The sequence below is a fragment of the Pseudomonas sp. Bc-h genome, assembly GCF_002080045.1.
Lineage (GTDB): Bacteria > Pseudomonadota > Gammaproteobacteria > Pseudomonadales > Pseudomonadaceae > Aquipseudomonas.
The window spans coordinates 1-57,671 of the sequence record NZ_MUIN01000002.1 but is presented as its reverse complement, the minus strand read 5'-3'; the positions used below and the strand labels follow the sequence as shown (position 1 = coordinate 57,671).

The window sequence follows — 57,671 nt, the reverse complement described above, 5'->3', positions numbered from 1 at the left end:
AGGACGCTTCGTCCGATGCCAGAAACAGAATCGCGCCCGCTTGCTCGTCGATCGTCCCGTAGCGCTTCATCAAGGTGCTGTCGAGGGTCTGATCAACGATCTGCTGGTACCACACCTGCTCCTGCTCGCTCTGGGCCTGGGTATTGCGAGGGATCCGGCGCGGGGGCGCTTCGGTGCCGCCAGGCGCAGTCGCGTTGACGCGAATTCCGCTGCCCGCGGTCTCAAGCGCCAGGCACGCAGTCAGCGCATTGACGCCGCCCTTCGCAGCGCCGTACGGCACTCGATTGATGCTGCGTGTGGCAATGGAGGAGACATTGACGATGGCACCGCTTCCCTGCTCGAGCATGTAGGGCAATACGCAGTGGCAGCACCACAGTGTCGGAAACAAGGAACGCCGGATTTCGGCCTCGATCTCGTGTTCCGCGTAATGCTCGAAGGGCTTGGCCCAGATCGTCCCGCCGACGTTGTTGATCAGGATGTCGATGCGCCCGAAGCGCTGGTTTGCCGCGGCCATGATGCGCGCACATTCGGCGTGCAGCTCCAGGTCTGCGGTCAGCGTCAGGCTGCGCTCGTGCTGCAACTCATGAACGAGCTCCGAACGGTCGATGGCGACCAGCAAGCCCCCCTCTTCCAGCAACCGCTCGGCCACTCGCCGACCGATCCCCTGCGCGGCGCCGGTGACCAGCGCAACCTTTTCGTTGAAACGTGGATTCATTGCTCTGTCCTCAGGCGGCGTCGCCGGTGACGATGGCGTTGGGCGTGAACTTCTCGTAATGGAAACTCACAGGCGTCACGCCCTGGTCTTTGAAGTGCTGACGTACGGCATCGACCATCGGCGGCGGCCCGCACAGATACACGTCGACGTCCCCTTGGTTCAGCACCTCGGGAGCCATGTGCTGAGTGACGTAGCCTTTCTGAGGATGAACGCTTGCGGGGTCGGCTACGCAGGTCACGAAGCTGAAGTTGGGCAGCCGTGCGGCGAAGGCATGCAGCGAGTCGACCATCACCAGATCCTGGTCGCGCGTGACGCCGTAGATCAGCGAGACCTGCTGCGACTCACCGCGCTCGGCCAGTACCTCCAGCATCGCCAGGAAAGGCGCAAGCCCGGTGCCGCCTGCCAGGAACAACAGCGGTCGTTTGACTTCGCGCAGGTAAAAGCTGCCCAGTGGCCCGGTCATGGCGACCTTGTCGGCTTGTTGCGCGCGCTCCAGCCAGCTGCTCATCAGCCCGCCGGGAACATGCTTGATCAAAAAGCTCGCGTGCTTTTCTCCCGGCAAACTGCTGAATGAGTAGGAACGTGTCTGCCCACTGCCCGGGACCTCGATGTTGACGTATTGACCGGGGAGAAAGACCGGCGCCTGGTCCAATTCGAAACTGACCTCCAGCGCAGCGTCGGCGTGCCGGGTGATCGCATGGACGTTGGCGGCGAACTGGCTTGTGCCTGTCTTGCATGCGCTGGAGGGCACCGGCACGGCAATCACGCAGTCCGATTGCGGCACCATCTGGCACGTCAGCACTTTTCTTTCCTGCGCCTCGTCGTCACTCAGCGCGTCCTCGATGTATTCGTCTCCAAGGTCATAGGCGCCGGTCTCGCAGTGGCATTTGCAGGTGCCGCAGACACCGTCCGAGCAGTCCATTGGCAGGTTGATACGCTGGCGAAAGGCGGCATCCAGTACCTTCTCGCCCTGTTTGCAATCGATGAAACGCGTCACGCCGTCTTCAAAATTGAGCGCTATGGAGTACGTCATGGGTCTGCCCTCAGATGTGATAGATGTCGATGACCTGATGGATGTAATCGTTCTTGAGCACCACCTTCTTGCGGGTGATCAGCGGTTGTTCCCCGCTCAGGTCAAGCCGGTAGAAAGAGGTGCCGAAGTAGGTGTCCGTGGTCTTGTATCGATGGCTGAGGGTTTGCCAGTTGAAACGCAGCTCCAGATGTCCCGCGTCCTCGCTCAATACTTCCAGGTTGGCGATGAAATGCGCAGTGCGCGGCTCAGGCGTACTGGCACTGGAGCGTTCGGTCTTGATGCGGAATACGCGGTCTTCGAGGCCGTCGCGGTTGGGGTAATAGATCAGCGAAATTTCACTCTGCGGATCTTCCGTCAGCGTGTCGTAGTCGTCCCAGGCCGGCATCCAGAACTCGACTTGTTGTGAGTAGCACTCCAGCCACTCATCCCACTGGCGATCATCCAGCAACCGTGCTTCGCGGTAGAGAAAGGCAAGCAAGTCGTCACGGGAGAAGCTCATGAACGTGCCTCCTTGTCGGTTGCAATCAGGCTCTGTTGCTCGACCTCGATTGCCTTCTTCAAGCTCGCCGCCCAATGAGCATGCTGGCGTACGAACAACCCTTCGTCCTCGGTCTTCACGCCGCTGAGCTGAGGGTTCATGCCCATGGCGCGTGCGTTCTCGTCAGCGCCTTCAATCCACTGCTTTGCGCCACGACTGAGGTCATTCCACAGGTTCGTCGCACCTTGATAACCGGTCTGGCAGGCGCGGAATTCTTCGAGGTCATCCGGGGTGCCCATGCCACTGACGTTGAAGAAATCCTCGTATTGGCGAATTCGGGTCGTGCGTTCCTGGGCGCTTTCGCCCTTCGGCGCCATGCAGTAGATGGTCACTTCGGTCTGGTTGACCGAGATGGGCCGCACGACCCGGATCTGAGTCGAGAACTGGTCCATCAGGTAGACGTTGGGGTACAGGCAGAGATTGCGGGTCTGATCGACGATAAAGTCTGCGCGCTCTTGGCCCAGGCGCTCAGCGAGTGCAGCACGATGCGCGTGCACCGGGCGTACCTCAGGGTTGAGCAGACGCGTCCAGAGCAGGATGTGGCCATGCTCGAATGCGTAAACACCGCCCAGGCTTTTCGACCAGCCGTTGGCATCGACGGTACGTGTGCCTTCGGTCTCGTAATTGCGCCGGCCCATGGTTGCCGAGTAATTCCAGTGCACGGAGCTGACGTGATAACCATCGGCGCCATTCTCGATCTGCAGCTTCCAGTTACCGTCGTAGATGTAGGAAGAACTGCCACGCAGCACTTCGAGACCTTCAGGTGCCTGGTCGACCATCTGGTCGATGATGACGCGGGTTTCGCCCAGGTAATCACTGAGTTCTGGAACCGTGTCGCTCAGGCTGCCGAAGAGAAAGCCACGATAGTTCTCGAAACGACTCAGACGCTTGAGATCGTGTGAACCGTCGCAATCGAAACTGTCGGGGTAAGCACCGGTCTTCGCGTCTTTGACTTTCAAGAGCTTGCCGGCGTTGCTGAATGTCCAGCCGTGAAACGGGCAGGTGAAGGAGCCTTTGTTGCCCTGCTTGCGGCGGCACAGCATGGCGCCACGGTGCGCACAGGCGTTGACCAGGCCGTGCAGATCACCCTGTTTGTCACGGGTAATCACGACGGGCTGACGGCCGATGTATGTGGTGAAGTAGTCGTTGATTTCAGGCACCTGGCTTTCATGCGCCAGGTAGACCCATCCACCTTCGAAAATATGCTTCATCTCCAGAGCGAAGAGTTCGGCGTCGGTAAAAATGTCGCGTCGGCAACGGAACACGCCGGTGGCGGGATCATCCTGAACGGATTCGCTGAGTTGACGGGCAAGGCGGTCTAATGTGCTGATCATGGGGGTAGGCCCTCGGTTGTTCTTGTATCAGGCCCCCTCACCCTATTCGCTTGCCCCGCCGACCAATATCCAGTTGCTGCAAATCGCTATCCGCCTGGCGCACATCCGTTGCGCTGACGGCGCCAGGTCTGGGACGGCAGCTCCCCGAACCGCTTGCGATAAGCCTCCGAGAACCGCCCCAGATGGACAAAGCCATGGTCCAGCGCAACTTCGGTAACGCTGCGAGCAGTCGTTAACTGCAGCTGTGCGTGTACGCGCTCCAGCTTTCGCTGACGCATGTAGTCACGGGGAGACAGCCCGACATGGCGCTCAAACAGCAAGTAGAGCGAACGCTCACTGACGCGGGCGACCGTCATCAACTGCTCGACACTGATGTCTGCCCTCAGGTGCTCTTCGATGAATTGCCGCACCGCCTCGAAACCACCCGCTTCTTCTCGCTTGGGGATCACTCTCAACACATTGCTGGCCAGCATCGCCAAGAGTTTTTTGGCAACGATTCGCTCGTACAACGCGCCGACTTCCGAATCCGCCATGTTTTCAGCCTCATGGCAGATCAGACTCAACAGCTGCACGAACCCGCTCATCGAACTGAGCTCGTGTCTCTGCGCCACAAACCGAATCCCTTGCTGCGGAAGCGTCCAGTGCTGCTCCAGGCACGCGTTCTCCAGCAACCTGACGGGGAGCTTGACGATGAATTTTTCGCAGTCGGCCGAATAGGTGAGGTCGACGGGGTCATCAGGATTGATGAGCAGAACCTCGCCAGCCCGGAAAATTTGCTCATCGTCCCGGGCGGCGGATCGGCAGTGCCCCTGAAGCAGAATCTGCAGGTGGTAGATCGTCTCCAGCGCAGCAGACGTGACCTGCACCGGCGCACCGTAACTGATACGACACAGATCAAGGCTGGAAAATGTCCGGTGACTGATGCTGGCCTGCGGACGGCCCTTGGGCGGCAGGCGAATACAATGACTGCCGACATGCTGGTTGACGTAGTCCGATACCGCATAGGCATCGGCTCGGTCGAACACCTGACTGCGCTCACTCAATAACACGGTCATGTTCTGCCTCTCTTGTTTTCCTATCTGGAGCTGGAAGAAGCCAGAAAGCCCCCGTCAGCGATTGCTGCGGGGGGCCGCGACATCACAACCCTCAGCTCACACCTCGAGCGCTCTCACTCGCTCGGGACGGACTTCATCTTTATCCGCAGCGGTTGGCTGGAGCACGAAATCGAATTCGATATCGGCCCGGCGTCCGTTGGCATCCTCAGTGAAGCGGATTTCGGCGATCAGCTCGTCGCGCGTTGCGTACGCAAAATCGTCGTGCAGGTATTGGTCACCGGCCAGATTGATCTGGGTGGTCAGATGGCGATGGCCAGAGGCCGAAATGAAGAAGTGGATGTGAGCCGGACGCTGGCCGTGACGCCCCAGTTCATCGAGCAACTGCTGAGTCGGGCCATCCGGAGGGCATCCGTAGCCCGAAGGTACGATGCTCTGGAACCGGTAACGCCCTTCGGCGTCAGTGAGGATCCGGCGACGCAAGTTGAACTCCGATTGCGACGGATCGAAGTAGGAATAGGTACCGCCGGTGTTGGCGTGCCAGACGTCAACGACTGCGTTGGCAAGCGGTTCGCCAGCGGTGTCACGCACTTGCCCTGTCATGAACAGCACAGTGCCTGGATCCTGACCGTCGTCGAGGCGCGCATAGTGTTCTGAAACCGGAGCGCCAGCGACGTAAAGGGGACCCTCGATGGTGCGAGGCGTTCCGCCGACATGACCGGCCTGCGCATCTTCGGCATCCATCAGCATGTCCAGATGATGCTCAAGCCCAAGACCCGCCACCACCAGCCCGGCTTCCTGGCGGCTGCCCAGCTCATTGAAGTAGTTGACGGCTTTCCAGAACTCTTCAGGGGTGATCTGCAAGTCCTCGATGATTTTGATCGAGTCAGTCAGAACGCGATGCACAACGGCTTTCATGCGCGGGTTGCCGGCCGCTTGATCGAAACCGGAAGCCTTTTCAAAGAATTGCTGCACATCGGCAGTCTGCGAGATACGAACGGTCATGGCTTTACCCTCATCAATATTATTTTTTCTTGTCGATGCCAGTGCTGTAAAAACGGAAAACTTCAGCGGTCGTCTGCATGAATCGAGGACGGATGACGGCACATCGGCGTGACCTCGATCTCCATATAGGGATAGAGAGGCAATTGCATCAGCGTGTCATGCAACGCCTGATTGTCTGCCACATCAAAGACGCTGACATTGGCGTACAGCCCCGCGAGACGCCACAGATGGCGCCATGTCCCTTCCCGCTGCAAACGCTGGGCGAGTTCTTTTTCGTCGGCCTTGAGCTGGTTGGCTTTTTCGGTCGGCATATCGGCTGGGAGTTTGACGGTCATGCGTACGTGGAAAAGCATGTCGTAGGTCCTCTGTAGTGGGCGGTTCAGCGACGTGCGAAACGCGTCAGACGTTCTTCATCCAGCTCGATCCCGAGGCCAGGCGTGCGTGGAATTATCAGCTGGAAATCTCGATAAACAGGCGGCTCGACCAGAATGTCCTCGGTCAGCAGCAGCGGGCCGAAAAGCTCTGTGTGCCATTCAAGCTTAGCGAGCGTGGCGAATGCATGCGCGGCCGCCAATGTGCCGACGCTGCCTTCGAGCATGGTGCCGCCGTAGAGACCGATCCCGGCCGCCTCAGCGATGGCAGCAGTGCGTAACACGGCTTTCGGGCCACCGTTTTTGGCAATTTTCAGGGCGAAGATGGAGGCAGCCCCCATCTGCGCCAGCGCAAAGCTGTCCTGAACCGACTCGATGCTTTCATCAGCCATCAGAGGGATAGGGCTGTGTGCACTCAAGCGCACCATGCCCGCCCGGTCGTAACGCGACAAAGGCTGCTCGACAAGCTCAACCCCTGCATCGGCCAACAGGCGGCAGGCCTTTACGGCAACGGCTTCGCTCCAGGCCTGATTGATATCCACGCGGACACTGGCTCGATCACCCAAGGCACGCTTGATCGCTGCAACGTGTGCGATATCTCGCGCCGGTTCACCGGCTCCGATTTTCAACTTGAAGTGCCGGTGGCGGCGGATATCGAGCATGCGTTCTGCTTCCTCGATGTCCCTGGCAGTGTCACCACTGGCCAAGGTCCAGGCGACCTCGACACCGTCACGGACGCGCCCACCCAGCAGTTCAGCCACAGGCAGCTGGAGACGTTTGCCTTGGGCGTCGAGCAGCGCGGTTTCTACTGCCGAGCGCGCGAACGTGTTGCCGCGAATAGCGCGATCGACCCTGTGCATGGCCGCATTCAGGTTGGTGGCGTCTTGCCCGATCAGCAGCGGCGCGAACCATTTTTCCAGGTTCACCTTGATGCTCTCCGGACTTTCACCGGCATAAGCCAGGCCACCGATGGTGGTGGCTTCGCCGATACCGATGATTCCATCGCTGGCCTGTATTCGCAGGATGACGAGTGTCTGGCCATGCATCGTATGCATGGCGAGCTTGTGAGGGCGAATGGTGGGCAAGTCGACGATCTGGATGTCGAAGCGTTCGAGAGTGACAGCAGTCATGAGGATTCCGTCTGCGTTTGTGTTTGTTCTTTGCGCAGATTGACGGCAGCGAAGATGACCGTCCAATATTGAATAGGTCTCGCTTAATACCCTGGAGGTATCGTGGAGCTCCGTCATTTGCGTTACTTTCGAGTGCTTGCTCAAACACTCAACTTCACCCGCGCCGCTGAACAGCTGAATATTGCCCAACCCCCACTGAGTCGGCAGATCCAGCAACTCGAAGATGAGCTGGGTGTGGCACTGCTGGAGCGTTCACGCCCTTTGCGCCTGACCGAGGCGGGTCGCTTCTTTCAGGAACACTCCAATCAGCTGCTTGAACAACTGGCACGCATTGGCGATGACACACGGCGCGTCGCAGCTGGCCAGAAGCGCTGGCTCGGAATTGGCTTTGCACCTTCCACGCTCTACGGAGCCCTGCCAGAGTTGATCCGACAGCTGCGCAGTCTCGGTGATATTGAGCTGGGCTTATCGGAGCTGATCACTCTGCAGCAACTGGAGGCGCTGAAAAGTGGCCGCATTGATATCGGTTTTGGTCGAATTCATTTCGACGATCCAGCCATCTCCCAGGAAATACTGCGGCAGGACCCTTTGGTCGCGGCGCTTCCCGCCGGGCATCCACTGCTCAGTGGCCCTGCCACACTTGATCAGCTCGCAGCCGAGCCCTTCGTCCTCTACCCGGGGACACCACGACCCAGTTATGCCGACCATGTATTGGGCATATTCTCAGCCCAGGGCTTGAGGATCAGAGTTGTACAAACGGTCAACGAAATGCAGACCGCCATAGGTCTGGTCGCCGCCGGCATTGGAATCACGTTGGTGCCTGCGTCCGTACAACGACTGCACCGTGACGACATCGGCTACACGCCGCTGCTGGACAGCAGTGCAACCTCCCCGATCGTGCTGAGTTACCGCGCAGGCGACGTGTCTCCGGTGCTTCAGCAGTGCCTCGCTCTCTTGAATAGAGGTGACGCCGTGCCACAGATCGACGAGGCTTCAATACCAAAGAGCTGACCGTGCGCTTGATGCAGAATTGCATTGCTCGAAAATCGCACAACCGTTCGATAATCGCACGGTTCCCGCGAAATCCTCTCTACTTGTGACCCCATCTTGAGGCACGCTTTAGCGCAAGGCAGCACACACCTCCAAGCGCAACTGGCCCCATCGTTTCACCGCGCGACGGCCAGATCGATAATCCACACTCCAGGAACAACCAGGAGCTCGCTTTGATCAATAAAACGTTCGAGTCCATCGCCAGTGCGGTGGAAGGGATCACCGACGGTTCAACCATTATGGTCGGAGGCTTCGGCACTGCCGGCATGCCGTCCGAGCTCATCGATGCGCTGATCGATACCGGTACCCGCGACCTGACCATCATCAGCAACAACGCAGGCAACGGCGAGATCGGCCTGGCGGCTCTGCTCAAGGCTGGCAGCGTGCGCAAGGTGGTCTGTTCTTTCCCGCGCCAGTCCGACTCCTACGTCTTCGACGAACTGTACCGGGCGGGCAAGATCGAGCTGGAAGTCGTACCTCAAGGCAATCTGGCTGAGCGTATCCGTGCAGCGGGCTCCGGCATCGGTGCGTTCTTCTCACCGACCGGTTACGGCACCCTGCTGGCCGAAGGCAAGGAAACCCGCGAGATCAACGGCCGCCAGTACGTCCTGGAAATGCCGCTGTATGCCGACTTCGCGCTGATCAAGGCGTACAAGGGTGACCGCTGGGGCAACCTGATCTACCGCAAGGCCGCGCGTAACTTCGGCCCGATCATGGCCATGGCCGCCAAAACCGCCATCGCCCAGGTCGACCAGATCGTCGAACTCGGCGAGCTGGATCCGGAACACATCATCACGCCGGGCATCTTCGTCCAGCGCGTGGTTGCCGTCAGCGGCACCGCCGTTTCTTTGATCGCCAACGCTGTCTGAGGCCTGCCATGACCATTACCAAAAAGCTCTCCCGCACCGAGATGGCCCAGCGCGTGGCCGCAGACATTCAGGAAGGTGCGTACGTGAACCTTGGCATCGGCGCACCGACCCTGGTCGCCAACTACCTGGGCGACAAGGAGGTGTTCCTGCACAGCGAGAACGGCCTGCTGGGCATGGGCCCAAGCCCGGCGCCGGGCGAGGAAGACGACGACCTGATCAACGCCGGCAAGCAGCACGTCACCCTGCTCACCGGGGGTGCCTTTTTCCACCACGCCGATTCGTTCTCGATGATGCGCGGCGGCCACCTGGACATCGCCGTACTGGGCGCCTTTCAGGTGTCCGTCAAAGGCGACCTGGCCAACTGGCACACTGGCGCTGAAGGTTCGATCCCGGCCGTCGGCGGCGCGATGGATCTGGCCACCGGCGCGCGCCAGGTGTTCGTGATGATGGACCACCTGACCAAGTCCGGCGAAAGCAAGCTAGTGCCAGAGTGCACTTATCCGTTGACCGGCATCGGCTGCGTCAGCCGCATTTACACCGACCTGGCCGTGCTGGAAGTCACATCGGATGGGCTAAAAGTCGTTGAGATTTGCTCTGACATCGACTTCGACGAGCTGCAGAAGCTCAGTGGCGTGCCGCTGATCAAGTAATGCGCGAAACCCGCCGGCAAGCGCCCGCTTGCCGGCCGGCAAAGGCGCCGTTGACATGTCGCGTGGCTCGCCTGCGATTCAACCGCCAGACCAGGCTGTTTCCAGTTGTCGGCTACACGGTACCGTGCTCGAACAGACGACGCATCTCAACCCATCATGTGATCACTGCGCAACCACGCCGATCTGTTGCAAGAACGTCAAGTTGTCTTCCAGGTGCCAGTTCTCGGCGATCTGCCCATTAGCGATGCGATAGATGTCAGTGGCGATGAAATTCACCACCTGCCCCTTCCCCTGCGCGCCGTTGAAGGTGCCGGTGAAATGCCCGGTGAAGCGCAGGTGCGAAACCACTCGATCACCGCTGACGATCAGCTGCTGCACCTCGCACTGCAAGTCGGGCACTGCGTCGTGGAAGGCTTTGGACGCCGCCAGCGGACCGGCGATCCCTTGCGGGCGTCCCGGTGGCAATGCCCTGTCCATGAAATCGCCGGCCAGCGCTTCATGGGCCAGCGCAGGGTCGCCGGATGCCCAGAAGGTTGCGTAGCGCCGGGCGGCCAGGGTTTGCGCCTGTACTTGCGCAGGGTTGGAACCCGGATCGGCAATGATCACCTTGGGCGTGATCAGTGCCGGTTCGGCGGCCATGGAGTTCGAACTCAAGAGCGTGGTTGTCAGCGTGGCTGCGGCCAACAAGCCCGAAATCAAAGTGCGCATGCTGCCTCTCCGGTAGTGAGCGAAGGGTAATCGCTGTAGCCCTTGGCGGTGCCGCCGAACAGCGTTGCGTGATCCAGGGCTGCCAAGGGCAAATCCTGCTCAAGGCGCAATGGCAGGTCGGGGTTGGCGACAAAGGGCCGGCCGAAGGCCACGAGGTCGGCGTAGCCCTGGCCGATGACCCACTCGGCACGCTCGCGGTCGTAGTTACCCGCGACGATGATCGGGCGACTGAAGCGGGCACGGATCTGCTGGCGGAATTCTTCGGTGAACACCGGGGCGTCATCCCAGTCGGCCTCGACCAGATGCAGATAACCGATGCCCTTGTCCTGCAGGTATTGAGCAGCCTCAAGAATGGTCGGCAGGATGTCCGGGCAAGCCATGCCGCGAGCGGTCAGGAACGGTGCCAGGCGAATCGCGGTGCGTTCGGCACCGATCTCTTCACTCACGACGTCGACCACCTCCTGGAGAAACCGCAAGCGGTTGGCCCGTGAACCACCGTACTCATCGGTCCGAGTGTTGGAGGTGGTACGCAGGAACTGATCGATCAGATAACCGTTGGCACCGTGGATTTCCACACCATCGAAACCGGCACGCATCGCACGACGGGCAGCCTGGCGAAAGTCCTCGACGATCTGCCTGATTTCGGAGCGGGTCAACGCGCGCGGTGTCGGAGAATCGTACATGCCGCCCTGCCCTGTGACCGGGTCCACTTTCCAGATCTGCCCCTCGAAAGGTTCGGCAGACGGTGCCACCGGCAACTCGCCGTTGTGGAAATCAGGGTGGGACAGGCGCCCGACATGCCATAACTGCAGGAAAATACGGCCTCCCTCAGCGTGCACCGCGTCGGTCACCTGCAGCCAGCCTTGCACCTGCGCTTCGCTGTGGATGCCCGGGGTGAACGAGTACCCCTTGCCTTGAGGGGAAATCTGCGCGGCCTCGGTGACGATCAACGCTGCAGAGGCGCGCTGGGCGTAATACTGGGCATTGAGAGCGTTGGGAACATCGCCGGGCTGGCTGCTGCGGACACGGGTCATGGGGGCCATGACCACACGGTGAGATGCACTCAGGCCGGCGAATTCGACAGGGCTGAACAGTGTTGATGCTGTATTCATGGTGAGGGTTTCCTGATCCGTTGAAAGGTGATGGCGCCAGTGTGCGACCGCGGATCAGGGTTGATAATTGGGCTACTCTTTGATGCATTATCAAAAATATCGGAACAATCATGGATAACCTGGGTGACATCCGTTTATTTGTCGAAGCGGCCCAACTGGGCGGGCTGTCTCTGGCGGGCCGTAAACTGGGATTGTCACCGGCCGCGGCCAGTGCGCGACTGCTCAAGCTCGAAGCGTCGCTGGCCACCCGCCTGTTCGAGCGCACCACCCGGCAACTGCGGCTGACCGATGAAGGCCGTCTGTATCTCGAACACTGCAGTCTGGCCTTGCAAGCGCTGGACGATGCACGCGCGGCGCTGTCAGCGGAGAAAAAGGAAATTCGCGGCAAGATCCGTATTTCCGCAACCTCGGACTTTGGCCGCCACGTACTCAACCCCTGGCTCGACGCGTTCACCCGTCTCTATCCGCACGTGATCCCGGCGCTGCAGTTGTCGGACTCGCTCTCGCACCTGGTGGCTGACGACGTCGATTTGGTGATCCGTTTCGGCGTGCCCCCGGACAGTTCGCTCATCGCCCGGCCACTGGCGGCCAACCGTCGCGTGCTGTGCGCTGCACCCGACTATCTGGCGCGCAAAGGCACGCCCGAACATCCGCAGCAGTTGGGTGATTTCGACCATATCGTTGTCGGCCAGTCCGGCTGGTCGAGCGAATGGCGCTTGCACCGTGGCGAGGAAGACGTGCTGTTCAAGGTCCCCCTGGAGTCGGCGCGCGAGACCAACGACGGCGGCCTCGCACGGCAATGGGCAGTGGATGGCCACGGAATCGTGCTGAAGTCGATCTGGGACGTCAGCGCCGACCTGGCCGCCGGGCGCCTGACCCTGCTGATGCCTGAGTGGCGAACCGCCGAAGCCCCGGTCCACGCCCTCTACCCGCGCAGTCGTTACCAACCGCCGCGGGTGCGGGCATTGCTGGAATTCCTGCGTGACAAGTTCGAGCGGGCGTCGGCACAAATGGATATCTGACGCGTCTTGGCCCAGTTGCCCAACGCCGCTAACTATCGATTGGCCACTACTGCTACCTTGTCGGAACTATCGCCTCGCCTACGACTCGCATAGCCATTAACCCCCGTCTCTCATGGACTTGAGTCTCTATGATCCAGCCCTCCTTTACGGACAGCCTGTCATTTCTACCGCCCAGCAAACTGGGTGAGCTGATTCGTCATCACGACTGGACCTCCAGTGGCCTGGGCGCACCTGCCCACTGGCCGCAGAGCCTCAAAACCATTACTTCCATGCTCCTGGCCTCGCCCGTACCCATCGTGCTGTTGTGGGGCGAGAAAGGCATCATGATCTACAACGATGCCTACTCGGTCTTTGCCGGGGAGCGCCACCCCCGTCTGCTGGGTTCGGAAGTCCGCAAAGGCTGGGCCGAGGTGGCTGACTTCAACGATCAGGTGATGCGCGTTGGCCTGGCGGGCAAGACCCTGGCATACAAAGATCAGGAGCTGACGCTGTATCGCCATGGGCATGCGGAACAGGTCTGGATGGACCTCGATTACTCCCCCGTCTATGACGAAGCCGGCTCGCCTGCCGGTGTCATTGCGATCGTCGTGGAAACCACCTCGCGGGTGCAGGCCCGCCGTAATCTTCAACAGAGCGAACAGCGGTTCCGCGCGCTGGTCAATTCAACCTCCGATGTGGTGTACCGGCTCTCCCCCGACTGGCGCAATCTTCGTCAACTCGATGGCAAAGGCTTCGTCGACGACGCTGCGTCATCGGATCTCGGTTGGCTGGATACTTACGTTCCGCCTCAAAACCAGCCGCAAGTAAGGCTGGCCATCGAAGAGGCGATCCGCGGCAAGACCACGTTCAGCCTGGAACATCAGGTGATACGTTCCGACGGCCAAGTGGGCTGGGTCTCGTCACGCGCCGTGCCGCTGTTCGATGAGAGCGGCGAGATCATCGAATGGTTTGGTACGGCGACGGACGTCACCTCTCGCAAGGAAGCGGAAGACGCATTGCGCGCGAACGAACGCCGGCTTCAGTTCCTTGACGCACTTGGGAGGGAAACCACGCGCAGCACCAACGCCGACATCATCATGGCGACGACCACGCGAATGTTGGGCGAGCACCTGGGGGTCGCCGTCTGCGCCTATGCCGACATGGAGGCGGATCAGGACAGCTTCACCATCCGCGGGGACTGGCATGCGCCAGGTTCGGCAAGCATCGTGGGCCATTACCGGCTCGCCAGTTTCGGCGAGCTTGCGATGCACAATCTGCATTCGGGTTTGCCGCTGATCCTGAACGACATCGCCGTGCAGCTGGAGGCCGAGGAAGCCAGGGCGTTTCTGAGCATTGGCCTGGCGGCCACCATCTGTCTGCCGTTGGTGAAGGACGGCCAGTTAACGGCGCTGATGGCGATTCATGACCGGGTGCCCCATAGCTGGACTCACCGCGAGCTGTCACTGCTGACAGAAGTGGCTGAGCGATCATGGGCCCATATCGAGCGCGTGCGCGCCGAGTCCAGACGCCGCGACAGTGAGGAGCGCTTTCGTCTCGACCTCGAAGCCCAGGTGCTGGAACGCACCGAGGCATTGCGCCAGAGCGAAGCGAATATCCGTCGCACTGAACAGGCATTGCACCAGGCGCAGAAGATGGAGGCGCTGGGCAACCTCACAGGCGGCATCGCCCATGACTTCAACAATCTGCTGATGGCTGTGATTGGCAGCCTTGAGCTGCTGCGCAAGCGAATGCCGCCCACTGCGCAACTCCTCCAGTTGGTCGACAACGCGCGAACCGGCGCTGAGCGTGGTGCCACGTTGATTGCCCGAATGCTCACGTTCGCCCGTCGGCAAGAGCTTCGAGCCGAAGCCGTCGAACTCGGCCAGTTGATCACCGGCATGAGTGAACTGCTGCAACGCTCGCTGGGCCCGACAATCGAATTGCAGATTGCCCCGGCCACAGACTCCGCCTGGGTGCAGACCGACCCCAATCAGCTGGAAGCTGCGCTGCTGAATCTTGCGGTCAACGCGCGGGACGCCATGAGCGGCCAGGGGCATATCAGAATAGAAGTGAATCTGCGCAATGTGCCCCTGACCGACACAGCGTTTCAGCCCGGAGAATATTGGTGCCTGAGCGTCACAGACTCCGGCGCAGGCATGGACGAGGACACGCTCAAGCGTGCTACCGAACCCTTCTTCACCACCAAGGGTGTCGGGCAAGGCACAGGCCTTGGGCTGTCGATGGTGCACGGGCTGGTTCAGCAGTCAGGTGGCTCATTGCGTTTGCTCAGTCGCCTGGGCACCGGGACGACCGCCGAGTTGTGGTTTCCCGTGACCGAGGCGCCAGTGCCATCGCACGATAGCGGCGCCGTGAGCCAGGCGCTGGGTCTCGCTCATCATGCCGCGTGGGACATTCTCGCGGTGGATGATGACGAGCTGGTTCTGAGCAGTACCGTGGAAACGCTCAAGGACATGGGGCATCGGGTGCAGTCCGCAAGGTCCGCGCTGGAAGCGTTGAGCCGGCTTGCTGAGCAGCGCTTCGACATGATGATCTCCGACCATGCCATGCCCCATATGACCGGCGCTCAGCTTGCCGCGTCGGTACGTGAGCGATGGCCGGATATGCCGGTGATTCTGGTTTCAGGCGATGCGCAGGTGATCACCGGACTTCCTGTGGCGATACCGCGTCTGGCCAAGCCATTTTCTCGCGCACAACTGATGGATGTGATGAGCGCTGTTGTGCAGAAAACCTAGCATCGGTCCTGAAGATCATCGGCAACTTCACAGGTTTATTTCTGCAACGGCCCGGCATCATCATGCCCCGACAGACGCTCTACTCAGGGCGTCTTATCGATTGTACTGATGATTACTATCGAACCGGTCGCCTGTTGGCTGCCGAAAACCCGCTCCTATAATCGCCTGCAATTTCCCCCCGCTCCTTTGCGCCTGTCTTCAGGCGTCATCCCCTATGGAACTCACAACCATGCACAGCGCCAGCCAGGCCCCTCACGGTCGTCCCGAACATAATCAACAAAGTGTCAAACAGCAGTGGCTGGCGATTCTCTCCGTCGCCGTCGGTGCCTTCGCCCTGGTCACCAGCGAGTTTCTCCCGGTGGGCGTGCTCAACGACGTCGCCAGCGATCTGGGCATTAGTGCAGGCCACGCCGGTTTGATGGTGACGCTGCCCGGCATCATGGCCGCCCTCGCCGCCCCATTGCTCTCGGTGGGCATTGGCGCTCTGGACCGTCGCTACCTGCTGATCGGCCTGACGCTGATCATGATCATCGCCAACTCGGTCGTTGCCTATGCCAGCGACTTCAGCCTGCTGTTGTTTGGCCGCGTCCTGCTGGGCATCAGCATCGGCGGTTTCTGGGCGACGGCCATTGCCCTCAGCGGCCGACTCGCCCCCAAGGGCGTGGGCGTGGCCCAAGCCACCTCGATCATCATGGTCGGTGTAACCCTGGCCACCGTGCTGGGCGTGCCCGTGGGCACCTGGTTGAGTGGTTTGATGGGCTGGCGCATGACCTTTCTCGTCACCGCGCTGGTGGGCATCCCGGTGCTATTGGCGCAGATCTTCCTGCTACCGCGGCTCAACCCGGACAAGGCGATTCGTGTCAGTGACCTGCCGGCCCTGTTCATCAATCCACAAGCCCGCGTGGGTTTGATCGCGGTATTGCTGATTGGCCTGGCGCACTTTGCCGCCTATACCTACGTCGCACCGTTCTTCAAACAAAGCTCCGGCTTCGACGGACCGACCATTGGCTCGCTGTTGCTGCTCTACGGCGTGGCCGGGGTGATCGGTAATATTTTCGCCGGGTTCGCTGCCAACCGCAGTGTGCGGCACACCCTGTTGCTGGTGGCGCTGATGATCGGCGTCAGCACCGCCCTGTTTCCCTACTTCGCCACCGGCCTGACCGGCGCAGCAATGCTGATCGCGCTCTGGGGCTTCGCATTCGGTGCCTTCCCCGCCTGCGCCAGCATCTGGATGTTCGTCGTTGCGCCCAAGGATGTCGAACGCGGCATGCCGCTGTTCGTTGCCTTGTTCCAGGTGATCATTGCGCTGGGCTCGTTCTTCGGCGGGCAGATCGTCGACCAGCTTGGCAGCGCGGTGTTGTTGAGTCTGGCCACCGCGCTGGTGGGCTGCGGTTTTGCCACGGTGCTGGTGCTGGGCCGCAAGGTCAGCAATAACCTGGTGGCGCAGCCCTGCTGAGGGAATGACATCCACCCGTGCCACCTACTTGCGGCCCCTCACCGCCGCAGGGGTTTCTCCTGAGTGAGCGGCTACTGGTCACTCCAGGAGCCGCCCAACGCTGCTTGTAACTGGACGCTCGTCACCAGTTGCGTAGCCACCAGAGCCAGCAAGGTCTGTCGCTCGCTCAGGCTGGTGGCCTGAGTGGTGGCGACGTCGAGGTAGTCGATGACCCCTGCTTCATACTGATCGCGACTGACGGAAGCGGACTCTTCGGCCGACTGCGCCGAATTGCGTCGTGCTTGCAGCTCAGGCTCCAGGGTGCGCAGTTCGACGAGGTAATCCTCCACCTCCCCCAACCCGGTCAACACCGTCTGGCGGTACGTCGCAACAGTTGCGTCGTAGGCGTGGCGGGCCTGGTCGACGCTGGCTTTGGTGGCGCCGAAGTCGAAGAGGGTACCGGTCAGGCTCGGGCCGATGGACCAAAAGCGGTTAGGCAACGAGAACAGGTTGCTGACGGTCGAGCTTTGGTAACCACCGCTGGCGCTGAGGGTCAGGTCCGGATAATAAGCGGCAGTGGCCACCCCGACGGCAGCGTTGGCGGCGGCCATTTCGCGTTCGGCGGCGGCGATATCAGGGCGACGTTCGAGCAACCGGCTGGGCACGCCCAGTGGTACATCTGGTACGTGGTATTGCCAGCCTGGGTCAGCGGCCAAGGCGAAATCGGCCGGTGGTTTGCCGATCAGCAAGGCAATGGCGTGTTCGTATTGCGCTCGCTGCCATTGCAGGTCGAGCATCGATGCCTGGGCGCTCTGCAGCTGGGTCTTGCCGGTGGCGAGATCGGCCCGGGACACGATCTGTTCATCGTACTTGTTCTGGATGATTTGCAGATAACGCTGGTAACCGTCGATGGTCTCGCGGTACAGGGCGATGCGCCGGTCGAGCAAGCGCAGCTGGAAGTAATCCTGGGCCAGGGACGACTGTGCGCTCAAGGTCGCGTTGCTCAGGTCCGCAGCACTGGCCTGCGCGCTGGCGCGGTCCTGCTCGGTGGTGCGTCGCAGCTTGCCCCAGATGTCAGCTTCCCAGCTGAGGTCCAGACTCGCGGAATGCTCCTTTCTGACCCCGCCACTGCTGGACGACCCGCTGGTTGTCGTGGCAGACGACCCGGTGGACGTTTCGCTGCGGGTGCTCGACCCGGTGCCGGTCAGCAGCGGGAACTGATTGGCACGGGACTCACGCACCAACGCCAGCGCCTGCTGATATTGAGCGGCATACAGCGCCACGTTCTGGTTATTCAATTGCACCTGGGCAACCAGGGTGTTCAGTAGCGAGTCCTGATACAACTCCCACCACGGCCCTTTGGGCAATTCGTCCTGAGGGCTGGCGGCTTTCCAGCCTTCGGCCTCCTTGAAGGAGGTCGAGATCGGCGCGGTCGGTTTGCGGTAGTCGGGGCCGACCGTGCAGCCGCCCAGAGCGCTGCTGGCCAGCAGCACGGCGATACACAAGCGGTTCAGCAGTGGAGCGTTCATTCATTCAACCCTGTCAGTCAACCGGGCACGTGAGTGCGGCGGATACGCGTGTGCCAGAAATGCCGGGAGGCTCGGCTCAGGCGGTCTAGATAGAGGTACACCACCGGGGTGGTGAACAGCGTGAGCAACTGGCTCAACACCAGGCCACCGGCAATGGCCATCCCCAGCGGCTTGCGCAGGTCGGCATCGCCGCCACTGCCAAGGGCCAGGGGCAAGGCGCCAAAAAAAGCAGCCAGTGTGGTCATCATGATCGGCCGGAAGCGCATGCGGCAGGCTTCGAGAATGGCGCGTTCTGGAGGCAGGTTCCGCTCACGTTCGGCCATGAGGGCGAAGTCGATCATCATGATGGCGTTCTTCTTGACGATGCCGATCAACAGCAGAATGCCGATCAGCGCGATCACCGTAAGCTGCATGTTCACCGCCTTGAGCAGCAACAGCGCGCCGACTCCCGCCGAAGGCAAGGTCGAGAGAATGGTCAGCGGATGAATGTAGCTCTCGTACAGCACGCCCAGCACGATGTACACCGCCAGCAGTGCCGCCGCGATCAGCCACGGCATGCTCGCCGCCAGCGCGGCATAGGCCTGGGCAGTGCCGGCGAAACCGTATTGAACGTCACGGGGCAGGCCGACCTTGTCGACGGCTCGGTTGATCGCCGCCGTGGCCTGTTCCAGCGAGGCACCGTCCTGCAGGTTGAAGGCGATGGTGCTGGTGGCCGATTGTCCCTGATGGGCTACGGCCAGTGGCGCGTTGTCCGGGCTGTAGGTGGCGAAGGCTTTCAGTGGCACTTGCTGGTTGTCGCCGTTGATCACGTACATGCGGTCGAGCATGGTCGCGTCGCTGGTGTAGACCGGGTCCAGCCCCATGACCACGTGGTACTGATTGAGGGTTTTGTACAGGGTCGCGACCTGACGCTGGCTGTAGGCGTTGTTCAGCAGGTTGTCGATGTCGCTGACGCTCACACCGAGACGACTCGCCGCACTGCGATCGATGTGCAGCTTGAGTTCCTGGCCGCCGGTCTGCGAGTCGGAGTCGATTCCGGTCAGCTCCGGCAACGCCCGCAGCGCTGCTTCGACTTTCGGTTCCCACACCCGCAGCAGGTCGAGATCATCGGCCTGCAAACTGAACTGATAGGCGGCATTGGCACTGCGCCCGCCCACGCGAATATCTTCGGCGGGCGTCAGAAACACCTGAATGCCCGCGACCTTGTTGTTGGCCTTGGTCAAGCGGTTGGCAATGGCCGCCGCGTTGCTGGTGCGCTGGGTGTAGTCCTTGAGGCGAATGAAGAAATCGCCGGTGTTGCGCGAGCCCGCCCGACCGCTGCCGGTGGACGACATCACCGCCTCGACGTCGGGGTCGGCGGCCAGGTCGTGGGCGATCTGCATCAGGTGCGGTTTGAGCGCCTGAAACGAGATGTTCTGGTCGGCGCGCACGGCGCCCATCAACACGCCAGTGTCCTGGGCCGGAAAGAAACCCTTGGGCACCGTGGCGTAGAGGTAGACGTTGAGCACAACGGTGAGCAAGAGGCTCAACAGCGTCAGCAAACGGTGGCGCATGATCCAGGTCAGCGCAGCCAGATAAGCACCCTGCATGCGCGCAAGCCCGGCTTCGATCCAGACGTACAGACGCGGTTCGCGGGCGTCATGGGCCGGCTGACGCAAGAGCATCACGCAAAGCACCGGGGTCAGGCTCAGGGACACAATCATCGACAGGCCGAGGGCGACGCTGAGGGTCACCGCGAACTCACGAAACAGGCGGCCGACGATGCTGCCCATCAGAAGAATCGGGATGAACACCGCCACCAGGGACAGGGTCATGGACAGCACCGTGAAGCCTACTTCGCGGGTGCCCATCAGCGCCGCGCGCAAGGGGCGCATGCCCATTTCCTGATAGCGGGCGATGTTCTCCAGCACGACAATGGCGTCGTCCACCACGAAACCGGTGCAGATGATCAGCGCCATCAGCGACAGGTTGTCGAGGCTGTAGCCGAGCAGGTACATGATCGAGCAGGTACCGATCAGAGACACCGGCAAGACCACCGCCGGAATCAGCGTCGCGCGCACGTTGCGCAGAAAGACGAAGACCACGGCAATCACCAGCAAGGTCGCGATGAGCAGGGTTTCTTCGGTGTCGTGCAGTGACGAGCGCACGGTGGGGCCGCGGTCGATCACGCTGATCAGCTGCACGTCCCCCGGGATCTCGCGCTGCAGCTCCGGAATCAGCGCCTTGATGCTGTCGATGGTCTGCAGCATGTTGGCACCCGCCTGGCGGGTGACGCCCAGAGTGACCGAGGGCTGGCCGTTGTAATAGCCGCCGACGAAGGTGTCTTCCACCGAATCGTAGACATTGGCCACGTCCCGCAGGCGTACGGCGCTGCCGTTCTGATAGGTGATGACCAGCGCCTGATAGTCGGCAGCCTTGTCGATCTGGTCGTTGGCATCGATCACCCAGCTCTGCCCATCGCCCTGCAGAATGCCCTTGGGCTTGGCATGGGTGGCATCGTTGATCGCGGTGCGCACGGTCTCCAGAGAGATCCCGGCGTGGTTGAGCAGATTGGGCTGGATGTCGATGCGCACCGCCGGCAACGCGCCGCCGCGCACCGACACTTCACCCACACCGTTGACCTGAGCGACCTTCTGCTGCAGCTTGCTGTAAGCCAGGTCATACAGCTCGCCCGGGCTGCGGGTCGATGAGGTCAGGGCCAGCATCAGCACCGGCGCCTCGGACGGGTTGGCCTTTCGATAGGTGGGCAGCGAGGGCATGGAGCTGGGCAACAGGCTGCGCGCGGCGTTGATTGCCGCCTGCACGTCGCGGGCGGCGCCGTTGATGTCGCGATCCAGTTCGAACTGCAGGATCAGCGTCGTCGAACCCTGGCTGCTGGTGGACGTCATTTCGGTGATACCGGCGATCTGGCCCAGGCTGCGTTCCAGCGGCGTAGCCACCGTTGCGGCCATGGTTTCAGGACTGGCTCCCGGCAGCGACGCGCTGACCATGATGGTCGGAAAGTCGACCTGAGGCAGCGGCGCCACCGGCAGCAGTGTGTAACCCAGAATGCCGGCCAGGGTAATGCTCAGGCTTAACAGAAGGGTCGCCACCGGGCGGCGGATGAAAAAGCGCGAAAGGTTCATGCCTTCGCCCTGCCCCGGCTGAAACGCGCCTTGGCCCGTTCCGACAGGCTATCGAACAACAGGTAAATCACCGGGGTGGTGAACAGCGTGAGGATCTGGCTCAGCAGCAGGCCCCCGACGATTACCAGCCCTAAAGGCCGACGCAGCTCCGCGCCCGCTCCGGTCGCGAGCATCAGCGGCAAGGCGCCAAAGAGTGCCGCCAAGGTGGTCATCAGAATCGGTCGCAAACGCAGCAGCGCCGCGCGATGAATCGCGTCTCGGGCGTTGAGGCGCTGATGCTGGCGGCCTTCCAGGGCGAAGTCGATCATCATGATCGCGTTCTTCTTGACGATCCCGATCAGCAAAATCACTCCGATCAGGGCGATCAGACTGAATTCCGTGTCGGTGAGCAGCAGCGCCAGTAACGCACCGATGGCGGCCGACGGCAGGGTCGAGAGAATCGTCACCGGGTGGATGAAGCTCTCGTAGAGCATGCCCAGCACGATGTACATGGTCACCAGCGCCGCGAGGATCAGCCACAGCGTATTGCCGGTGGCGGTCTGAAAGGCCTCGGCGGCGCCTTGGTATCGCAACGTGATGCTGCTCGGCGCGTCGAGTTCGGTCATGACCTGCGCGATGGCCTGCTGCGCCTGTTCCAGGGAATAGCCGTCCGCCAGGTTGAACGAGACGGTCACCGCCGGGAACTGGTCCAACCGGCTCAGCGACAGCGAACCGGTGCGTTGGCCGACCTTGGCGATGTCGGTCAGGCGCACCATTTGCGCCGGCGCAGTGGCCGTCGTTGAGCCAGTCGAACTGCTGGTGCTCGATGTGGTGGTGCTGGAGCTGCTGGTGGTCGACGCGGTTGTGGTACCCGTCGCCGCCGCCAGATAGATGTTGTCGAACGATGCCAGGTTCTGCTGGAATTTGCCCGGCACTTGCAGCACCACACGGTACTGGTTGGACTGAGTGAAGATGGTGGAAATCAGCCGCTGGCCGAAGGCGTTGTACAGCGCCGTGTCGACGTCCGCGGCACTGATGCCATAGCGCATGGCAGCGGCGCGATCCAGCTCCACGTAAGCGACCAGCCCCTGATCCTGCAGGTTGTCGATGACGTCACGCATTTCCACGCGGTGCTGCAGCTTCTCCATCAGCCGGGGCACCAGCGCCGAGAGGTTGGCGCTTTCCGAATCGTCGAGGGTGAACTGGTACTGGCTGGGGGTCAGTTGATCGTCGACCGTGAGGTCTTGAGATGACACCAGATTGAGTTGGATTCCGGCCACGGCACTGGCGGATTTCTCCAGGCGGGTAATGACCTGGGTCGCCGTGTCGTCGCGGTCTTCGAAGGGTTTGAGCTCGATCTGCAAACAGCCGTTGTTCAGGGAATTGTTGTTGCCGTCGACACCGATGGTGGACGACACCGACTGCACTGCCGGATCCTGGCGAACCACCTCCACCATGGCCTGCTGACGACGGGCCATTTCGCTGAACGAGACGTCTTGAGACGCGCGGGTAAAGCCCTGGATCAGGCCGGTGTCCTGAGTCGGAAAGAACCCTTTGGGCACCACGAGATAGAGAAAACCGGTCAGCGCCACGGTAGCCACCGCCACCAGCAGGGTCAGACGCTGGTGATCCAGCACCCACACCAGGCCGCGATCATAGGCGTTGAGCACTTTGTGATAGTGACGGTCGCCCCACGCGGCAAAGCGACCCTTACCCTCTTCCGGGACATGGCGCAGCAGGTGGGCGCAGAGCATGGGGGTGAGCGTCAGGGAGACAATCATCGACACCAGAATCGCCACCGCCAGGGTAATGGCGAACTCGCGGAACAGCCGCCCCACCACATCGCCCATGAACAGCAGCGGAATCAGCACGGCGATCAGCGAAAACGTCAGCGAGATGATCGTGAAGCCGATTTCCTGCGAGCCCTTGAAGGCCGCGGCCATGGGCTCTTCGCCCTCCTCCAGATGCCGGGAAATGTTCTCGACCACCACGATGGCGTCGTCGATGACGAAGCCGGTGGCGATGGTCAGCGCCATCAGCGTCAAGTTGTTCACGCTGAAGCCTGCCAGGTACATCACCCCGAAAGTACCGATCAGCGACAGCGGCACCGCAAGGCTCGGAATCAGCGTGGCGGTGAAGTTGCCGAGGAAGGCAAAGGTCACCAGCACCACCAGACCGATGGACAGCAGCAGTTCGATCTGCACGTCCTTGATCGAGGCGCGGATGGTTTGCGTGCGGTCGCTGATCACCGTGAGTTTCACCGAGTCCGGCAACGCCGACTGTAACGTCAGCAGCTTGGCCTTGATGCTGTCGACCACCTCGATCACGTTGGCGCCGGGCTGGCGCTGCACGGCAATGACAATCGCCGGTTGCCCGTTGGCGGTCGCCGACAGGTACTGGTCCTGAGGCGCTTCGGCGGTAGTGGCCACATCCTTCAGGCGCAGGGCCGCGCCGTTCTCGTACGCAAGCACCAACTCGCCGTACTCCACGGCATCGCGCAGCTGGTCGTTGGCGTCGATGGTGATCGAATGCGCAGGGCCATCGAACCCGCCCTTGGAGCCATTGACGTTGGCGGCGTTGACCTTGTCGTAAACGTCTTCAAGGGTCAGGCCGTGGGCCGCCAGACTGGTGGGATTGACCTCGATCTTGACCGCCGGCTGCTGACCGCCCGCGAGGCTGACCATGCCCACGCCGGAAATTTGCGAGAGCTTGAGCGCTACGCGCGTGTTGACCAGATCCTGCACGCGGGTGAGCGGCAGACTGTCGGAGGTGACCGCCAATGTCAGCACCGCCGTGTCCGCCGGGTTGACCTTTTTATAGGTGGGCGGGTTCGGCAGGTCAGTGGGCAGGAGGCTGTCGGCGGCGTTGATGGCGGCCTGCACCTCTTGCTCGGCGACGTCCAGTGACAGGTCCAGGGAGAACTTCAGGGTGATCACCGAAGCCCCGGCCGAACTGGTCGAGTACATCTGCGACAACCCGGACATCTGTCCCAACTGCCGCTCCAGCGGCGCAGTGACGGCAGATGCCAGTACGCTGGAACTGGCGCCCGGATACAGGGTACTGACCTGAATGGTCGGGTAGTCGACTTCCGGCAGCGCCGAGGTTGAGAGCAAACGGTACGCGAAAATGCCGGCCAGCATTACCGCCAGCATCAGCAACATCGTGGCCACAGGACGCTGGATAAACAGTCGCGACGGATTCATGGGGTAACATTGCCGGTGGCGGGCAAGGTACGTTTGGCCGTGGCCTGGTCGAGGGGCTTGGCCCCATCGCTGGCGGGTTTCTCGACCTCGACCTTGCTGCCTTCGCGCAGGTGATCGATGCCTCGGGTGACCACTTGTTCGCCCTGCTCCACGCCGTTGGTGATCACCGTCTGATCGCCCATGACCGGGCCGATGGTGATGCTGCGGCGATTGGTTTTGCCGTCCTTGACCACGTACAGAAACTCGCCATCGCTGCTCAGTTGCACAGCGGCCGACGGCACCACCACGGCGTTGTGCAGGATGTCGGTCGTCAGCTTCACGTTAACGAACTGGTTGGGGTAGAGCTTCTCGTCGGGGTTGTCGAACAGCGCTTTCAACTTGATGCTGCCGGTGGTGGTGTCGATCTCGTTGCTGATGAATTTCAGCGTGCCGCTGGCCAGCGGCGTGGTGCCCAACTGGTCGAGGGCCTGCACACTCAACGACTCGCCCTTGCGCACCTTGGGCAGCAGCGAGGCCAACTGCGCTTGCGGCAGGCTGAAGGTCACGGCAATCGGGTTGGTCTGGGTCACGGTGACGATGCCGGTGGTGCTGCTGGACGACACCACGTTGCCCGGGTCCACCAGACGCAGGCCGACGAAGCCATCGATCGGCGAGACGATTCTGGCGTAGGTCAGGTTGAGTTTCGCGGCGTCGATCTGCCCCTGATCGGCTTTGACCGCACCGGCGTACTGGCCGACGGTCGCCATCTGGGTATCCAGATCCTGCTTGGCCAGCGAGTCCTTGGCGAACAGCCGCTTGTAGCGTTCGGCGGTCAGTTGCGCGCTCTTGAGCAGCGCCTGGTTCTGCGCCATGTCGCCCTGATATTGATCCAGCGTGGCTTGGTAGGCTCGGGGGTCGATCTGCGCCAGCAGCTGGCCTTTCTTCACGTACTGGCCTTCGGTGAAATACACGGCCATCAGTTCGCCGTCGACGCGGCTGGTGACCGTGACCGAATAGTTGGGAATGACGGTCCCCAACGCTTGCTGGATCACGGGCACATCAGCGGTACTCGCCGTGCCCACGGCAACGCTCACAGTGGCGTTGGTGTCGACCATGCCAGGCCCGGCATGACGCCCACCGGGACCTGCGGGAACGGCGCTGCCCTCGGCCTGTGTCGGGGCCGAGGGCGAGCGGTGGTTGATGTACACAACGACAGCGCCAATGGCTGCGGCTATCAGGAGCGCAAATACAAGGCGCTTGCGTGAGCGGGCTGCCAAAATCTGGGTCATCGGATACTTCTGCAGGTGGACGAAATTTATCAAGCGTCAGCGCGACCGTTGCCGAGCCGACACACTCCAGCATCGCGCTTTTGGCACGAGGCGCCGCGACGGCTGCGGCACGGTTCAAGGCGGATCAAGCGATAGGTTGTTTCAAACTGTTGCGACATTTAGCCCTGCAACGCAGAGCCGGACAAGGAAAGGGGCCGACCTTTGCAGATTATTTACATTGGCGGTTGCTGAGGGGCTCCAGGTCGGCCATTGGGGCGTCGGGAGTCAGACATGCGGATTTCGATCTTTGAACTGGGTCGAACATGAGCTGGCGCGACACAGGCACAGATTCCCGAACGCCCTGTACAGCGTGTATCGCGCGCCTCGATAAAGCCTTCATCGAATGACGCCAGGCGCTACTATTGCGGGGGTCTGGCGACACTTGCGGGATCGCGCCTTGCCCTTCCCCGCTGACACCCGGAGCACCCATGAGTATTCCAAAAACAGTCGGAGCGGCCGCGTTGCTGCTGGTTGTACACGGTTGTGCAGTCGATCCCACACGCCCGCAACCCGGGCAAACCGTTGTTGACCTTGACTCGACATCCGGAACTGAAATGGTTGCCCGGCGGGCTAATGAAACGCCTGCCAGCGACCTCAGGACATTTCAATTCACCGGGAGCAAGCAAAGTCTCGAGGTTGGACTGACCAGGCGTGACTATCGAGGCATTCGTCGCCTGTGCATCGCGACGCTCACTTATGATGAGTTTCTGCCCGATCAGCACTATTCACTTATCCAGAGCACCACGGGCGGCCGAGTCGGCGTTCAACTGGTCGACCGCAGCGGATCCGTCATTGCTCATGTGGACGAGGTTCCTTGCCTGTAAACGGTCAGTTCTCTGGCGCACTGCGATCCGGCCTGATGCCATTTGCCTTGAACAGCCACTCGAACGCCTCCTGCACGTTCGGCGCTGCCGCTTGGGGCGGGTTTGAACGGATCTGATCGGCGGTGCGCTGAAACAAGTCCCTGACACCGGGCAGCACCGACACCGGCATGTCGGCGGCGCGCAACTGACGCTCGGCCTCCTCGACCTCTTTCAGGCGGCGTGGCGCATGAACCACATGGGTGCGGATCAGCGCTGCGAGAAAGTCGCGCAGGCTGGCTTGATCGATGTCGCTCAAGGCGTCGTGCAGCTTGTCGGTCACGCCCTGCTTTTCGGCGGCCATGAAGCACTCGATGGTCAGCGCTTCAAGCCCCTTGGTGAACACGCTGCGCAGGATTTTCAACGCCGCCGCGTCACCGGCGGCGCCGTCTTCCACGGGCTTGAGCGGTGCCCCGGCGGATGTGAACAGGTCGATGGCTCGATCCAGTCCCACGCCCGCGCCGAGCAGGTTGGTTTTCTCGTGGGTCAGGGCAATGGCGCCGAGAATCGCGACGTCCACGTAGGCAACACCCAACTCTGCAGCGTGGGCAGCAGCGGTCCTGATCTGCGCCGGGTCGGCGGTGGTCATGTCGACGAACAACGCGTTCTTTTGCATGCTGCCGAGCGCCTGTTCGGCAACCGTCAGGGAGACCGTGCCGAACACGCAGGACACCACCACATCGCACACGGGCACGACGTCGGCAATGGAAGTGGACACGTTCAGCCCCAGCTCCGCGGCGAACGCCTGGGCACGGGGGGACGGTTTCAAGTCGCACAAGACGATGTCATGCCCCGCCGCCGACCACGGCCGCGCGTACGTAAGGCCGACTTCGCCTGCTCCGATAATTCCGATTTTCATTGTTCTGGTTTCCGCTTCAGTGGGCCGCATAGGCGCCTTTGTAAGTGCCGGCAGCGATTTGCGCCAGCATCTCTGCTTCTTTTTGCTCGGTGGCCAGGCAGCGTTGCAGCAGGCTCTCTGCCTGCGATGCCGGGAAGGCAACGATGCCGTCATGATCGCCTACGACGATGTCTCCCGGCGAGACGAGCATGCCGCCAATGCTGACCGGGACGTTGATTTCCCCCGGACCGTTTTTGTAGGGGCCGCGATGGAAGCCAGCGCGAGCGAACACCGGAAATGTCCCCTTGCCGATGGTTGCCAGGTCACGAATGGCGCCGTCCACCACGACGCCGGCAGCACCGCGCTTTTCGGCGATTGCCGCCATGATGTCGCCCATCAAAGCACGGCTGATGTCGCCCCCGCCATCGACCACCAGCACCTGACCCGGGCTGAGAATTTCCAGCGCCTGATGAATCGCGCGGTTATCTCCGCAGGGGACTTTCACTGTCAGCGCGATGCCTGCCATCGTGCCTTCGATGCGATGAAACGGCTTGAGGGGCGCTCCGGGAAGACGGTCCAGGCAGTCGCTGATGATGGAGGTCGAGGTGCGGGTGTACGCCGCCAACAGGGCGCTGACTTCTGACGTTGAAGCGATTGCGTTCATGGGTGTTCCTCGGGTGGCTGATGTCACTGAGGATAAAGACGCTGTTAAATAGAAAAAGCGATATTATTCTATGCAACTACATGCTCTTAAGGAATGAATGTGATCACCCTTCGACAGCTCACTGCGCTGCACTGGATCGAACGTCTGGGCACATTCGAGCGCGCCGCCGAACACCTGCACACCACCCAGTCCGCGATTTCCAAACGCGTTCAGGAATTGGAATCGACCACCGGCCTGCAACTGTTCGACCGCTCGCAGCGCGGCGCGCGACTCACTGCAACCGGTGAAGAACTGCTGGTCATCGCCCGAGAAATGCTCACCCTTGCCGAGCGGATCACCTCGTTGAAAGACGGCACTCATGTCGTTACTCGACGGCTGAGACTGGGCGTCACAGAACTCACGGCGCTGACTTGGCTGCCGCGCCTGATCGCGCGGCTGGTGCAGGATTTTCCGGGGCTGACCGTGGAACCGGAAGTCGACATGAGCCGTAATCTCCACGAAAAGCTCATGGATGACCTGGTAGACCTCATCATCATTCCCGACACCTTCACGGCGCCAGAGGTCACTGCCGTGCCGCTGGCCATCGTGGAGAACGCCTGGATGGCAGCACCCGGGTTGATCCCGCATTCAGGGGTGGTGGGGCTGGCGGAGCTGGCCAGGTACCCGGTGCTGGTGCAGGGCAAGCGCTCGGGGTCTGGCCTGTTCGTGAACAAATGGCTCGGCGCGCTGGGCATCGAACTGCCCAAGACGCTCTCCTCTGACAGCCTCACTGCCATGCTCGGGCTGACCGCCGCCGGATTGGGCGTGACCTATCTGCCGCTGGAATGCTTTCGCCCGCTGGTCGATCAAGGAAAGCTGACAATCATCAACACTGACCCGGCGTTGCCCCCGGTGCCGTACATGGCGATGTACCGGAACGACCGGCCCTCGGCATTCGTAACCGAAGTCGCCTGCCGGGCCGTGGAGCTGTGTGATTTCTCGCGGCAGCTGCAAAGCTGAAAAGGCGCACGAGACAATACTCGTGCGCCTTGCTTGATCCGCCGGCGTCAGCTGTCGCTGCAGCCAATGGAAGGTTGTTTAGCCGGCAGTCTTCTGTTCACTAAGATCAGCAGGCTCGTGTATCGACAGCACGAAAACCAGCGCTGCCAACGAGCAGACGCCCAGGAAGAGAAACACCGCCGTCCAGCTATAGCTGTCCAGAAGCATGCCGGTGATCAGAGGCGCCATGGCCCCGCCTGCCTGACCGGCGCTGTTCACCAGGGACGCTGCGACCGGATAAGTCGCACGTGTGGTCAGGCCCATCGAATACACCGAAAACGATGAGTAGCCGATGTTCAGCAAAAAGCCGGTGCCAAACAGCAGCAGGCTGACAGAGAGCAGATCGTTGGGCGCATAGACGAGGGCGATCATCATCAGGCAGGTCGCCACAGCGCTGATCATCATCGTCGGTTTTCTGCGGCGGTCGAGAACGGTGTCGGACAGCCAGCCACCCACGATATTGCCAAGCACGCCGCCCGCGAAAGGCAGCGATGCGACGAAGCCGATCTGCATCAACTCGAAATGCTTCACCTCCCCCAAATACTTCGGCAGCCAGGCAAGCAGGACGTTGACCACACCTGTCATCAGCAGATAACCCAGACCACAACCCCAGATGTTCCATGATGCGAACACCGAACGTGAGGTGGCCAGAGGCGTCGTGTGTCTGTAGCGCAGCAGCTTGTCCAGCGCACCGAAGTTTTTGTGCGCGCGTACAGTGCCGCCGTCGGTCTTGGTCTGATCCTCGATGTACGCGGCCTCGGCCTCGTTGACCCGCGCTCCCGAACGAGGATCATTGGGCACCAGCCACCACCAGATCAGCGCCATCAACAGACCGGGGATGGCGAAGGCGAAGAACATCGTGCGCCAGCCATCAAGCAGGATCAGCGCAGCGCCGATGGGCGGAGCGATGACCGCGCCCATCTTTGCCGCAGACAGGAAAGCCCCTGTGGCCAGGCCCTTCTCCCGCGCTGGAAACCAGCGGTTGATCGTGCTGAGCATCGACAACGGCAGTGCTGCTTCAGCCACACCGAGCGCTGATCGATAGATCTTCAAAAGCCCGAAGTTATGCGCGGTGCCTATGAGCAACGTGACCACGGAGGTCAGGGCGATGGACACCGGCGCGACCAGGCGCACCCCTACCCGGCTCAGCAAGAAGCCCGCTGGAATCTGCCCCAGGGAGTAAAACAGGAAGAACGCGCTTACCAGCAGCCCTGCCTGCGCATTGCTCGCGCCGAACTCTTTCTGAATATAGGGCAGAGCGATACCGATGTTGGCCCGGTCGGCAGCGGCGAGCATGTAGACGACAACGATGACCGACAGGACTACCCAGCGATACTTTGACCTGGCCGTCTGGACGGCGGTGTCAGTGGTGGCAATTGCAGTCATGGCCCCTCCCTTTCTTATGCTTGTTGGAGTGGTCATGGTCGACATTCTGCAAGGATAGAAAAAGCGATAAATAAGAAACCTCAATCATTCCCTGGTGGAATGCGCAGAGAGATAGTCCCGTCACGGATCCGTCCACGACCGGCGGGCCACTTAAAGCCGGAATGTGAACGCGTTTGGGAAGTTCAGTAGCGGATAAGGAACACGGCTATCTCAAGCCTCAGCATTTTTTGCACACAAAATTGCACACTCAGCGCTTTTGCCTACTCTTACGTTTTCCCCTTCACAGACACCGATTGTTTGGACGCCTTCTCGTGTTACAGGAGTTATGTCATGCAAATGAAACGTTGGGCAGTACCGGTATGTGCATTGGCACTTGCCCTTTCGGGCTGCTCGAGCAACGAAGTAAGCCCCGACGAGTACTCCGGCTTTCTTAAAGACTATAAAGTCCTGAAGAAAGCCGAATCGCCATCCGGGGCGCCTGTTCTGCGCTGGATTCAACCGGGTGTGGACGCGAACCGATTCACCAGCGTCTACATAGAGCCCAGCCAGTTCTACCCTCAACCGCAACCGACCGAGAAACTTCCCGCCAATACCTTGCGCGGCATTACGCAGTCCTATGATCAAGCACTAAAGACCGCTTTTGCCACTGTCCTTCCACTGGCCGATGGCCCAGGCCCGAATGTGCTGGTAGTTCGCGCTGCGATAACAGCAGTCAGCGCCTCGAATAAAGGGCTACGCCCCTATGAAGTGATTCCAGTCGCCTTGGTAGCCGCCGGCGTGAGCGTGGCCACGGGCATCCGCGATCAGGATACAAGCGTGGCCACAGAGGCCGCTTTCCTCGACGCAGGTAACGGCGATGTGGTCGCGGAAGTGGTCCGTAAAGGGGCTGGTTATGAACTCGATAACTCCGCACAAGCCCTCAAGCCTGGAGATTTTCGAGGCGTTCTGGATGCGTGGGCGTCGGACATGGTCAAGTCGTATCAACAGCTGAAACGATAGCCGATCAGGCCATCAAGCGAGCGATTGCATGAAAGCCATACTGCTGAAGATAAAACACGAAGCCATGAAGGCCCTACCGCCTACGGTTTTCTTTTTCATCATCCTGCACATCGTGGCCGTCATTCGTGCACTCATGATGAAGGGCACCGGCGTATCGCTTCCCGTGTCAGCCTCCGTTCTGATCGCGTCACTGGTCCTCGGAAAGTCGGTGCTGGTCGCGGACATGCTGCCCTTCATCAATCGCTTCCCCGAGAAGCCACTGATCTGGAACGTGCTATGGAAAACCCTGATGTACGCTTTGGTCGCACTCGTCGTTCACTATCTGGAGCGGCTGTACGAATTCTGGAAAGAAGCGCCCAGCTTCTCTGAAGCGAATGACATGCTATGGAACGCAATGAATTGGCCTCAATTCTGGGCAGTCCAGATTCTGCTCGTGACACTGATATTCATGTACTGCGTATTTTCGGAGCTCGCCCGCGCAATTGGAAAGGAGCGCCTGAAGAAGATGTTCCTCGGTCCACTTCCAGTGGATGGCTGAGCAGCCAGACTGACCAACGGCGAGCATTAACAGTTGGTCTAGCGAATGCTTCGCTTAGACCTGTTACGAAACTTGATAGAGGTGACAATTATTGGCGTGTAACTTTTGATAATTGCTACGTTAGTTTTTGTTTGCTCGAATTGCGTAATCCCTGAAGATCAAATCTGACAAACGGTTGTCATTCAGTACGCAATCATGCAACTGAATGTTTCATCCAACACCTAAATGCATCAGGGCCTATAAGTAGCACGGTCGTTTCCCGTCAGGCTGCGAGAGGCGACGGAAAAGATTTCCTAGAAGTTTTCCATAGCCCGACTATTTTTACTTGCACCCGCCATCACTCCCTGCATGGCGCATTACCACTATGCCTAACGACTAGATGGAGCTAGAAATGATCTGCCAGACAGAATCCAACAAGTGTTTCCCTGCTCAGTCCAAACATCGACCCTCTAAAATTGCCGGGACTATTCTCTGCTTAGTTGCAGCAATCACGATGGCGAACCCTGCCGTTGCGGCCGACGCAGAGAAACCAAAACCTGCATCGGAGGCTACCAAGGCTGCTAACAATGCGCTTTTGAAAGAGCTGCCTTTCAGCGACAAGACATCCTTCGAGCTTGCTCACAAGGGCTTCATCGCGCCGCTACCGTCAGCAGTCATCAAGGGGACGTCCGGGAATGTGGTCTGGGACCCGGCCAAGTACTCCTTTATCAAAGAAGGCGAAAACGCTCCGGACACCACTAACCCTAGCCTCTGGCGGCAGTCCCAGTTGATCAATATCTCGGGCCTGTTCGAGGTGACCGACGGCATCTATCAGGTTCGCAACTACGATCTGTCCAACATGACCATTGTCGAGGGCAAGGACGGCATTACCGTCTTCGACCCGCTGATCTCCACCGAAACCGCCAAGGCGGCCCTTGAGCTTTATTACCAGCACCGGCCGAAGAAACCAGTCGTGGCCGTTATCTATACCCACAGCCACGTTGACCACTACGGTGGTGTGCGCGGAGTTGTGGATGAAAAAGATGTGAAAGCTGGCAAGGTGAAGATTTATGCGCCGTTAGGCTTCGTCGAGCATGCCGTGGCGGAAAACGTCATGGCGGGCACCGCCATGAGCCGTCGCGCCAGCTACATGTACGGGAACCTGCTCCCCCCTACCCCCACCGGCCAGCTGGGAGCAGGTTTGGGCACGACGACATCGGCCGGCACAGTGACGCTGATTCCGCCTACCGACATCATCAAAGAGACCGGCGAGACCCACGTCATCGACGGGCTGACCTACCAGTTCCTCTACGCGCCAGGCAGTGAAGCACCCGCCGAAATGCTCTATTACATTAAAGAAAAGAAAGCCCTCAACACTGCAGAAGACTCGACGCATACCTTGCACAACACCTACTCGCTGCGCGGGGCCAAGATTCGCGAGCCGCTGCCATGGTCAAAATACCTCAACGAGGCACTCAAGCTCTGGGGCGACGATGTTCAGGTGATGTACGCCATGCACCACTGGCCGGTCTGGGGCAACAAAGAGGTGCGTGAGCAGCTGTCTTCCCAGCGTGACATGTACCGTTATATCAACGATGAAACCCTGCGGTTGATCAACAAGGGCTATACCATGGTGGAGATCGCCGAGCAGTTCAAACTTCCCAAGGCGATCGCCAGTAAATTCTCCAACCGTGGCTACTACGGCTCAGTGAACCACAACGTCAAAGCCACCTATGTCCTGTACCTGGGCTGGTTTACCGGCAACCCGGCACAGCTCAACGAACTGCCGCCGGAAGAAGGTGGCAAGCACTACGTCGAGATGATGGGGGGTGAAGATGCCGTCCTCAAGAAAGCCAGGGAATACTTCGACAAAGGCGAGTTCCGCTGGGTCGCCGAAGTCGTCAACCACGTGGTATTCGCCAACCCAAGCAATCAGGCAGCGAAGAATCTGCAAGCGGACGCGTTGGAGCAGCTGGGTTACCAGGCGGAAAGTGGGCCATGGCGCAACTTCTACCTCACAGGTGCCAAGGAATTGCGCGAGGGTGTGATGAAGTTGCCAACGCCTGACACCGCCAGCCCCGACACGGTTCGAGCCATGGATCTGGACCTGTTCTTCGACTTCCTGGCCATGCGTTTGAACGGGCCAAAAGCCGAAGACAAGCGTCTCTCGCTGAACTTTGACTTCACCGATCTCAAGCAGAAGTATTCGGTGGAAATGGAGAACGGCGTGCTGAATCACACCGAAGGCGTTGTCGCCAAAGACGCTGATGCGACGGTCACCCTTACCCGGGACACGCTGAATAAAATCGTGCTGAAAGAGACTTCTTTGAAAGATGCACTGGCCTCGGGGGACATCAAGGTAGACGGGACTCAAGGCAAGCTCGAAGAGCTGGTTTCTTACATGGACGATTTCGATTTCTGGTTCAACATCGTAACGCCCTGATCGACCAGCCTTTGGACAGCGGGAACGGGACTGGAAGCTAACCTTGAGAACAGACGGCGGCGCTTGAGGCGCCGCCGTCACCCGACGGGTCAGACATAGAGGCCGGCATCAGATTGCGGCCGATTGCTATTGATGTGAGAGACCGCCTTGGGTCGATTCTGTTGAAAAATCGACCTTTCAGGAAACGTGACGCTGAGCTTGGCATCATCAAAGAACCTATCGCCACTATTTAAGTGGTATTTCGGTACTTCGTTGACGTCTGCTGCTTTCTCAAGAGGTTAATTTGAGGTTTTTTGCTTGAAACAGGCGTCTCTATCCTCTGGCGGGCGGGCCTTGAGATGTAAGTTCGGCCAGTCGCCCCCGATGCTGTACAGCAGGCGCTAACGTGAATTCGTCGGTAGCGCCACCTCATCCCTCGTTGTCGCAAGCGATGCAGTTTCAAAATGCACTTGAGGTGGGGCGAACAACATTTCTACCTTCTTACATTCGGAACGAGAGCTGCCGAGGCGATCTGGCGTGCGGGCCCTGCGGCTTATCGAGGCAGCATCCGTCTAAGCGTGTTATCTCGCACGTAGTAGTGATGGATTAAACCCGCCACCGCATGCAGTCCAATCAGCCAATAGCCCAAGCTGCCCAGCCATTCATGCCAGCCTTTGATCTGCTTGGCCAGAGCTGGATCAAGAGCAACCGGCGCGGGTATAAAAAACTCGAAGTACGGTACGGGTTTTCCTCCAGCGGCCAGCATCAGCCACGCCAAGATTGGTGTGGCGATCATCAGGATGTAGAGCAGCCCGTGCATCGTGTGAGAGAGCCCAATTTGCCATGCGGGCGGCCTCGGGCTTATCGCCGGTGCCTTGTAGATCAGGCGCCCCAGCAAGCGAACCCAGACCAGCACAAAGATTGAAAGCCCGAACAGACCGTGCATGCCCAACGCTGCTGAGCGCAATGCGCTGCCGCGGGGAGCCAGCCCCTTGAGTTCGATACAGGCATACACGCCGACAAACAGCGCAAGCATCAACCAATGCAGATACATCGAGAGTTTTGCGTAACGAGGTGAAAGTGACGTCATGTCGGGGTTCGCTTTCAAGAGGTGGATGAAAAGGCATCGGAGGCGATCGGACTGTGCCGCAGCTGCCTTAAGGAAGTCTGAAGAAGGTGGCCTGCCGCATTTCTCCCACCTTCAGACTTCGTTAAGAATCGGTGCTGATACTCCACCTCATTCACCACTGGGGAGGAGCCTCACCCATGCAGGGTCTGGACTGGAATGTTTGTCTGCCACTGAGCTTCGGAACCCCTGAAGCTTCCACTCTTTCACTGCAACGAGCCTTGGCTCGGGAGCCGTTGCGCGACGCGTTCGAAGCCTTTATCCAGCAGCGTTTCCGCAAAGTCCACAACGCCGAGATTTGCCACTTCATGCCTGAGTTATTCGGCCTGAACGACAACTCAGGCAGCCTGTGTGCAGTCGCCGGTGTGCGGAGGGCAACCTCATCTGCTTTGTTTCTGGAGCACTACCTGGACGATCCGATCGAGCGCGCCATCGAAGCTCACGCTTCGCATCCTGTCGATCGCAAAAGCATTGTCGAGGTTGGCAACCTCGCCGCGAGTAATCTGGGTAGCGCCCGGTTGAGCATCATCACGATTACCTGGCTGCTGGCGATGGGCGGTCTGGATTGGGTCGCGTTCACAGGCAATGCCGCCCTGGTCAATAGCTTCAATCGCCTGGGTCTGCGCCCCGTTACTTTGTGTGCTGCCGACCCGATGCGGTTGGGTGATGACCGCCATGCCTGGGGCAATTACTACGACACTCAACCAAGCGTGCATGTTGGAGATATTCGCTCCGGCTTTATGCATTTGGGTCACAGCGGCGTATTCGAGCGATTTGGCTTGCCACTGACCTTGGAGCTCAACTGCAATGTCGCCTGAACTGAACGCTTTTCGCCAGCGGATCGCTGAGCTCGCCATCGATCAGCCACACGCCTATGCGTTATGGGGCGACGGCCTCAAGCTCGACTATGCAGAACTGGATGCCGAGATTCGTCTGCGACAGCAGATACTCAGCGACCTGGATGCCAAAGTCGTCGCTATCGCTCTGGACAACGGGCCCGATTTTTTGATCTGGGATCTGGCAATTCTATTCGAAGGCCTCGCCTGTCTTGCCCTGCCCCCTTTCTTCAGCACCGCCCAGCGTCTGCATTGCCTTGAGCAAAGTCAGGCCGATGTAGTTATTGCAGGCCCCGACCATGATGATGAACTGGAGCAATCCGGCTTCCGGTGCCGTGATGGCTTCTGGATTCGAGCTGTGTCTGAGCTCCCCTTACTTGCGGCAGGTACTGCGAAACTGACATTCACTTCAGGCACCACCGGCACGCCAAAGGGGGTGTGCCTGAGCGCCGACAGTGTGCTACGGGTTGCCCGCGGGCTGCACGATGCAAGTGAGTCGCAGCAACCTCTGCACCACCTTTCGTTGTTGCCCCTGGCAATTCTGCTGGAGAACATCGGCTGCTATGCAGCCCTCTATGCCGGCGCCATGATCAGCCTGCCCAGCCAGCGAACCTTGGGCATTCAGGGCGCCAGTGGCGTGGATCTGCCACGGCTGCTCTCGACCTTGAAGCTTCGAAACCCGCACAGCATGATTCTCGTGCCGCAGCTCTTGTTGCTACTGATCACGGCCTGTGAAATCGGAGCGCTCGATAGCAGCCAATTGCGATTCGTTGCAGTGGGAGGCGCCAAGGTCAGCCATGAGTTGCTGCTGCGTGCCGATCTGGCAGGTCTGCCGGTTTACGAAGGCTATGGGCTTTCGGAATGCGCTTCGGTAGTGGCGCTGAACCGTCCCGGCGCTCATCACCCCGGCAGTGTCGGCAAGCCCCTGTCGCACGTGCAGATACGACTGGCCGAAGACGGCGAAGTGATGATCGCAGGCTCCGGGATGCTGGGTTATCTGGGCGACAGCCGCCCTGTGCCTGAATGGTGGCCTACCGGCGATTTGGGCGAGTTCGACGCCAACGGGTATCTCTACCTCCACGGACGCAAGAAGCATCAGTTCGTGACCAGCTTCGGGCGCAACGTCAATCCCGAGTGGGTCGAGGCTGAACTGACTCAGCACGGCCGCATCGGCCAGGCGTTCGTCTACGGCGAAGCGATGGCCCACAACCATGCGTTGATCTGGCCGCAGCGCCCGGAAACCACCGACCTGCAACTTGCCGATGCCGTCGCCCAGGCCAATCGATCGCTGCCTGACTATGCCCGAGTGCATGGCTGGACACGGCTGGAACAACCTTTCAGCCCGGGCAACGGCATGGCCACCGCCAATGGCCGCCCGAAGCGCGACGCCATTCTGGCGCATTACCGTCATCTCTTTATCGAGCCCACAAGAGCTAAGGATTTTCATTCATGAGTTTTTTCGAAACGCTACAAGGAGCCACCCGTACCGAACGCGAAACGCTGTTCAACCTGCCGGTCATTCACCAGGCGCTATTCGGCCAGGTGACGCTGGAGAGCTATCAGGCATTCCTCAATCAGGCTTACTTCCACGTGCGTCACACCGTACCGTTGATGATGGCCTGCGGTGCTCGCCTGCCCTCGCGGCTGGAATGGTTGCGCGGCGCCGTGTGCGAATACATTGACGACGAATACGGGCATGAACAGTGGATCCTCAACGATCTGCGGGCCTGTGGCGCCGACGCTGATGCGGTGCGCGACGGCTCGCCCGGCCTGCCCATCGAATTGATGGTCGCCTATTTGTACGACCTCATTGCCAGAGGAAATCCCGTCGGCCTGTTCGGCATGGTCAATGTCCTGGAAGGCACCAGCATCGCCTTGGCGACTCACGCGGCAGGTAGCATCCAGCAGCGCCTTGGCCTTCCCTCCACGGCATTCAGCTACCTGAGTTCCCACGGCAGCCTGGACGTTGGCCACATGGAAACCTACCGAAAACTGATGGATCGCCTCGAAGACCCGGAAGATCAAGCCGCCGTGATCAAGGCGTCAAAGGTCGTCTATGCGTTGTACACCGAAATGTTCCGGCAGTTGCCTGGCGCTATGGCCGAGTCTGAAAAGGAATCAGCTCATGCGTCTGTCTGAAGCCCGCGTCATTCTGACCGGCGCCAGCGGCGGAATCGGTATGGCCATCGCCGAATCGTTGTGCAGTCATGGTGCAGAGGTACTGGCGGTGTCCAGGCATCAGGAGCCGCTGATACCCTTGCAGATGCAGTACCCGCACCTGCTGCATTGGGTCAAAGCCGACCTGACCACTCACGAAGGCCGTCAGCATGTGCTGATGACAGCGCAGGCCATGGAGGGCATCAACCTGCTGATCAATGCTGCTGGAGTCAACCATTTCGCCATGCTGGAGCAACTGCCAGGTCGTGAGATCGATGCAATGCTCAACATCAATCTGCATGCTCCGATCCAGCTCACGGGCCTGATGCTGCCGATGTTGCGCAGTGCCAGGCGAGCAATGGTGGTCAACGTCGGCTCCACGTTCGGATCAATCGGCTACGCCGGCTACACGACCTACTGCGCCAGCAAATTTGCCCTGCGCGGGTTCTCCGAGGCATTGCGCCGTGAGTTGGCGGATACCCGTGTCGGCGTGTTGTACGTCGCGCCCCGTGCAACCCGCACCGCCATGAATGGGCCAGCGGCACGTGCCTTGAATTCCGCTCTCAAGAGCAACGAAGACGCCCCCGATGCAGTCGCTGCTGCCGTCGTCAGCGCTATCGCTGGAGATCAGCGCGAACTCTACCTCGGCTGGCCGGAACGATTTTTCGTCCGCCTTAATGGACTGCTGCCTGCTGTCGTGGATCGTTCCCTGCGCAAGCACTTGCCGCTCATTCGTCGACTGAGCAATATGCCCTTTGAAGAGAAACCCAAACCATGAAAGCAATCTTCGTCGCTTTGCTCTTCCTCCTCGCCGCGCCCGTCTGGGCATTGGACGCGCCTGATCAACAACGCCTGACCTCGATCCAGCAGGAATGGGCCCATATCCAGTACCAGCTGCCTGAAGACCAGCGAGTCGCCGCATTCGAGAAACTGGCATCACAGTCCTCAGCATTCAAGCAGGAACGCCCGGATGTTGCCGAAGCTTGGGTCTGGTCGGGCATCGTCACCAGCAGCTGGGCCGGTGCGCAAGGCGGGCTTGGAGCACTGAGCAAAGTCAAACAGGCGAAAGCGGATCTGGAGAAGGCGCTGGCCCTTGATCCCAACGCCCTGCAGGGCTCCGCCTACGCAAGCCTTGCCGCGCTGTATGACCGAGTGCCCGGCTGGCCCATTGGCTTTGGCGACTCCGAGAAAGCTCAGGGTCTGCTGGAACAGGCTTTGAAAGTCAATCCCGATGGCATCGACCCGCTGTACTTCTGGGGCGATCATCTTTTCCGCCAGGGGCACTATGCTCAAGCCTGGGCCGCGCTGGACAAAGCCTTGCAAGCGAAACCGCGTCCCGGCAGAGAACTGGCTGACAGTGGGCGGCGCAAAGACATCCAGCTGCTGCTGGTCGAAGTGAACAAGAAACTGAAATGACGGAGCCGTCATGCGTCTGCTGTTGATCGAAGATGATGTTGCGCTGGGCGAAGGCATTCATCAGGCATTGAGTCGAGAGGGCTATACCGTCGATTGGGTCAAGGATGGCGGCAGCGGGCTGCATGCGCTGCTCAGCGAAGAATTCGATCTGGCCATACTCGACCTGGGTTTGCCCAAACTGGACGGGCTTTCAGTACTGCGGCGCCTGCGCGAAACCGGTTCCTCCCTGCCCGTTCTGGTTCTCACCGCACGCGATGCCACCGAAGATCGCATTGCCGGGCTCGACGCAGGTGCTGACGACTACCTGATCAAGCCCTTCGACCTCAACGAACTCAAGGCTCGGCTGCGCGCGCTGCTGCGGCGCAGCGCCGGGCGTGCGCAAGTGGCGATCGAGCATGCCGGAATCCGACTCGACCCTGCGACACAGCAGGTCAGCTACAACGCTTCTCCCGTATCCCTGACCCCCAAGGAGTATCAACTGCTGCACGAGTTGCTGTCTCCGCCAGGCCGGGTGATGACCCGGGAACGCCTGATCCAGTTGCTCTACGGCTGGAATGAAGAAGCCGAGAGCAACACGCTGGAAGTGCATATTCATCACCTGCGCAAGAAATTCTCCAGTGAACTGATTCGCACGGTGCGCGGCGTAGGCTATCTGGTGGAGGATCGCCATTGACCTCGATTCGTCGACGCACACTAACGCTGATCATTGGCCTCGTCCTCATCGGCCTGACGATCCTGACGCTGGTCAACGTCCATGACAGCAACCACGAGATCGCTGAAGTCTACGACGCGCAACTCGCCACCAATGCCCGATTACTGCAAGGGGTCATGCGCATGCCATTGGCGCGGCAGGAGCACGCCCAGTTGTATCAAGCGTTCAACCAGGCGTTGGGCCAGGCAGACCCAAAAGTCGATGGACACCCTTACGAGAGCAAGATCGCGTTTCAGGTGTGGGATCTTCAGGGCAATTTATTGGTGCATACACCCAGCGCCCCAAGTCTTACCCACGCACCGGGCTATACCGGATTCAGCGACATCAGCGATCTGGGAAAACACCAGTGGCGAACTTTTGTACTCAAAGATGAGGCGCACAACCTGCTGATCTGGGTTGGCGAGCGCGACGACGTGCGTTCGGATCTGGTCAATCGCATCGTGCGTCACACCGTACTGCCCAACCTCATCGGCAGTCTCTTGTTGATGGCAGCCATCTGGCTCGCGATCGGTTGGGGGCTCAAGCCACTGGCGGATCTGGCCGCCACGCTTCGGGGGCGTCACGCCGGCTCTCTGGAACCTCTGCAACTTGCGCCACTGCCCAGCGAACTGGAACCCATGCAAGCTGCGCTGAATCGACTATTGGGCCAGATTCAGGATGTGTTGAGCCGTGAGCGCCGCTTCATCGCTGACGCAGCCCACGAAATGCGGACCCCGCTCGCTGTGCTCCGAGTCCATGCGCAGAATGTGCTCGAGGCGCAAAACGATGAACAGCGGCGTGAGTCGCTGAACTACCTCGTCATTGGGGTAGACCGTACGACCCGCCTGGTCAATCAACTGCTGACAATCGCGCGCCTGGAGCCCGGCGCGGGCGCTTTGAAGACACAGCGAGGGGACCTGGTCGCCGCCGTGCGCGAAAGTCTAGTGCAGATGACGCCCTGGGTACTGAGCCGGGGGCTTGAACTGTCTTTTGAATGCAACGAACAGGCGCATCAACTCAGAACCGACTTTGCGGCTATCGACATCGCATTACAAAACCTGGTCACCAACGCCGTGAATTTTTCGCCCGAAAAGGCGCAGATCAACGTCACATTGACGTTTGACGATGACCGCTTCGAGTTGAGCGTTGCTGATCAGGGGCCAGGCATCAGTGAGTCAGATCGCGAGAGGCTGTTTGAGCGTTTTTACAGCAGCGGGAATGATCAGGGTGTCGGACTGGGCCTGACCATCGTGCAAACGGTCGCACGGCGACTGGGTGGCGAAGTTCGACTGGAAAATGCCGCCCCTACAGGGCTGGTTGCAACCCTCGCGGCGCCCGTCTCAGCAAAATAGTCGGGTGAAGCCGTAAAGTTCGGAAAAGCGCTCAGGAAGACAACGATTGATCTGGCCCTCAAGCGACGCTCTTTCTTACTATCATTGACACCAAGAGAGTCCACCAGGCCACCCCCAATGAACAGCTTCCTGGCGCAGGCGCAAAACAACCAATGGTCGAATCGGCGATTGCTCTCGGCCTGCTTCGCGTTAAGCCCCGAGGAATACGTGGCTACACGCACCAGCTTCTTTCCTTCGATCGAAAAAACGCTGCTGCATATCCTGGACGTAGATCTGTTCTATCTCGCCGCGCTGGAGTTCGATCTGGAAGGTCAACGCATAGAGCGCGCTGAAACCTTGTCGCTTCATCAACTGGCGCAGCTTCAATCAGCCGCAGATGCCAGGCTGATCGCTTATTGCGAGAGGCTGGATGACCATTCATTAACTCGTCAGGCGAAAGTTGTCCGGGCCGAGGGACTTGTACTGGAACGCGTAGATCGTCTGCTGCTGCACCTGTTCCAGCATCAGATCCATCACCGGGGGCAGGTTCACGCGATGCTCTCAGGCACCCACGTTGCACCTCCGCAGCTGGACGAGTTTTACCTCGATGGAGACCTTGCGCTGCGATCCAGGGACGAGGAGCGGTTTACCTTTCCAGCGCCGAATGCTTGAGTGCATCCGGCTCCCTCTTGGCAAAAATCCTGGGAGGGCGTGATCATCCCTACCCTGCTTGATCAGCGACGCCGCACGCGACCTTCAGCGCTCACCACCCAAGGTGCTTGATCGGCAACGATGCGTACCCCGCCGACCCAACGCTCTGCCGGCGAGTGATCGAGCCAGTTCGAGCGCCCCCCGAGCACTTGCTCACCCAAGTCAGTGATCCGGACAACACGCCTCTGCCATTCGCCTCCCGGCTGTTCATGCACCAATGGTTGTGGCGCATCGATCAGTGGTCGCAGCAGCGCATGGAACATCAGATCGCCCAGGTAAGGCAGCGGCTCATAGCTCATCATCAGATGGCCGAGGACTTTACCGCACGGTAGTTCGCCGTGGTCGGCCAGCACACGCAGCGTCAGACGCTGAGTCAGGCTCAAGCCATCGTCAGCGCCGGGAAGCTCCTGCAGTTGCCTTGCCAAAGCGGGCCCGAGGAGCGGCAATACCGAGTGCGTTTGTGATGCCAGCTGTGCCCACTCGCTGGGGTTCGGGGCTGTGTAGGCAGTCCATGCTACGCGGGCCAGTGCCAACGCGTCTTCACCCAACGGACGCCGCTGCGGCCAGAGCCAGGCCAGTAGATCAGGCGCTAGCTGCCCAATACCGATGAATCGCTCCACGCCGGGCACCTGGTTGATTTCAATCAATTCAAGCCTGCGCGGTAGAACAGGCAAACTTGCCAACAGCCGCACCAGAAACAATTGATCGTAGGCGTCCGCTTCGCACCACAGCACCAACTCGCTCTCGGCATTCAGTTGCGCCAGTGCTTTGCGCTGTATCACCTGGCGCTGTTGGATATCCCGGGCAGGCAGACCGAATGCCTCTGTTGCGAAAGCTGCGCGCACTGCCCAGTAATCATCGTCAGGTAACGCGGGGACCGGGCCCATGACCATCGGATCATCGAACATCTGAAACGAACCCGAAAAACCGGCAGTCCGCAGGCTGTGCTCGATGTCGTTACCGCAGCGCCAGTGTTGGACCGTTGCTTCACCCGTCGCTGCAAAACCCGGATGACGCGCGGCGAACTCAATCGCGTCTGCGTGCGCGATCAGCCTCGGCCAGCTGGCGAAGCCCGCCTCGCGGGCCACCAACCATTGTGTGTCAGCAAGTCGATAGTCAGGGCCAGGCAATCCGATCGCGTGCAACTGTGCACGGGTATCGCCAGCTTCGTTGGTTTTCAGCGCTTTCAAAAGACGCTTGGCGCGTTTGCGCAGCGAGGGTAGATCCAGAAGACCGTGGTGACGGGATGTATGTATGGCGGGCATGCCAACTCCTTACAGGGCTCGGTCCGCCGACAAGCCAGGAGCTGGAATGAAAAATTGAGGAAGCCTGCCTGGGTAACCCCTTCGCGCGGACCGCAGGCGCAGCAAACGCCCGAGCGCGGACTTTAGCGTGAAGGGCTGATGGAAGCAAAGACTGGTCGACGCTCCGTTACGTCTCAGGCGCCACCTTTTCCGCGCTTTCGGTGACCAGCACCATGCTTTGCGGTGACGACAGGGCAATGCCTAACTCGCGCAGGCGTCCGAGCACGGTGAACAGCAGGTCGCTGCGGGCGCCACCCACCGAACGTGGGCTGTTGACGTAGCCGCTGACGCTGATGATCACCCCGGTGGTGGTCAGATCCTTGAACGACACCGAGGGTGCCGGCGTCTCGAGAATCGCCTCATGCTCGGTGAAGGCCTGCAGCAACAGGTCTCGGATTTGCAGCACGTCGGTATCCAGCGGCAAGGTCAGGGTGATGCCGACCACCCCGAGCGCATTGCCCATGGTCACGTTGCGGACGTTCTGAGTGATGAATTGCGAGTTCGGCACGATCACCGTGGAGCGGTCCGACATCTGGATTTCCGTCGCACGCACGTTGATTCGGCGGATGTCCCCTTCCACGCCGGCCAGACTGACCCAGTCGCCGACTTTTACCGGGCGTTCGGTGAGCAGAATCAGCCCGGAAATGAAGTTCTGAACGATGGCTTGCAGACCGAAACCGATCCCCACCGACAGCGCGCTGACCACCCAGGTCAGGTTAGTCAGGCTGACATGCAACGTGGACATCACAACGATGGCGAGCAGGACGACGCCGATATACCCGACCAGCGTCACCAGCGATGCGCGCATGCCGGCGTCCATGTTGGTTTCCGGCAGTAACCGCTCGCCCAACCATTCCTTGAGGACGCGAATGGCCAGCATTCCAACGATCAGAACGGCGACGGCCAGCAGAATATCGCTGGGGGCGATGCTCAGGCCGCCCAGCGGTTTGCTGCCGAAATCCAGCTGCGTGAAGCCCTCGAGCAGTTCGCCCGGACTGGAGCCCGACGGCATGAAGGCCAGCACGATAGCGGTGAACAACAGCAATGTTCGGCCGATGCCCGCCAGCACGGTGCTCGCCTGTGCCTGATGGTGTGGCGAAAGACCCAGCGCCGCGCCCAGTGCTTCGCCACCCGGTTGTTTGGGCGAGAGCAGGGTCTCGCAGATATCCCCGAAACAGGCGATCAACAAATAGCCGGTAGCCGATACAACGCTTATCCAGAGCAGCTTCACCGTCAGGAAGTACGCCAGCGTGAGGTACCCGCTCAGTAACGCAAGCAGGCTGAACCCCACCCAGACGGCCACCACGAAGGGAATCAGGCCAGCGAAGCCCGGCAGACGATCAAGACCATGACGCCGGCGAGTGCGGCGATAACGCAACAAGGCGAAGAAGAACACCAGCGAAACGGCCAGCGCGGTAAGGCCGTTGACGGCCACCGTCAACGCCAGGGTGCTGGCGATCACGCTGTTGATCCGCTCCTGGGTACCGATGATCATCAGCGCCAGCGCCAGCAGTATTGGAAAGTGACCAATGGCCTCGGCGATCTGGTCAGGGATCGGTGGTAAACGCCAGGAGGAGTGAGAGAGCATCAACAGCGCGCGACCGAGGGCGAGAATGAAAGAGCAAAAGATGATCAGCGTCTGCATCTGGTTCAGCAGGTTGAACACGTCGGCGCTCAGTACCGCATTGGTATCGATGCCCCAGCGCAGCAACGAGGTGGCAGCGCCGATGGTCAGCACGGTGGTAAGCCCGACGGTCAGTGCCAACGCACTGCGTCGCAAGCGCCCCTCGGGCAGCCAGCGGATCATCAGCCAGATCAGCAAATGCTCCAGCAGGCGACGCCCTGCCACCCAGATCAATACCGCACCAAGCACAACGCAGAAAAAGAAAAGGCGCTTGCCCGGCGCAAGAGCGGTGTTGGCGGCGCTTTCTATATCGCTCAACAGCCCGTGCAAACGCCCCAGATCATCGTCGGTCGGGCGGATCATCGTCGACCAGAACACTGAACTGAGCGGGCTCGCCGAGCGCGTCGTGATCTGCGAATCAAAGAGACTGCGACGCAAGCTGAAGATCTGGCTGGCCAGATCACGGGCCGACTGGCTCAGCGTATTGGTCTTGCGCTCGTCATCGACCAGGGCGTTCTTCTGTGTCGTCAGGGTTTTGCGCTGGCTGCTGATGGCCTGCGGTTCGTCAGGCTGTACCGGACCGAGAATGTTGAGTTGATCGCTCAGGTGCTCGATGCTGGCGGCTTGCCGATCGATGAGCGCATCGGCCTGCTTTTGCACCAACAGCGCGGCCTGGCGCAAATCCGAGAGCAGATCATCCTTGGCGCTCCCGGACACTTTTTGCCGAATCTGATCGAGTTGATCGTTGAGTTGGTCCAGCGTCGGGCCTTCATCAGGGGCCTGCAACGCGCTCGGGTCGGCACTGGGAGCCGGCGTCGACTGAGCGAGCGCCGGAAGACTGACGGACAGCGACATCAGGACGAGCAGTCCAGCAAAAAAGCGGTTCAGCAAGGCGGGCTGCATTCTCATTACCTGTTCTGGGCGGCGGCGCGGAGAGCCTGCCTGCACGGGGTGCTTATAGCGAAGACCGCCAGTTTAGGGAAGTCGGGTGGCGGTCGCATCACCGCTAATCTGTTTCAGACGTCAGGCCCGTTACCAAGCAACTGCCTGAATCTGGCCGCCCAGCAAACAAAACGGGCCTAAGCATCGTGCTTGAAGTGCTAATCCGCGCGCATCAGATTCGACCTCGCGGCTCTATCTTTCACCCGATCGCCTGTAAACGGTTCGGTATTTCGTAGGGCTCACACCCACCGCGGCAGTGAAGTGCTGCCGCAATGAAATGCTCGATCCAAATCCACACGCCAAGGCAATGATCTCGATGCTGTGATCGGTGGTTTCGAGCTGCTGCTGAACTGCTTTGACCCGTTCGCTCGTGACCCAGCTGCCGAATGCCGACCCGGTAAGCTGCTTGAAATGCCTGGTGAAGCTGCGCCTGCTCATTGCCAGCCGGTCTGAGACCTGATCGATGGTCAGAGGTTGGTCCAGGCGTGCCCGGAGCCAATCCAGCAGTTGAGTGACACGTTCGTCACTCGCGTACTGAGGGACCGGATGATCGATAAATTGAGCCTGACCGCCCTCCCGGTGAGGAGACACGATCAATTGGCGTGCCAGCCCGTTCGCGACGTCCCGCCCATAGGTACGCCTGACAATATGCAGACAGCAATCAATGCCGGCGGCAACGCCAGCAGACGTAAGGATTTGATCCTCGTCGACATACAGAACCTTGGGGTCGACATCGATAGCCGGAAAATCCCGCGCCAGTTGCTCTGCCCAGCGCCAGTGGGTCGTCGCCCGTTTTCCGGCCAATAGGCCTGCCTGTGCGAGTACAAAGGCGCCCAGACAGAGACCCACCACGAGTGCTCCCCGCTCATGGGCGGATTTCAGCGCGTCAATGATCGGTGCCGGGGCCGGTTCAGCGACGTCTCGCCAGTTGGGGATGATGACGATGTCAGCGTTCGCCGCTCCCTCAAGGCCGTAGTCACAGTGGATTGCAAATCCTGCCGTGGTTTTCAGTGTTCCTGCTTCGCCGGCGCAAACCACGAGATCAAACCACGGCTTCTCCCCCACCCGGCGGTCATTACCAAACACCAGACAGGGGACCGAGAGATGGAACGGGCTGATCCGGTCAAACGCGATGACAGCCACCTTAAGTAAGTTGCCCATGAGCCTACCCCTCGAAAGTTGGCCCAATCCTATCGAATATCGACCATCGGGCCAATGGTGCTATACCGAGATTACGCCGAGACTCACCCTCACAAGCGGCTCACCGGGAGTCGCACTGAATCGAGAACCGCGCCAAGTGAAGCTATCGACTTTTTGCCTGCTGGGAGTACTCACGACTATGGCTACGCTGACAGGCGTTACTCAGGCCGCTGAACCTGTGGCTGCCGTCCCCTACACCACCCAATCGACCCACTATCACTGGGCAAGCGTGGACGGGGTAAAGATTTTCTACCGAGAGGCTGGTCCGAAAGGGGCACCGACTCTGGTCCTGCTTCATGGATTTCCATCTTCGTCGCGCATGTGGGATTCCTTGATCCCCTTGCTCGCGGACCGCTACCACGTAATCGCACCTGACTATCCAGGGTTTGGCAGAAGCGATGCGCCATCGAGCACGACGTATCACTACACCTTCGACAACCTGGCGCGCTCGATGAGTGGCTTGCTGTCCGGATTGGGCGTGAATGAATACACCTTGTTCATGCAAGATTACGGTGGCCCGGTTGGTTTCAGGATGGCCTTGAACGATCCACAGAAAGTGCAGGCAATGATCATCCAGAATGCCAATGCCTACACTGAAGGCCTGGGGGCCAAGTGGGCAAAAATCGCCGAATACTGGAAGTCCCCTTCTGATCATCCAGAAGTCCCTGAGGCGTTTCTTGGATATGAAGGCACGATGCGTCGTCATTTGGGGGACAGCCCGAACCCTGACCGCTACAACCCGGATACCTGGGAAGATGAGTTCGCCGCGTTGTCCCGTCCGGGCCAGCAGGCCATACAGTCTGCCTTACTGCTGGACTATCAGAGCAACGTCGCTTCGTATCCCGCATGGCAGGCTTGGCTGAAAGCCAACAGACCTCCCATGCTGGTGATGTGGGGAAAATACGACCCCTCTTTCATCGTGCCTGGGGCGATGCGATACAAGGACGACGTACCCGCCGCTGAAGTCCATATATTGGACGCAGGTCATTTTGCCCTTGATGAGAAAACCGAGGAGATAGCCAGTCTGACGCGCAAGTTCATGGCGCGTCAGCAAAAGTAAATGGAACATTGTGGGAGCCTGTCGAGGCCCTGATATTGCCTCCCGATCCGCCGCAGAGGATCATGCGCGGGATTTCTCCATCGTCCTGCCAAGCGAGCTCTATGTCAGCGCCTTCGACACCGCATCCACTGTTTGAAACCTATGCACGCTTTGGCGAGCTCAACTTCAGTTCGCTCAAACAGGAGTTGCCCGCCATCACTCAGTATCTGATGGCGTTTCCCGCTGATATCCAGGCTGTCGAAAGTTATCGTGCGGTGCGCAGCTTCTTGAAGTCTTACGCGGGTAATGAATCCACTTTCAACTCCTACCGAACCCACGTCGAGCGGCTGCTGCTGTGGACGTTGACCAAAGCCAGGATTCCCCTGCTGGACATGCGCCGCACCCATGCCGAAGAGTTCCTTGAGTTCTGCCTTGCGCCGGACCCTGGCTGGGTCGGGCCAGTGGTCAAATCCCGCTTCACGCGGCTGGGCGCACGCAAGAAAACCGCCAGCGACAGCTACGTCCTGAACGAGGACTGGAAGCCGTTCAGTCAGTCAGCCTCCAAGGAAGAACGCAAGCGAGCGAAGGAAGAGAACCGCCCTCTTCTTCAGGAACACTACAAACCGGCGCAAGGCTCGATTGCGCAGATCTTTGCAGTCTGCGGGAGCTTCTTTCAGCACGCGATTGATGAAGGCTTCTGCGAGCACAACCCGTTCAGGGCCGTTAAACAGAAGAGCAAATACAAGCAACGTACGACGGGCGATCAAGACACTCGGATTCTGACCTCGTTGCAGTGGGACTTTGTGCTGGAGACCGCAGAGCAACTGGCTGCGCAAGATGACAAGTACGAGCGAACGCTGTTTATCGTGGCGACGATTTTCGCGATGTACCTGCGCGTTTCCGACCTTGTAGGTCGTGAGAACTGGACGCCGAGCATGGGTGATCTGCGTCAGGATGGCGCCGGGAACTGGTGGTATCACGTCGTCGGCAAAGGCAACAAGGCCGGCAAGATCAGCGTGCGGGATGACTACATTGAAAACTATCTGAAACGCTGGCGGTTGCATCAGGGTTTATCGCCCCTGCCCGGCTTCCGGGAAACCACACCATTGATTGCCACTCGCCGGGGCCGCGCTGGATTGTCGGACCGACATATTCGCGTGTTGCTTCAGGAAGTTTTCGACCGTGCGCTTGAGCGTATGCAGGACGAAGGCTGGTCGGATGAAGACGTCGCTCGTTTGCGCGCCGCCTCGTTGCACTGGCTGCGGCACACGTCGGCAACCTTCGACGCACCTCACCGCGACATGAAGGACCTGCAGGTCGATTTGCGCCATAACAGCCTCAGCACGACGCAAAACGTGTACTACAACTCCGAGGACGAAAAGCGTGCGTATTCGGCCAAGCGGCTTCCCATGAAAGAGCGCAATTGACCCGCCACCGCAGAGCGAAAATCAGTCAGTCTTAGGTCGGAATCCATCGCTGAATCAATGTAACCGAGCGGTGACTCTTCTACAGGTTGACAGTCTGCTGGAGCGGTCGCTATAACTACACCGTTGTACGACGACAGACAATTCCAGGTCCGGTCACCCCTAAAAATAAAAATGTCGGTCACTATCATGAATTCGACTCGCTTGTTTATCCCCCTGTATACCCGATCCCTCCGCCCTTCGCTGGCTTCATGCCGCCACGGGACGTTCAGTCCGCCCGGAAACACCCCTGCGCACGTTCAAACCGAGCACTTGTTAGACGTCTGATGCCAGGCTCTGTGCCTCGGTGACGTATGCGTGCGCTCTCGCCCGAATGGGTCGAGAGAGCATCACCCCTCCAAGAATAAAAGTGATGCCATGAATCTGAACGAGTCTACCCATCCGCAAAGCTTCACCCAGGCGGCCACCCGGTCCGTCGGCAAATACCGCTGGACGATCTGCGCACTGCTGTTTTTCGCAACCACGGTCAATTATCTGGACCGTCAGGTGCTCAGCCTGCTGGCGCCTGATCTGTCGGCACAATTTGGCTGGAGCAACACCGACTACGCCAACATCGCGTCGGTGTTTCAGTTCGTTTATGCGATCGCGATGGTTTTCGCCGGCCGCGTGGTCGACAAGATCGGTACCAAGACCGCTTACATAGTCGCCATCGGCGTATGGTCCACCGGCGCAGTCATGCATGCGTTCGCAGTGCCGTTGGGGCAAGGCATCGGAGCGATCACCACCGCGCTCGGCTTCGCCGCCATTCCGGTGTCCATCGCCGGCTTCATGCTGTCACGGGCCGTTCTGGCGATTGGCGAAGCCGGTAACTTTCCGATCGCGATCAAGGCCACCGCAGAATACTTCCCCAAAAAAGAACGCTCGTTTGCCACCGGCATTTTCAACTCAGGCGCCAACGTCGGCGCGATTGCAGCGCCGATCTGCGTGCCGCTGATCGCTGCGATGTGGGGCTGGGAATCCGCCTTCATCGTGATCGGCCTGCTGGGTTTTGTCTGGCTGGGCGTGTGGATGGCGCTGTACGAAAAGCCGGATCAACAAAAACGTTTGACCGCCGAGGAACTGGCCTACATCCGCAGTGACGAGGCCGAACAGGTCAAGGTCGCTCCGGTGCCGGGCGCGCCAGTGAAAAAGGTCTCGTGGTTCAAGCTGCTGACCTACCGCCAGACCTGGGCGTTCGCCTTCGGCAAGTTCATGACCGACGGCGTGTGGTGGTTTTTCCTGTTCTGGCTGCCGACGTACCTGTCCGCGCAGTACGGCATGAAAGGCTCGGCCATCGTAATGCCGCTGTTCGCGCTGTACAGCATGACCATGGTCGGCAGTATCGGCGGTGGCTGGTTCCCGAGCTATTTCATGGCCCGTGGCGATAAACCCTACGACGGCCGCATGAAAGCCATGTTCGTTATCGCGCTGTTCCCGCTGGTGGTGCTGCTCGCGCAACCGCTGGGCTACATCAGCTTCTGGGTGCCTGTGCTGTTGATCGGCATCGGAGCGTCCGCGCACCAGGCGTGGTCCTGCAACATCTTCACCACCGTTTCCGACATGTTCCCGCAGAAAACCGTGGCCTCCGTGGTCGGCATCGGCGGCATGGCCGGCGGCCTGGGTGGCGTGGTCATGACCAAGATCGGCGGCTGGGTCTTTGACTATTACAAGTCGATTAACGATATCCACACCGGCTACATGATCATGTTCGCAATCTGCGCACTGGCGTACCTGGTGGCATGGACCGTAATGAAGACACTGGTCCCGCGCCATAAGGAAATCACCGATCTTTGATCAGCCCTACACCACCGAATTCCCACGGTCGCCCCGTGGATACAGGCGGGGCGCGTTTCGCCCCGATTACAACAAAAAAGGAAATATCGATGACCAGATCCAAACTGCTGTTGGGCTTTGTGTGTTTGTTTTCGGGCTATGTCGCTGCAGCACCCTCTGCAGACGAGCAAGATGTTGCCAAGGCAGTCGACAAGATGACTCAGGCGATGCTGCACAAGGACACCAAGGCCCTCGCCGCCCTGACTTCGGACAACGTCACGTATGGCCACTCCAGCGGCAAGATACAGAACAAGGATGAATTCATCGCGGACATCGAAACCGGTCGCAGCGGCTTCAAGACACTGCAGATGCTGAACCAGAAAATCACCATGGACGGCGACGTCGCTCTGGTCCGCAACCACTTCTCCGCTCAAGCCGTGAACAGCGGGGTGGAAGTCCCGACCGAAATCGAGAACTTCCAGATCTGGCAGAAACAGAAAGGCCAATGGCTGCTGATCGGCCGTCAGGCATTCAAGTTCTGACTAGCACTGGCAGCCCCGTCGCCGTGGGGGACGCTCTGTCCTCCACGGGACCACCCCGCGTCCCCCTATCGTCTTCCGACAAATCCCCCTAGCCTAACCCTGCATTCGTCGAGCCAAGCGCCCACCTTCCCTGCGCAGCGCGAGCACCTGCGCCGCCACACCCACCACGAGCGCCAGCGCGATCAAACCCAGCGCACCTTTGAGCAATGGTGAGTTCGGGTCGGTGACAATCGGGTGCCCATCCGGCACTCGGCGCAATGTCTCGGAGACGGTTGGCACCATCAGCAAGAACGCGGTCAGGCTTAAAAAAATGGTCTCCAGATACACACCTGCCCGCCCAAGCCAGGCCATGAAACCCACCGCGTAACCCGCGAGCAACAGCACGATGGTCGCCGCGCCGATCACCGGGCTGATGGGTTGATGGGCCACCAGAAATACCGTCAAGCCGCCGATCAGCATTGAGACGAAATAAGCGACTCCGGCCTGTGACCGAGGCACGATGCGCCCGTGCTTGATAAACATGTAAGCGGCCAGGGGAATGGCTGGCAGACTCCCGAGCGTGTGTACCCAGCCAAGGGCAGAGATCCCGAACATTCGGCTATTCCTTTTTTTCATTGGATGATGTGCATAACGCCGCAAACGCCAGCCAGTTGCCGACCCACCGATTGAAAGCGCTATGATTAGGGGCTTCAGACTAGTGAAAACGTGGCTGCACTGACATGACGGATCTACTCGAAAACTTGACCATTCTTCCAGAGATGCAGCTAGAGGGGCTGGCCACGGGGGATCTGCTCTCGCAAGTATTGGCACAGATTCGCCTGACCGGAGACCGTGTCTACTCCACCACACAAGCCCAGGGCCAACGCCTGGAACTGGACGAAAAAAGCTCGCACATCTGCGTTCTGCAAAAGGGTCAACTGCACATCACAGGTGCGGACGGCCAGACCCAGACCATCGAACAGGGCGACATTCTGTTACTGCCCCATGATTCGTCGTCGTTGAACATCACCGTTGCCAAGGGGCCTGCGGCGCTGGTCATCTGCCGCTTCTGGTTCGATGCCAGCAGCTTCCAGGCCATGCTGTTCGCCATGCCGTGGCTGATCCATATCAAACAAGCCGAAGCCGCAGCATGGGCTGAAGGGATCCTGCATTTCATGCTGATCGAGGCGAATGACACGCAGCCCGGCGGCGCCCTGATGGTGTCACGCCTCATCGACCTGACCGTGATCCGCATCCTGCGAACCTGGGTCCAACACGGCATGGCCTCAGGCTGGCTCGGCGGCTTGTCCGATGAGCGCATCGCCCGAACGCTCAGGGCCATCCACGAAAAGCCCGGACACCAATGGCGCATCGGCGCGCTCGCCGCGGTAGCAGGCATGTCGCGGTCCAGCTTCTGTGATCGGTTCAACACACTGGTGGGGCGCTCGCCCCTGCGTTATCAGAACGAATGGCGACTGACCTTGGCGAAAACCATGTTGGCCCGGCAAAACAGCCGCATTGGCGAAGTCGGTTTCGCGATTGGCTACGAGTCCGAAGCGTCTTTCAGCCGCGCCTACAAGGCGTTCTTCGGCCGCTCGCCTCGGGATGACAACAGCCAGGGTGAGATTCAGGAGCGGGATTGAACCGCGCCTTGAGGTGCTTTTCCGGTGACGGACCTTGCGGGCCTATTCGGGTGAGCGTCAGAACCTGGCCGAGAGCATTGCAGGTAAAGGACTCGGCGGTGCCATCCGGATGATCGATGCGCAGCACTTCGCCATCGGGTTTGCGTTCGAGCTTTGTCGTGTGATTCAGCGCATCGGTGACCGCGATCAGGTGAGCGCGGTCGTCGTAGGTGTAGAAGGTGCTTTTGCCTGAGCCGTCCTGAAAACGCTCGACCCGAGCCAAGCCATTCAAACAGACGTATTCGACATGTGCGACACGTCTTTATGACTGCAAGGCTATTAGAAAAATTGAGAGAGAGCTGTCTGGATTAAAAATCAAATAGACGTTTTAGCGTTTGCGCTCCCAGAACTAATTTCAATCAGAGTCACCGAATAACAACGAGCTAGCTCAACTCATGTCAATCGTGCTCCGCAGACCTCGGCATAGCCCCACGCGGAGAAACCAGTCCCCTAAGAGATAACATTGTCTCGAGGCTGAGTATCTTCCAAAAAAATTGACATCCACGTGTCCATTACCTCAAACACACCGACTCCGACCTCAGGCTGTAACGGTTCTTCATGCCACCATATAACTCCATTTTTATCATCCAAACTATTCAAATCAACTGCTAAGTAGTCCCCCCCGCCGTTAGACAACAAAGTCATCCACCTAGAAGCAAAGGTTGTATCTTCTTCATCGATCAGATCTGCAACACACATAAGATTTTCTATTTTCTGCGGCCCCATGGACTGAGCCGGAAAAAAGGTAAAACCGTTATGGACACGTTGATAGAACTCTGAAACTTTTCCGCTAAAGGGAGGTGCACTCCCAGCTTCCGGAAGACATGCATCAAGTGGAAGCCCACCGATGTAATAATAAAGACCGTTCGCATCGTGAAAAATATATATTAATTCAAGCGAGTTCCCATCCCAAACAGCAGTTCCAATTAAACCTAGTTCTAGCAAAGAAAGTACCCATGGGAGCTCATCAGCAAATATTTGCCAAGTCGCCGGAAATTTGGGAGCGCTCTCCGAATTCACTCCAAAATTTTTCCACTCACTTGGAATAACGGTTCCTGCCGGCAAATCCTCAGGGGAGAAGTAAACGTTACCTTGTAAATTTAATCTTGTAGCTTCTATCACTTCATCTAGTGTCATCGCAGCGCCCCTCAGGGAAGTAGGCTGTAAATTTTCTCTTGAAGCTCAACTTCAAGCTTGCTCGCACGCTCCATCATACTACTTCTAAATTGCGGATCAACATCAACACCGCCTTTTTTGTAACTAGTCCACTGTTCATAGGTCTTAGCACCCCTTGATGTGTTAGCAGTTTCACTCAACGGAGAGAAGTTTGGTTTGTAGTTAAGAACTTCGACTTGATTTTCGACACTCAATCGATTAAACCCATCCATCTGGGTAATTTGCTTCATCGGAACGACATGGTCTGCATGCAGAGGTTTTGTAATTTCCAGCCCCGGCAGGGCGGGATCTTTCATAGGGAGTACGATGCCCTTATTTACCATAGCCTGTATTTCTTTACTTGGTGTTCTAGCCCTCAACTTCTGGTAAGTCTCTGGAGACACCCCTCTAGCGCTTGCCGGAGGCATACTCGGTCGCCTTGAGATTTTAACATTCCCAAAATTCGACCCCAGCCCCTGCGTCTTGATCTCATACCGCGCATCAAACCACTTCCCGCCCTTAGCGCCTAACCCGCCACCCAACAGCGCCCCACCAAACGCCATCAGCTTCTGACCATCGGAGCCCTCGCCGAATAACTTTCCCCCGGCCCAATTACCGCCCAAGCCACCCGCTATACCTCCCACCAGGCCTGCGATGACTATTACGGGGCTGGCTAGTACGAAGGCGCTGGCGAGGCCGAGTCCCACCTAACCCGCCACCCAACAGCGCCCCACCAAACGCCATCAGCTTCTGACCATCGGAGCCCTCGCCGAATAACTTTCCCCCGGCCCAATTACCGCCCAAGCCACCCGCTATACCTCCCACCARGCCTGCGATGACTATTACGGGGCTGGCTAGTACGAAGGCGCTGGCGAGGCCGAGTCCCATAATGGCGCGTTCCAGCAATGCTGGCACTTCCGGATCGATGTCATCCGTGGTTTCAGTACCGCCCCCAATATGAACATTGGCAGACCCCGGCGAGGCCGAGTCCCATAATGGCGCGTTCCAGCAATGCTGGCACTTCCGGATCGATGTCATCCGTGGTTTCAGTACCGCCCCCAATATGAACATTGGCAGACCCAGCACTGATTTTCCCGTCACAGACAGTTAGGTCACCTACTCGTGCCGCAGGCATGCCGTTGATATGAACGGTGTCGCTGCCCTGAGCCAGAATTTGCGGCGCTGAGCTGTGTTGGTCGCAATGGGCGGTATCGACGTGAGCMCGGGCCGCTTCCTTGCCATTGACGTGTACGTTGGGCGACCCCGTCAAAATTTTTCCCGCGTCATGACACGCGAATGACAGGCTGCCGATCAACTGTCCAATACCTGTCTCTTATACACAACGGGCCGCTTCCTTGCCATTGACGTGTACGTTGGGCGACCCCGTCAAAATTTTTCCCGCGTCATGACACGCGAATGACAGGCTGCCGATCAACTGTCCAATACCGGCCCCGGTAGCTGCACCTGCACCGACCATTGCCGCGAGCGCCACTGCGCCTAATCCTCCGGTCCCGACAACGACGATACCCACCAGCACGGCACCTGCACCAATCGCCAGCCCCGCCAGAAGCCCGCCCAGTGCACTGGAGTGTTCAATCGGATCGTCGACCCGAGCGGCCGCCGCACTCATACCGACACAGCCCCTCCATCGGTGGAGTCGTGTGTATCAGGCCTGCGCAGCTCCAGGGTTTCGATAATGGAAAAGAACGCGGCGCGCTCTTCCGGGGTCATTCCGCCAGTCCCGTTGCTGGTCCCGGTGATCTGCATCAGCAAGGGTTGCTGCTGCTCGTCCTGGTGCAGAAAGATCACCTGCAACTGATGTACAGGTTGACCTTGCTGCCGCCATTTGAACTCCACCTGCCGTGCATCAACACCCGCTATTTGCGTCGGGAAAAGTGGCTCGATCCATTGCAGATGTGAGAGGGACTTCCCTAGTTCTTTGAGTAGCTGCTGCGCGACGGTTTCAAGATCGGCATCACCCTCCACAACCGACCGGCCAACAACGACAGACAAAGGGCTTGGCCCGATATCCGTACCGGCCAACAACGACAGACAAAGGGCTTGGCCCGATATCCGT

At 59.7% G+C, this 57,671-nt stretch carries 48 protein-coding genes and 4 pseudogenes (1 of these 52 running past the window's edge); 24 read left to right on the top strand and 28 right to left on the bottom strand.

What is annotated here, in order from left to right; all coding sequences use genetic code 11:
- The 8 genes from BWR59_RS02365 to BWR59_RS02330 all read right to left on the bottom strand — a co-directional run.
- Positions 1 to 715 carry the 5' portion of a 1,6-dihydroxycyclohexa-2,4-diene-1-carboxylate dehydrogenase gene (locus tag BWR59_RS02365; protein WP_081564047.1) on the bottom strand. 47 nt of this gene lie to the left of the window's left edge, so 715 of the gene's 762 nt are visible here — the first part of the coding sequence; the start codon lies at positions 713 to 715; its stop codon lies beyond the left edge, outside the window.
- A gap of 10 nt (positions 716 to 725) precedes the next feature.
- Positions 726 to 1,748, bottom strand: coding sequence for a benzoate 1,2-dioxygenase electron transfer component BenC (gene benC / locus BWR59_RS02360; RefSeq protein WP_081564046.1), 1,023 nt, complete (start codon positions 1,746 to 1,748; stop codon positions 726 to 728).
- 10 nt (positions 1,749 to 1,758) lie between these two features.
- Positions 1,759 to 2,247, bottom strand: a complete 489-nt coding sequence (gene benB, locus BWR59_RS02355) for a benzoate 1,2-dioxygenase small subunit (RefSeq protein WP_081564045.1) — start codon at positions 2,245 to 2,247, stop codon at positions 1,759 to 1,761.
- The gene (locus BWR59_RS02350; RefSeq protein WP_081564044.1) at positions 2,244 to 3,620 is read right to left on the bottom strand and encodes a Rieske 2Fe-2S domain-containing protein; all 1,377 of its coding nucleotides are present in this window, start codon (positions 3,618 to 3,620) and stop codon (positions 2,244 to 2,246) included. Before BWR59_RS02350 ends, benB begins: the two co-directional genes overlap by 4 nt.
- Before the next feature lie 86 nt (positions 3,621 to 3,706).
- Positions 3,707 to 4,675 carry an AraC family transcriptional regulator gene (locus BWR59_RS02345; protein ID WP_081564043.1) on the bottom strand — a complete coding sequence of 323 codons (969 nt, stop codon included), beginning with the start codon at positions 4,673 to 4,675 and terminating at the stop codon, positions 3,707 to 3,709.
- A gap of 96 nt (positions 4,676 to 4,771) precedes the next feature.
- Positions 4,772 to 5,677, bottom strand: coding sequence for a catechol 1,2-dioxygenase (gene catA, locus BWR59_RS02340; RefSeq protein ID WP_081564042.1), 906 nt, complete (start codon positions 5,675 to 5,677; stop codon positions 4,772 to 4,774).
- Between the two features lie 62 nt (positions 5,678 to 5,739).
- On the bottom strand, positions 5,740 to 6,030 hold the full coding sequence (gene catC / locus BWR59_RS02335; RefSeq protein WP_081564041.1) for a muconolactone Delta-isomerase: 291 nt from the start codon (positions 6,028 to 6,030) through the stop codon (positions 5,740 to 5,742).
- A gap of 26 nt (positions 6,031 to 6,056) precedes the next feature.
- Positions 6,057 to 7,178: a muconate cycloisomerase family protein gene (locus BWR59_RS02330; RefSeq protein ID WP_081564040.1), complete on the bottom strand. Its 1,122-nt coding sequence runs from the start codon at positions 7,176 to 7,178 to the stop codon at positions 6,057 to 6,059.
- 102 nt (positions 7,179 to 7,280) lie between these two features.
- Here BWR59_RS02330 and BWR59_RS02325 point away from each other — a divergent pair, with 102 nt between their 5' ends.
- The 3 genes from BWR59_RS02325 to BWR59_RS02315 all read left to right on the top strand — a co-directional run bounded on the left by BWR59_RS02325 (position 7,281) and on the right by BWR59_RS02315 (position 9,747).
- Complete coding sequence (locus BWR59_RS02325) at positions 7,281 to 8,189, top strand: LysR family transcriptional regulator (protein WP_081564039.1); 909 nt, start codon at positions 7,281 to 7,283, stop codon at positions 8,187 to 8,189.
- A 212-nt stretch (positions 8,190 to 8,401) separates the two neighbouring features.
- Positions 8,402 to 9,097: a 3-oxoacid CoA-transferase subunit A gene (locus BWR59_RS02320; RefSeq protein ID WP_081564038.1), complete on the top strand. Its 696-nt coding sequence runs from the start codon at positions 8,402 to 8,404 to the stop codon at positions 9,095 to 9,097.
- A gap of 8 nt (positions 9,098 to 9,105) precedes the next feature.
- A complete protein-coding gene (locus tag BWR59_RS02315) occupies positions 9,106 to 9,747 on the top strand; it encodes a 3-oxoacid CoA-transferase subunit B (RefSeq protein ID WP_081564037.1) in 642 nt (213 codons plus the stop codon).
- Between the two features lie 162 nt (positions 9,748 to 9,909).
- On the opposite strand, the gene BWR59_RS02310 is transcribed toward BWR59_RS02315, so the two are convergent.
- Both BWR59_RS02310 and BWR59_RS02305 read right to left on the bottom strand, forming a co-directional pair.
- A complete protein-coding gene (locus tag BWR59_RS02310) occupies positions 9,910 to 10,455 on the bottom strand; it encodes an ester cyclase (protein WP_081564036.1) in 546 nt (181 codons plus the stop codon).
- On the bottom strand, positions 10,443 to 11,567 hold the full coding sequence (locus BWR59_RS02305) for an alkene reductase (RefSeq protein ID WP_081564035.1): 1,125 nt from the start codon (positions 11,565 to 11,567) through the stop codon (positions 10,443 to 10,445). Before BWR59_RS02305 ends, BWR59_RS02310 begins: the two co-directional genes overlap by 13 nt.
- A gap of 110 nt (positions 11,568 to 11,677) precedes the next feature.
- Between BWR59_RS02305 and BWR59_RS02300 the strand changes: the two genes are divergently transcribed.
- The 3 genes from BWR59_RS02300 (at position 11,678) to BWR59_RS02290 (ending at position 16,777) form a co-directional block, all read left to right on the top strand.
- Positions 11,678 to 12,589, top strand: a complete 912-nt coding sequence (locus BWR59_RS02300; RefSeq protein ID WP_081564034.1) for a LysR family transcriptional regulator — start codon at positions 11,678 to 11,680, stop codon at positions 12,587 to 12,589.
- A 128-nt stretch (positions 12,590 to 12,717) separates the two neighbouring features.
- A complete protein-coding gene (locus tag BWR59_RS02295) occupies positions 12,718 to 15,321 on the top strand; it encodes an ATP-binding protein (protein WP_081564033.1) in 2,604 nt (867 codons plus the stop codon).
- A gap of 229 nt (positions 15,322 to 15,550) precedes the next feature.
- Positions 15,551 to 16,777 (top strand): MFS transporter, encoded by a 1,227-nt coding sequence (locus BWR59_RS02290; protein WP_081564032.1) that lies wholly within the window; start codon positions 15,551 to 15,553, stop codon positions 16,775 to 16,777.
- Positions 16,778 to 16,848: 71 nt separating this feature from the next.
- On the opposite strand, the gene BWR59_RS02285 is transcribed toward BWR59_RS02290, so the two are convergent.
- The 4 genes from BWR59_RS02285 to BWR59_RS02270 are packed head-to-tail and all read right to left on the bottom strand — an operon-like array spanning position 16,849 to position 25,860.
- Positions 16,849 to 18,285 carry an efflux transporter outer membrane subunit gene (locus BWR59_RS02285; RefSeq protein WP_081564031.1) on the bottom strand — a complete coding sequence of 479 codons (1,437 nt, stop codon included), beginning with the start codon at positions 18,283 to 18,285 and terminating at the stop codon, positions 16,849 to 16,851.
- Positions 18,286 to 18,302: 17 nt separating this feature from the next.
- On the bottom strand, positions 18,303 to 21,410 hold the full coding sequence (locus tag BWR59_RS02280; protein WP_081564030.1) for an efflux RND transporter permease subunit: 3,108 nt from the start codon (positions 21,408 to 21,410) through the stop codon (positions 18,303 to 18,305).
- The gene (locus BWR59_RS02275) at positions 21,407 to 24,592 is read right to left on the bottom strand and encodes an efflux RND transporter permease subunit (protein WP_081564029.1); all 3,186 of its coding nucleotides are present in this window, start codon (positions 24,590 to 24,592) and stop codon (positions 21,407 to 21,409) included. Before BWR59_RS02275 ends, BWR59_RS02280 begins: the two co-directional genes overlap by 4 nt.
- Entirely contained in the window at positions 24,589 to 25,860 is a 1,272-nt protein-coding gene (locus BWR59_RS02270; RefSeq protein WP_081564028.1) for an MdtA/MuxA family multidrug efflux RND transporter periplasmic adaptor subunit, read from the bottom strand. Before BWR59_RS02270 ends, BWR59_RS02275 begins: the two co-directional genes overlap by 4 nt.
- A gap of 467 nt (positions 25,861 to 26,327) precedes the next feature.
- Here BWR59_RS02270 and BWR59_RS02265 point away from each other — a divergent pair, with 467 nt between their 5' ends.
- Positions 26,328 to 26,723, top strand: coding sequence for a hypothetical protein (locus BWR59_RS02265; protein ID WP_143490746.1), 396 nt, complete (start codon positions 26,328 to 26,330; stop codon positions 26,721 to 26,723).
- A gap of 4 nt (positions 26,724 to 26,727) precedes the next feature.
- On the opposite strand, the gene BWR59_RS02260 is transcribed toward BWR59_RS02265, so the two are convergent.
- Together BWR59_RS02260 and BWR59_RS02255 are read right to left on the bottom strand one after the other, a co-directional pair.
- Entirely contained in the window at positions 26,728 to 27,618 is an 891-nt protein-coding gene (locus BWR59_RS02260; RefSeq protein WP_168184438.1) for an NAD(P)-binding domain-containing protein, read from the bottom strand.
- Positions 27,619 to 27,634: 16 nt separating this feature from the next.
- Positions 27,635 to 28,261 (bottom strand): RraA family protein, encoded by a 627-nt coding sequence (locus BWR59_RS02255; RefSeq protein ID WP_218191127.1) that lies wholly within the window; start codon positions 28,259 to 28,261, stop codon positions 27,635 to 27,637.
- Positions 28,262 to 28,360: 99 nt separating this feature from the next.
- Here BWR59_RS02255 and BWR59_RS02250 point away from each other — a divergent pair, with 99 nt between their 5' ends.
- Positions 28,361 to 29,260 carry a LysR family transcriptional regulator gene (locus BWR59_RS02250; protein ID WP_081564025.1) on the top strand — a complete coding sequence of 300 codons (900 nt, stop codon included), beginning with the start codon at positions 28,361 to 28,363 and terminating at the stop codon, positions 29,258 to 29,260.
- 78 nt (positions 29,261 to 29,338) lie between these two features.
- On the opposite strand, the gene BWR59_RS02245 is transcribed toward BWR59_RS02250, so the two are convergent.
- A complete protein-coding gene (locus tag BWR59_RS02245; protein WP_081564024.1) occupies positions 29,339 to 30,685 on the bottom strand; it encodes an MFS transporter in 1,347 nt (448 codons plus the stop codon).
- Positions 30,686 to 31,015: 330 nt separating this feature from the next.
- Between BWR59_RS02245 and BWR59_RS02240 the strand changes: the two genes are divergently transcribed.
- From BWR59_RS02240 to BWR59_RS02230, 3 genes are all read left to right on the top strand, one after another.
- Positions 31,016 to 31,684 (top strand): DUF3313 domain-containing protein, encoded by a 669-nt coding sequence (locus BWR59_RS02240; protein ID WP_081564023.1) that lies wholly within the window; start codon positions 31,016 to 31,018, stop codon positions 31,682 to 31,684.
- A gap of 28 nt (positions 31,685 to 31,712) precedes the next feature.
- Entirely contained in the window at positions 31,713 to 32,222 is a 510-nt protein-coding gene (locus BWR59_RS02235) for a hypothetical protein (RefSeq protein WP_081564022.1), read from the top strand.
- A gap of 574 nt (positions 32,223 to 32,796) precedes the next feature.
- Positions 32,797 to 34,644 carry an alkyl sulfatase dimerization domain-containing protein gene (locus BWR59_RS02230; RefSeq protein ID WP_230981937.1) on the top strand — a complete coding sequence of 616 codons (1,848 nt, stop codon included), beginning with the start codon at positions 32,797 to 32,799 and terminating at the stop codon, positions 34,642 to 34,644.
- 312 nt (positions 34,645 to 34,956) lie between these two features.
- On the opposite strand, the pseudogene BWR59_RS32735 reads toward BWR59_RS02230, so the two are convergent.
- Positions 34,957 to 35,174, bottom strand: a pseudogene (locus tag BWR59_RS32735) (IS5/IS1182 family transposase); the annotation flags it as partial.
- A 2-nt stretch (positions 35,175 to 35,176) separates the two neighbouring features.
- On the bottom strand, positions 35,177 to 35,713 hold the full coding sequence (locus tag BWR59_RS02220; RefSeq protein ID WP_081564020.1) for a cytochrome b: 537 nt from the start codon (positions 35,711 to 35,713) through the stop codon (positions 35,177 to 35,179).
- Positions 35,714 to 35,889: 176 nt separating this feature from the next.
- On the opposite strand from BWR59_RS02220, the gene BWR59_RS02215 reads away from it, so the two are divergent.
- The 8 genes from BWR59_RS02215 to BWR59_RS02180 all read left to right on the top strand — a co-directional run bounded on the left by BWR59_RS02215 (position 35,890) and on the right by BWR59_RS02180 (position 42,852).
- Positions 35,890 to 36,567: a thermostable hemolysin gene (locus tag BWR59_RS02215; RefSeq protein WP_081564019.1), complete on the top strand. Its 678-nt coding sequence runs from the start codon at positions 35,890 to 35,892 to the stop codon at positions 36,565 to 36,567.
- Complete coding sequence (locus BWR59_RS02210) at positions 36,557 to 38,038, top strand: AMP-binding protein (RefSeq protein WP_081564018.1); 1,482 nt, start codon at positions 36,557 to 36,559, stop codon at positions 38,036 to 38,038. The genes BWR59_RS02215 and BWR59_RS02210 overlap by 11 nt, the downstream gene beginning before the upstream one ends.
- The gene (locus BWR59_RS02205; protein ID WP_081564017.1) at positions 38,035 to 38,724 is read left to right on the top strand and encodes an iron-containing redox enzyme family protein; all 690 of its coding nucleotides are present in this window, start codon (positions 38,035 to 38,037) and stop codon (positions 38,722 to 38,724) included. Before BWR59_RS02210 ends, BWR59_RS02205 begins: the two co-directional genes overlap by 4 nt.
- Entirely contained in the window at positions 38,711 to 39,520 is an 810-nt protein-coding gene (locus BWR59_RS02200; RefSeq protein WP_081564016.1) for an SDR family oxidoreductase, read from the top strand. Before BWR59_RS02205 ends, BWR59_RS02200 begins: the two co-directional genes overlap by 14 nt.
- Positions 39,517 to 40,158 carry a hypothetical protein gene (locus BWR59_RS02195; RefSeq protein WP_081564015.1) on the top strand — a complete coding sequence of 214 codons (642 nt, stop codon included), beginning with the start codon at positions 39,517 to 39,519 and terminating at the stop codon, positions 40,156 to 40,158. Before BWR59_RS02200 ends, BWR59_RS02195 begins: the two co-directional genes overlap by 4 nt.
- Before the next feature lie 10 nt (positions 40,159 to 40,168).
- On the top strand, positions 40,169 to 40,831 hold the full coding sequence (locus BWR59_RS02190) for a response regulator (RefSeq protein WP_081564014.1): 663 nt from the start codon (positions 40,169 to 40,171) through the stop codon (positions 40,829 to 40,831).
- Entirely contained in the window at positions 40,828 to 42,201 is a 1,374-nt protein-coding gene (locus BWR59_RS02185) for an ATP-binding protein (protein WP_081564013.1), read from the top strand. The genes BWR59_RS02190 and BWR59_RS02185 overlap by 4 nt, the downstream gene beginning before the upstream one ends.
- 117 nt (positions 42,202 to 42,318) lie before the next feature.
- Entirely contained in the window at positions 42,319 to 42,852 is a 534-nt protein-coding gene (locus BWR59_RS02180; protein WP_081564012.1) for a DinB family protein, read from the top strand.
- Between the two features lie 62 nt (positions 42,853 to 42,914).
- On the opposite strand, the gene BWR59_RS02175 is transcribed toward BWR59_RS02180, so the two are convergent.
- The 3 genes from BWR59_RS02175 to BWR59_RS02165 all read right to left on the bottom strand — a co-directional run bounded on the left by BWR59_RS02175 (position 42,915) and on the right by BWR59_RS02165 (position 47,922).
- Positions 42,915 to 44,156 (bottom strand): DUF1835 domain-containing protein, encoded by a 1,242-nt coding sequence (locus BWR59_RS02175; RefSeq protein WP_081564011.1) that lies wholly within the window; start codon positions 44,154 to 44,156, stop codon positions 42,915 to 42,917.
- 166 nt (positions 44,157 to 44,322) lie between these two features.
- A complete protein-coding gene (locus BWR59_RS02170; protein WP_081564010.1) occupies positions 44,323 to 46,722 on the bottom strand; it encodes a DUF3772 domain-containing protein in 2,400 nt (799 codons plus the stop codon).
- 231 nt (positions 46,723 to 46,953) lie between these two features.
- A complete protein-coding gene (locus tag BWR59_RS02165; RefSeq protein WP_081564009.1) occupies positions 46,954 to 47,922 on the bottom strand; it encodes a helix-turn-helix domain-containing protein in 969 nt (322 codons plus the stop codon).
- Positions 47,923 to 48,100: 178 nt separating this feature from the next.
- Here BWR59_RS02165 and BWR59_RS02160 point away from each other — a divergent pair, with 178 nt between their 5' ends.
- The 4 genes from BWR59_RS02160 (at position 48,101) to BWR59_RS02145 (ending at position 52,778) form a co-directional block, all read left to right on the top strand.
- The gene (locus BWR59_RS02160; protein WP_081564008.1) at positions 48,101 to 49,021 is read left to right on the top strand and encodes an alpha/beta hydrolase; all 921 of its coding nucleotides are present in this window, start codon (positions 48,101 to 48,103) and stop codon (positions 49,019 to 49,021) included.
- 101 nt (positions 49,022 to 49,122) lie between these two features.
- Complete coding sequence (locus tag BWR59_RS02155; protein WP_143490744.1) at positions 49,123 to 50,427, top strand: site-specific integrase; 1,305 nt, start codon at positions 49,123 to 49,125, stop codon at positions 50,425 to 50,427.
- Positions 50,428 to 50,841: 414 nt separating this feature from the next.
- Positions 50,842 to 52,257, top strand: a complete 1,416-nt coding sequence (locus BWR59_RS02150) for an MFS transporter (RefSeq protein WP_081564007.1) — start codon at positions 50,842 to 50,844, stop codon at positions 52,255 to 52,257.
- Positions 52,258 to 52,346: 89 nt separating this feature from the next.
- Positions 52,347 to 52,778 carry a nuclear transport factor 2 family protein gene (locus BWR59_RS02145; protein WP_081564006.1) on the top strand — a complete coding sequence of 144 codons (432 nt, stop codon included), beginning with the start codon at positions 52,347 to 52,349 and terminating at the stop codon, positions 52,776 to 52,778.
- A gap of 93 nt (positions 52,779 to 52,871) precedes the next feature.
- Here the strand turns inward: BWR59_RS02145 and BWR59_RS02140 are convergent, their stop codons facing one another.
- Positions 52,872 to 53,372 carry a hypothetical protein gene (locus BWR59_RS02140; RefSeq protein WP_081564005.1) on the bottom strand — a complete coding sequence of 167 codons (501 nt, stop codon included), beginning with the start codon at positions 53,370 to 53,372 and terminating at the stop codon, positions 52,872 to 52,874.
- A 125-nt stretch (positions 53,373 to 53,497) separates the two neighbouring features.
- On the opposite strand from BWR59_RS02140, the gene BWR59_RS02135 reads away from it, so the two are divergent.
- The gene (locus BWR59_RS02135; RefSeq protein WP_081564004.1) at positions 53,498 to 54,400 is read left to right on the top strand and encodes an AraC family transcriptional regulator; all 903 of its coding nucleotides are present in this window, start codon (positions 53,498 to 53,500) and stop codon (positions 54,398 to 54,400) included.
- 55 nt (positions 54,401 to 54,455) lie between these two features.
- Here BWR59_RS02135 and BWR59_RS31860 read toward each other — a convergent pair.
- The 5 genes and pseudogenes from BWR59_RS31860 to BWR59_RS02105 all read right to left on the bottom strand — a co-directional run.
- Positions 54,456 to 54,683: pseudogene (locus tag BWR59_RS31860) on the bottom strand (hypothetical protein); the annotation flags it as partial.
- Positions 54,684 to 54,889: 206 nt separating this feature from the next.
- The gene (locus BWR59_RS31855) at positions 54,890 to 55,576 is read right to left on the bottom strand and encodes a hypothetical protein (RefSeq protein WP_143490743.1); all 687 of its coding nucleotides are present in this window, start codon (positions 55,574 to 55,576) and stop codon (positions 54,890 to 54,892) included.
- 11 nt (positions 55,577 to 55,587) lie between these two features.
- Positions 55,588 to 56,295: pseudogene (locus BWR59_RS32730) on the bottom strand (type IV secretion protein Rhs); the annotation flags it as partial.
- Positions 56,296 to 56,576: 281 nt separating this feature from the next.
- Positions 56,577 to 57,224, bottom strand: a pseudogene (locus BWR59_RS02110) (PAAR domain-containing protein); the annotation flags it as partial.
- Positions 57,221 to 57,671: DcrB-related protein (locus BWR59_RS02105; protein WP_143490742.1), on the bottom strand; the 451-nt coding region annotated here is incomplete at its 5' end. The pseudogene BWR59_RS02110 and the gene BWR59_RS02105, both read right to left, overlap by 4 nt.

Excerpts from the sequence above, each read along its gene's own strand:
- BWR59_RS02165 (WP_081564009.1), bottom strand. The coding sequence starts at position 47,922 with ATGGGCAACTTACTTAAGGTGGCTGTCATCGCGTTTGACCGGATCAGC.
- BWR59_RS02245 (WP_081564024.1), bottom strand. The coding sequence starts at position 30,685 with ATGACTGCAATTGCCACCACTGACACCGCCGTCCAGACGGCCAGGTCA.
- catC (WP_081564041.1), bottom strand. The coding sequence starts at position 6,030 with ATGCTTTTCCACGTACGCATGACCGTCAAACTCCCAGCCGATATGCCG.
- BWR59_RS02300 (WP_081564034.1), top strand. The coding sequence starts at position 11,678 with ATGGATAACCTGGGTGACATCCGTTTATTTGTCGAAGCGGCCCAACTG.
- BWR59_RS02140 (WP_081564005.1), bottom strand. The coding sequence starts at position 53,372 with ATGTTCGGGATCTCTGCCCTTGGCTGGGTACACACGCTCGGGAGTCTG.
- BWR59_RS02315 (WP_081564037.1), top strand. The coding sequence starts at position 9,106 with ATGACCATTACCAAAAAGCTCTCCCGCACCGAGATGGCCCAGCGCGTG.
- BWR59_RS02295 (WP_081564033.1), top strand. The coding sequence starts at position 12,718 with ATGATCCAGCCCTCCTTTACGGACAGCCTGTCATTTCTACCGCCCAGC.
- BWR59_RS02330 (WP_081564040.1), bottom strand. The coding sequence starts at position 7,178 with ATGACTGCTGTCACTCTCGAACGCTTCGACATCCAGATCGTCGACTTG.
- BWR59_RS02175 (WP_081564011.1), bottom strand. The coding sequence starts at position 44,156 with ATGCCCGCCATACATACATCCCGTCACCACGGTCTTCTGGATCTACCC.
- BWR59_RS02180 (WP_081564012.1), top strand. The coding sequence starts at position 42,319 with ATGAACAGCTTCCTGGCGCAGGCGCAAAACAACCAATGGTCGAATCGG.
- BWR59_RS02160 (WP_081564008.1), top strand. The coding sequence starts at position 48,101 with ATGGCTACGCTGACAGGCGTTACTCAGGCCGCTGAACCTGTGGCTGCC.
- BWR59_RS02305 (WP_081564035.1), bottom strand. The coding sequence starts at position 11,567 with ATGAATACAGCATCAACACTGTTCAGCCCTGTCGAATTCGCCGGCCTG.
- BWR59_RS02310 (WP_081564036.1), bottom strand. The coding sequence starts at position 10,455 with ATGCGCACTTTGATTTCGGGCTTGTTGGCCGCAGCCACGCTGACAACC.
- BWR59_RS02135 (WP_081564004.1), top strand. The coding sequence starts at position 53,498 with ATGACGGATCTACTCGAAAACTTGACCATTCTTCCAGAGATGCAGCTA.
- BWR59_RS02290 (WP_081564032.1), top strand. The coding sequence starts at position 15,551 with ATGCACAGCGCCAGCCAGGCCCCTCACGGTCGTCCCGAACATAATCAA.
- BWR59_RS02190 (WP_081564014.1), top strand. The coding sequence starts at position 40,169 with ATGCGTCTGCTGTTGATCGAAGATGATGTTGCGCTGGGCGAAGGCATT.
- BWR59_RS02270 (WP_081564028.1), bottom strand. The coding sequence starts at position 25,860 with ATGACCCAGATTTTGGCAGCCCGCTCACGCAAGCGCCTTGTATTTGCG.
- BWR59_RS02145 (WP_081564006.1), top strand. The coding sequence starts at position 52,347 with ATGACCAGATCCAAACTGCTGTTGGGCTTTGTGTGTTTGTTTTCGGGC.
- BWR59_RS02280 (WP_081564030.1), bottom strand. The coding sequence starts at position 21,410 with ATGAACCTTTCGCGCTTTTTCATCCGCCGCCCGGTGGCGACCCTTCTG.
- BWR59_RS02150 (WP_081564007.1), top strand. The coding sequence starts at position 50,842 with ATGAATCTGAACGAGTCTACCCATCCGCAAAGCTTCACCCAGGCGGCC.
- BWR59_RS02200 (WP_081564016.1), top strand. The coding sequence starts at position 38,711 with ATGCGTCTGTCTGAAGCCCGCGTCATTCTGACCGGCGCCAGCGGCGGA.
- BWR59_RS02210 (WP_081564018.1), top strand. The coding sequence starts at position 36,557 with ATGTCGCCTGAACTGAACGCTTTTCGCCAGCGGATCGCTGAGCTCGCC.
- BWR59_RS02240 (WP_081564023.1), top strand. The coding sequence starts at position 31,016 with ATGCAAATGAAACGTTGGGCAGTACCGGTATGTGCATTGGCACTTGCC.
- BWR59_RS02275 (WP_081564029.1), bottom strand. The coding sequence starts at position 24,592 with ATGAATCCGTCGCGACTGTTTATCCAGCGTCCTGTGGCCACGATGTTG.
- BWR59_RS02260 (WP_168184438.1), bottom strand. The coding sequence starts at position 27,618 with ATGAAAATCGGAATTATCGGAGCAGGCGAAGTCGGCCTTACGTACGCG.
- BWR59_RS31855 (WP_143490743.1), bottom strand. The coding sequence starts at position 55,576 with ATGACACTAGATGAAGTGATAGAAGCTACAAGATTAAATTTACAAGGT.
- BWR59_RS02285 (WP_081564031.1), bottom strand. The coding sequence starts at position 18,285 with ATGAACGCTCCACTGCTGAACCGCTTGTGTATCGCCGTGCTGCTGGCC.
- BWR59_RS02235 (WP_081564022.1), top strand. The coding sequence starts at position 31,713 with ATGAAAGCCATACTGCTGAAGATAAAACACGAAGCCATGAAGGCCCTA.
- BWR59_RS02215 (WP_081564019.1), top strand. The coding sequence starts at position 35,890 with ATGCAGGGTCTGGACTGGAATGTTTGTCTGCCACTGAGCTTCGGAACC.
- BWR59_RS02265 (WP_143490746.1), top strand. The coding sequence starts at position 26,328 with ATGAGTATTCCAAAAACAGTCGGAGCGGCCGCGTTGCTGCTGGTTGTA.
- BWR59_RS02155 (WP_143490744.1), top strand. The coding sequence starts at position 49,123 with ATGTCAGCGCCTTCGACACCGCATCCACTGTTTGAAACCTATGCACGC.
- BWR59_RS02195 (WP_081564015.1), top strand. The coding sequence starts at position 39,517 with ATGAAAGCAATCTTCGTCGCTTTGCTCTTCCTCCTCGCCGCGCCCGTC.
- BWR59_RS02255 (WP_218191127.1), bottom strand. The coding sequence starts at position 28,261 with ATGAACGCAATCGCTTCAACGTCAGAAGTCAGCGCCCTGTTGGCGGCG.
- BWR59_RS02170 (WP_081564010.1), bottom strand. The coding sequence starts at position 46,722 with ATGCAGCCCGCCTTGCTGAACCGCTTTTTTGCTGGACTGCTCGTCCTG.
- benC (WP_081564046.1), bottom strand. The coding sequence starts at position 1,748 with ATGACGTACTCCATAGCGCTCAATTTTGAAGACGGCGTGACGCGTTTC.
- catA (WP_081564042.1), bottom strand. The coding sequence starts at position 5,677 with ATGACCGTTCGTATCTCGCAGACTGCCGATGTGCAGCAATTCTTTGAA.
- BWR59_RS02350 (WP_081564044.1), bottom strand. The coding sequence starts at position 3,620 with ATGATCAGCACATTAGACCGCCTTGCCCGTCAACTCAGCGAATCCGTT.
- BWR59_RS02205 (WP_081564017.1), top strand. The coding sequence starts at position 38,035 with ATGAGTTTTTTCGAAACGCTACAAGGAGCCACCCGTACCGAACGCGAA.
- BWR59_RS02345 (WP_081564043.1), bottom strand. The coding sequence starts at position 4,675 with ATGACCGTGTTATTGAGTGAGCGCAGTCAGGTGTTCGACCGAGCCGAT.
- benB (WP_081564045.1), bottom strand. The coding sequence starts at position 2,247 with ATGAGCTTCTCCCGTGACGACTTGCTTGCCTTTCTCTACCGCGAAGCA.
- BWR59_RS02220 (WP_081564020.1), bottom strand. The coding sequence starts at position 35,713 with ATGACGTCACTTTCACCTCGTTACGCAAAACTCTCGATGTATCTGCAT.